General features: G+C 72.2%; 59 protein-coding genes (2 of these 59 only partly in view). 16 read left to right on the top strand and 43 right to left on the bottom strand.

The window, feature by feature from the left end; translation table 11 throughout:
• The 4 genes from infB to rimP all read right to left on the bottom strand — a co-directional run.
• A protein-coding gene (gene infB, locus ACZ6TV_RS04945; protein ID WP_465295466.1) for a translation initiation factor IF-2 crosses the window boundary here: on the bottom strand, positions 1-603 show its 5' end (the start). Its footprint begins 2451 nt before the window's first position; the window shows 603 of its 3054 coding nt (coding positions 1-603); its start codon is at positions 601-603; its stop codon lies beyond the left edge, outside the window.
• Between the two features lie 159 nt (positions 604-762).
• Positions 763-1170: a YlxR family protein gene (locus tag ACZ6TV_RS04940; RefSeq protein ID WP_465295464.1), complete on the bottom strand. Its 408-nt coding sequence runs from the start codon at positions 1168-1170 to the stop codon at positions 763-765.
• The gene (gene nusA / locus ACZ6TV_RS04935) at positions 1065-2111 is read right to left on the bottom strand and encodes a transcription termination factor NusA (protein ID WP_465295462.1); all 1047 of its coding nucleotides are present in this window, start codon (positions 2109-2111) and stop codon (positions 1065-1067) included. Before nusA ends, ACZ6TV_RS04940 begins: the two co-directional genes overlap by 106 nt.
• On the bottom strand, positions 2108-2710 hold the full coding sequence (gene rimP, locus ACZ6TV_RS04930) for a ribosome maturation factor RimP (protein WP_465295460.1): 603 nt from the start codon (positions 2708-2710) through the stop codon (positions 2108-2110). The genes nusA and rimP overlap by 4 nt, the downstream gene beginning before the upstream one ends.
• Before the next feature lie 186 nt (positions 2711-2896).
• Between rimP and ACZ6TV_RS04925 the strand changes: the two genes are divergently transcribed.
• Genes ACZ6TV_RS04925 through ACZ6TV_RS04915 form a run of 3 tightly spaced genes read left to right on the top strand, consistent with a single transcriptional unit; the run spans position 2897 to position 4257 of the window.
• Complete coding sequence (locus ACZ6TV_RS04925; protein WP_465295458.1) at positions 2897-3364, top strand: hypothetical protein; 468 nt, start codon at positions 2897-2899, stop codon at positions 3362-3364.
• A complete protein-coding gene (locus tag ACZ6TV_RS04920) occupies positions 3361-3792 on the top strand; it encodes a ferritin-like domain-containing protein (protein ID WP_465295456.1) in 432 nt (143 codons plus the stop codon). Before ACZ6TV_RS04925 ends, ACZ6TV_RS04920 begins: the two co-directional genes overlap by 4 nt.
• Positions 3793-4257, top strand: coding sequence for a nitroreductase/quinone reductase family protein (locus ACZ6TV_RS04915; protein WP_465295454.1), 465 nt, complete (start codon positions 3793-3795; stop codon positions 4255-4257).
• Between the two features lie 228 nt (positions 4258-4485).
• On the opposite strand, the gene ACZ6TV_RS04910 is transcribed toward ACZ6TV_RS04915, so the two are convergent.
• Both ACZ6TV_RS04910 and map read right to left on the bottom strand, forming a co-directional pair.
• Entirely contained in the window at positions 4486-5184 is a 699-nt protein-coding gene (locus tag ACZ6TV_RS04910) for a VIT1/CCC1 transporter family protein (RefSeq protein ID WP_465295452.1), read from the bottom strand.
• Positions 5185-5389: 205 nt separating this feature from the next.
• Positions 5390-6247 (bottom strand): type I methionyl aminopeptidase, encoded by an 858-nt coding sequence (gene map, locus ACZ6TV_RS04905; protein ID WP_465295450.1) that lies wholly within the window; start codon positions 6245-6247, stop codon positions 5390-5392.
• Between the two features lie 52 nt (positions 6248-6299).
• On the opposite strand from map, the gene ACZ6TV_RS04900 reads away from it, so the two are divergent.
• The gene (locus tag ACZ6TV_RS04900; protein WP_465295448.1) at positions 6300-6497 is read left to right on the top strand and encodes a hypothetical protein; all 198 of its coding nucleotides are present in this window, start codon (positions 6300-6302) and stop codon (positions 6495-6497) included.
• A gap of 4 nt (positions 6498-6501) precedes the next feature.
• Here ACZ6TV_RS04900 and ACZ6TV_RS04895 read toward each other — a convergent pair whose 3' ends face one another.
• From ACZ6TV_RS04895 to ACZ6TV_RS04855, 9 genes are all read right to left on the bottom strand, one after another.
• Positions 6502-7218: a gamma-glutamyl-gamma-aminobutyrate hydrolase family protein gene (locus tag ACZ6TV_RS04895; RefSeq protein WP_465295446.1), complete on the bottom strand. Its 717-nt coding sequence runs from the start codon at positions 7216-7218 to the stop codon at positions 6502-6504.
• 4 nt (positions 7219-7222) lie between these two features.
• Complete coding sequence (locus ACZ6TV_RS04890; RefSeq protein ID WP_465295444.1) at positions 7223-8116, bottom strand: LLM class flavin-dependent oxidoreductase; 894 nt, start codon at positions 8114-8116, stop codon at positions 7223-7225.
• Positions 8117-8125: 9 nt separating this feature from the next.
• On the bottom strand, positions 8126-8812 hold the full coding sequence (locus ACZ6TV_RS04885; protein WP_465295442.1) for a gamma-glutamyl-gamma-aminobutyrate hydrolase family protein: 687 nt from the start codon (positions 8810-8812) through the stop codon (positions 8126-8128).
• Complete coding sequence (locus tag ACZ6TV_RS04880; protein ID WP_465295440.1) at positions 8809-9576, bottom strand: 3-oxoacyl-ACP reductase; 768 nt, start codon at positions 9574-9576, stop codon at positions 8809-8811. Before ACZ6TV_RS04880 ends, ACZ6TV_RS04885 begins: the two co-directional genes overlap by 4 nt.
• Complete coding sequence (locus tag ACZ6TV_RS04875) at positions 9577-10926, bottom strand: aldehyde dehydrogenase family protein (RefSeq protein ID WP_465295438.1); 1350 nt, start codon at positions 10924-10926, stop codon at positions 9577-9579.
• Positions 10927-10931: 5 nt separating this feature from the next.
• Positions 10932-12263 (bottom strand): glutamine synthetase family protein, encoded by a 1332-nt coding sequence (locus ACZ6TV_RS04870; RefSeq protein WP_465295436.1) that lies wholly within the window; start codon positions 12261-12263, stop codon positions 10932-10934.
• 36 nt (positions 12264-12299) lie between these two features.
• A complete protein-coding gene (locus ACZ6TV_RS04865) occupies positions 12300-13037 on the bottom strand; it encodes a FadR/GntR family transcriptional regulator (protein ID WP_465295434.1) in 738 nt (245 codons plus the stop codon).
• A gap of 78 nt (positions 13038-13115) precedes the next feature.
• The gene (locus ACZ6TV_RS04860) at positions 13116-14654 is read right to left on the bottom strand and encodes an amino acid permease (protein ID WP_465295432.1); all 1539 of its coding nucleotides are present in this window, start codon (positions 14652-14654) and stop codon (positions 13116-13118) included.
• 17 nt (positions 14655-14671) lie between these two features.
• Positions 14672-15610, bottom strand: a complete 939-nt coding sequence (locus ACZ6TV_RS04855; RefSeq protein ID WP_465295430.1) for a phosphotransferase — start codon at positions 15608-15610, stop codon at positions 14672-14674.
• A gap of 191 nt (positions 15611-15801) precedes the next feature.
• Here ACZ6TV_RS04855 and ACZ6TV_RS04850 point away from each other — a divergent pair, with 191 nt between their 5' ends.
• Positions 15802-18222, top strand: a complete 2421-nt coding sequence (locus tag ACZ6TV_RS04850; RefSeq protein ID WP_465295428.1) for a GcvT family protein — start codon at positions 15802-15804, stop codon at positions 18220-18222.
• A gap of 138 nt (positions 18223-18360) precedes the next feature.
• Positions 18361-21393 (top strand): AfsR/SARP family transcriptional regulator, encoded by a 3033-nt coding sequence (locus ACZ6TV_RS04845; protein ID WP_465295426.1) that lies wholly within the window; start codon positions 18361-18363, stop codon positions 21391-21393.
• 148 nt (positions 21394-21541) lie between these two features.
• Here ACZ6TV_RS04845 and ACZ6TV_RS04840 read toward each other — a convergent pair whose 3' ends face one another.
• Complete coding sequence (locus tag ACZ6TV_RS04840; RefSeq protein ID WP_465295424.1) at positions 21542-21889, bottom strand: YybH family protein; 348 nt, start codon at positions 21887-21889, stop codon at positions 21542-21544.
• Between the two features lie 71 nt (positions 21890-21960).
• On the opposite strand from ACZ6TV_RS04840, the gene ACZ6TV_RS04835 reads away from it, so the two are divergent.
• Positions 21961-22860: a LysR family transcriptional regulator gene (locus ACZ6TV_RS04835; RefSeq protein ID WP_465295422.1), complete on the top strand. Its 900-nt coding sequence runs from the start codon at positions 21961-21963 to the stop codon at positions 22858-22860.
• Between the two features lie 372 nt (positions 22861-23232).
• Here ACZ6TV_RS04835 and ACZ6TV_RS04830 read toward each other — a convergent pair whose 3' ends face one another.
• Positions 23233-23940, bottom strand: coding sequence for an SDR family oxidoreductase (locus tag ACZ6TV_RS04830; protein ID WP_465295420.1), 708 nt, complete (start codon positions 23938-23940; stop codon positions 23233-23235).
• Positions 23941-24042: 102 nt separating this feature from the next.
• Between ACZ6TV_RS04830 and ACZ6TV_RS04825 the strand changes: the two genes are divergently transcribed.
• Complete coding sequence (locus ACZ6TV_RS04825) at positions 24043-24867, top strand: helix-turn-helix transcriptional regulator (protein ID WP_465295418.1); 825 nt, start codon at positions 24043-24045, stop codon at positions 24865-24867.
• A 1-nt stretch (position 24868) separates the two neighbouring features.
• Here the strand turns inward: ACZ6TV_RS04825 and ACZ6TV_RS04820 are convergent, their stop codons facing one another.
• The 6 genes from ACZ6TV_RS04820 to aspS form a co-directional block, all read right to left on the bottom strand.
• A complete protein-coding gene (locus ACZ6TV_RS04820) occupies positions 24869-25393 on the bottom strand; it encodes a hypothetical protein (protein ID WP_465295416.1) in 525 nt (174 codons plus the stop codon).
• Between the two features lie 77 nt (positions 25394-25470).
• Positions 25471-26310, bottom strand: a complete 840-nt coding sequence (locus ACZ6TV_RS04815) for a GNAT family N-acetyltransferase (RefSeq protein ID WP_465295414.1) — start codon at positions 26308-26310, stop codon at positions 25471-25473.
• A 57-nt stretch (positions 26311-26367) separates the two neighbouring features.
• Complete coding sequence (gene ispG, locus ACZ6TV_RS04810) at positions 26368-27534, bottom strand: flavodoxin-dependent (E)-4-hydroxy-3-methylbut-2-enyl-diphosphate synthase (RefSeq protein ID WP_354789769.1); 1167 nt, start codon at positions 27532-27534, stop codon at positions 26368-26370.
• Positions 27535-27577: 43 nt separating this feature from the next.
• Complete coding sequence (locus ACZ6TV_RS04805; protein WP_465295412.1) at positions 27578-28876, bottom strand: M50 family metallopeptidase; 1299 nt, start codon at positions 28874-28876, stop codon at positions 27578-27580.
• On the bottom strand, positions 28876-30063 hold the full coding sequence (dxr, locus tag ACZ6TV_RS04800; RefSeq protein ID WP_465296110.1) for a 1-deoxy-D-xylulose-5-phosphate reductoisomerase: 1188 nt from the start codon (positions 30061-30063) through the stop codon (positions 28876-28878). Before dxr ends, ACZ6TV_RS04805 begins: the two co-directional genes overlap by 1 nt.
• Before the next feature lie 306 nt (positions 30064-30369).
• Entirely contained in the window at positions 30370-31587 is a 1218-nt protein-coding gene (gene aspS, locus ACZ6TV_RS04795) for an aspartate--tRNA(Asn) ligase (RefSeq protein ID WP_465295410.1), read from the bottom strand.
• 238 nt (positions 31588-31825) lie between these two features.
• On the opposite strand from aspS, the gene ACZ6TV_RS04790 reads away from it, so the two are divergent.
• The gene (locus tag ACZ6TV_RS04790) at positions 31826-32857 is read left to right on the top strand and encodes a YihY/virulence factor BrkB family protein (protein WP_465295408.1); all 1032 of its coding nucleotides are present in this window, start codon (positions 31826-31828) and stop codon (positions 32855-32857) included.
• Positions 32858-32909: 52 nt separating this feature from the next.
• On the opposite strand, the gene ACZ6TV_RS04785 is transcribed toward ACZ6TV_RS04790, so the two are convergent.
• Positions 32910-33617: a DUF2786 domain-containing protein gene (locus tag ACZ6TV_RS04785; RefSeq protein ID WP_465295406.1), complete on the bottom strand. Its 708-nt coding sequence runs from the start codon at positions 33615-33617 to the stop codon at positions 32910-32912.
• A gap of 16 nt (positions 33618-33633) precedes the next feature.
• Positions 33634-35181, bottom strand: coding sequence for a Rieske 2Fe-2S domain-containing protein (locus ACZ6TV_RS04780; RefSeq protein ID WP_465296108.1), 1548 nt, complete (start codon positions 35179-35181; stop codon positions 33634-33636).
• A 132-nt stretch (positions 35182-35313) separates the two neighbouring features.
• Between ACZ6TV_RS04780 and ACZ6TV_RS04775 the strand changes: the two genes are divergently transcribed.
• Positions 35314-35532: a DUF2631 domain-containing protein gene (locus ACZ6TV_RS04775; protein WP_380112928.1), complete on the top strand. Its 219-nt coding sequence runs from the start codon at positions 35314-35316 to the stop codon at positions 35530-35532.
• Between the two features lie 78 nt (positions 35533-35610).
• On the opposite strand, the gene ACZ6TV_RS04770 is transcribed toward ACZ6TV_RS04775, so the two are convergent.
• From ACZ6TV_RS04770 to ACZ6TV_RS04735, 8 genes are all read right to left on the bottom strand, one after another.
• Positions 35611-36636 carry a DivIVA domain-containing protein gene (locus ACZ6TV_RS04770; RefSeq protein WP_465295403.1) on the bottom strand — a complete coding sequence of 342 codons (1026 nt, stop codon included), beginning with the start codon at positions 36634-36636 and terminating at the stop codon, positions 35611-35613.
• Positions 36633-37823 carry a dual-specificity RNA methyltransferase RlmN gene (gene rlmN, locus ACZ6TV_RS04765; protein WP_465295401.1) on the bottom strand — a complete coding sequence of 397 codons (1191 nt, stop codon included), beginning with the start codon at positions 37821-37823 and terminating at the stop codon, positions 36633-36635. Before rlmN ends, ACZ6TV_RS04770 begins: the two co-directional genes overlap by 4 nt.
• 59 nt (positions 37824-37882) lie before the next feature.
• On the bottom strand, positions 37883-38752 hold the full coding sequence (locus ACZ6TV_RS04760; RefSeq protein WP_465295399.1) for a phosphatidate cytidylyltransferase: 870 nt from the start codon (positions 38750-38752) through the stop codon (positions 37883-37885).
• Between the two features lie 62 nt (positions 38753-38814).
• Positions 38815-39372, bottom strand: a complete 558-nt coding sequence (gene frr / locus ACZ6TV_RS04755; RefSeq protein WP_465295397.1) for a ribosome recycling factor — start codon at positions 39370-39372, stop codon at positions 38815-38817.
• Positions 39369-40160 carry a UMP kinase gene (gene pyrH / locus ACZ6TV_RS04750; RefSeq protein ID WP_465295395.1) on the bottom strand — a complete coding sequence of 264 codons (792 nt, stop codon included), beginning with the start codon at positions 40158-40160 and terminating at the stop codon, positions 39369-39371. The genes frr and pyrH overlap by 4 nt, the downstream gene beginning before the upstream one ends.
• An 86-nt stretch (positions 40161-40246) precedes the next feature.
• Positions 40247-41074: a translation elongation factor Ts gene (gene tsf, locus ACZ6TV_RS04745; RefSeq protein ID WP_465295393.1), complete on the bottom strand. Its 828-nt coding sequence runs from the start codon at positions 41072-41074 to the stop codon at positions 40247-40249.
• Between the two features lie 38 nt (positions 41075-41112).
• On the bottom strand, positions 41113-41937 hold the full coding sequence (gene rpsB, locus ACZ6TV_RS04740; protein ID WP_344507918.1) for a 30S ribosomal protein S2: 825 nt from the start codon (positions 41935-41937) through the stop codon (positions 41113-41115).
• Between the two features lie 446 nt (positions 41938-42383).
• The gene (locus tag ACZ6TV_RS04735) at positions 42384-43298 is read right to left on the bottom strand and encodes a hypothetical protein (RefSeq protein WP_465295390.1); all 915 of its coding nucleotides are present in this window, start codon (positions 43296-43298) and stop codon (positions 42384-42386) included.
• 158 nt (positions 43299-43456) lie between these two features.
• On the opposite strand from ACZ6TV_RS04735, the gene ACZ6TV_RS04730 reads away from it, so the two are divergent.
• Entirely contained in the window at positions 43457-44635 is a 1179-nt protein-coding gene (locus ACZ6TV_RS04730; RefSeq protein WP_465295388.1) for a pyridoxal phosphate-dependent aminotransferase, read from the top strand.
• 182 nt (positions 44636-44817) lie between these two features.
• Here the strand turns inward: ACZ6TV_RS04730 and dprA are convergent, their stop codons facing one another.
• The 4 genes from dprA to ACZ6TV_RS04710 form a co-directional block, all read right to left on the bottom strand.
• Positions 44818-46047, bottom strand: coding sequence for a DNA-processing protein DprA (gene dprA / locus ACZ6TV_RS04725; protein WP_465295386.1), 1230 nt, complete (start codon positions 46045-46047; stop codon positions 44818-44820).
• Positions 46044-47555: a YifB family Mg chelatase-like AAA ATPase gene (locus tag ACZ6TV_RS04720; protein ID WP_465295384.1), complete on the bottom strand. Its 1512-nt coding sequence runs from the start codon at positions 47553-47555 to the stop codon at positions 46044-46046. The genes dprA and ACZ6TV_RS04720 overlap by 4 nt, the downstream gene beginning before the upstream one ends.
• Positions 47555-47914, bottom strand: coding sequence for a YraN family protein (locus tag ACZ6TV_RS04715; RefSeq protein ID WP_465295382.1), 360 nt, complete (start codon positions 47912-47914; stop codon positions 47555-47557). The genes ACZ6TV_RS04720 and ACZ6TV_RS04715 overlap by 1 nt, the downstream gene beginning before the upstream one ends.
• A gap of 154 nt (positions 47915-48068) precedes the next feature.
• Entirely contained in the window at positions 48069-48983 is a 915-nt protein-coding gene (locus ACZ6TV_RS04710; protein ID WP_465295380.1) for a bifunctional helix-turn-helix transcriptional regulator/GNAT family N-acetyltransferase, read from the bottom strand.
• A gap of 95 nt (positions 48984-49078) precedes the next feature.
• Between ACZ6TV_RS04710 and ACZ6TV_RS04705 the strand changes: the two genes are divergently transcribed.
• From ACZ6TV_RS04705 to ACZ6TV_RS04690, 4 genes are read left to right on the top strand one after another with little or no spacing between them, the layout of a single operon-like run.
• A complete protein-coding gene (locus ACZ6TV_RS04705) occupies positions 49079-49333 on the top strand; it encodes an ACT domain-containing protein (protein ID WP_465295378.1) in 255 nt (84 codons plus the stop codon).
• Positions 49334-49336: 3 nt separating this feature from the next.
• The gene (locus ACZ6TV_RS04700; protein WP_465295376.1) at positions 49337-49672 is read left to right on the top strand and encodes a hypothetical protein; all 336 of its coding nucleotides are present in this window, start codon (positions 49337-49339) and stop codon (positions 49670-49672) included.
• On the top strand, positions 49669-50613 hold the full coding sequence (locus ACZ6TV_RS04695) for a tyrosine recombinase XerC (RefSeq protein ID WP_465295374.1): 945 nt from the start codon (positions 49669-49671) through the stop codon (positions 50611-50613). Before ACZ6TV_RS04700 ends, ACZ6TV_RS04695 begins: the two co-directional genes overlap by 4 nt.
• Positions 50614-50663: 50 nt before the next feature.
• Positions 50664-51827, top strand: a complete 1164-nt coding sequence (locus tag ACZ6TV_RS04690; protein WP_465295372.1) for an aminotransferase class V-fold PLP-dependent enzyme — start codon at positions 50664-50666, stop codon at positions 51825-51827.
• On the opposite strand, the gene ACZ6TV_RS04685 is transcribed toward ACZ6TV_RS04690, so the two are convergent.
• On the bottom strand, positions 51822-52340 hold the full coding sequence (locus ACZ6TV_RS04685) for a M23 family metallopeptidase (protein WP_465295370.1): 519 nt from the start codon (positions 52338-52340) through the stop codon (positions 51822-51824). The two genes, ACZ6TV_RS04690 and ACZ6TV_RS04685, sit on opposite strands and share 6 nt — an antisense overlap.
• A 98-nt stretch (positions 52341-52438) precedes the next feature.
• On the opposite strand from ACZ6TV_RS04685, the gene ACZ6TV_RS04680 reads away from it, so the two are divergent.
• Positions 52439-52615, top strand: a complete 177-nt coding sequence (locus ACZ6TV_RS04680; protein ID WP_465295368.1) for a hypothetical protein — start codon at positions 52439-52441, stop codon at positions 52613-52615.
• Between the two features lie 27 nt (positions 52616-52642).
• On the opposite strand, the gene ACZ6TV_RS04675 is transcribed toward ACZ6TV_RS04680, so the two are convergent.
• The 5 genes in view from ACZ6TV_RS04675 to lepB (ACZ6TV_RS04655) are tightly spaced (at most 21 nt apart) and all read right to left on the bottom strand, a layout consistent with a single transcriptional unit that may run on beyond the window.
• Positions 52643-52963 carry a DUF2469 domain-containing protein gene (locus tag ACZ6TV_RS04675; RefSeq protein ID WP_190249654.1) on the bottom strand — a complete coding sequence of 107 codons (321 nt, stop codon included), beginning with the start codon at positions 52961-52963 and terminating at the stop codon, positions 52643-52645.
• Positions 52960-53706 carry a ribonuclease HII gene (locus ACZ6TV_RS04670; protein WP_465295366.1) on the bottom strand — a complete coding sequence of 249 codons (747 nt, stop codon included), beginning with the start codon at positions 53704-53706 and terminating at the stop codon, positions 52960-52962. The genes ACZ6TV_RS04675 and ACZ6TV_RS04670 overlap by 4 nt, the downstream gene beginning before the upstream one ends.
• Positions 53706-54173, bottom strand: a complete 468-nt coding sequence (locus ACZ6TV_RS04665; RefSeq protein WP_465295364.1) for an NUDIX hydrolase — start codon at positions 54171-54173, stop codon at positions 53706-53708. The genes ACZ6TV_RS04670 and ACZ6TV_RS04665 overlap by 1 nt, the downstream gene beginning before the upstream one ends.
• A gap of 19 nt (positions 54174-54192) precedes the next feature.
• Positions 54193-54834, bottom strand: a complete 642-nt coding sequence (gene lepB, locus ACZ6TV_RS04660) for a signal peptidase I (protein ID WP_465295362.1) — start codon at positions 54832-54834, stop codon at positions 54193-54195.
• A 21-nt stretch (positions 54835-54855) separates the two neighbouring features.
• Positions 54856-54960 carry the final stretch of a signal peptidase I gene (gene lepB, locus ACZ6TV_RS04655; protein WP_465296106.1) on the bottom strand. 720 nt of this gene lie beyond the right edge of the window, so the window shows 105 of its 825 coding nt (coding positions 721-825); the start codon falls outside the window, past its right edge — the gene reads right to left on this strand; the stop codon is at positions 54856-54858.

Raw genomic sequence — 54960 nt, 5'->3', positions numbered from 1 at the left:
ACGTGGAGCTCCCGGGGTCGGCGCGGCACCCGGCTGGGGCGCCGGGGTGGCCGGACCGGGACGCGGGCCGGGCGAAGGTGCGCCACCGCTGGGCGGCGGCGTGCTCTCACGCCGGGTGGTCTCCCGCTGACGGGCCTCCTTGGCGGCCTTCATGGCCGCTTCCTGGTCCGCCTTCAGCGCGGCGGCACGCTGCTCGGCGGCCGCCACCTCGATGTCGTGCGCACTCGTCGGCTTGACCACGGGCGCCGGGCGCGGCGGGCCGGGGACGGGCGGACGCCCACCTCCGGGGCCACCGCCCGCGGGCGGCTGCGGCCGCTTCGGGGGCGCGAAGGGCTTGGCTGCCGGGACTGCCGGGCCCGGACGCGGTGCCGAAGGCACCGGCGCTGCCGAGGGAGCCGACGATGCCGGCGCAGGAGAAGCCGAGGGTGCCGGTGCGGCCCCTCCGGACTCGAAGCTCGCTCGCAGCCGGCGCGCCACGGGCGCCTCGACCGTGCTGGATGCGGACTTCACGTACTCGCCAAGCTCCTGCAGCTTCGCGAGCACGGTCTTGCTCTCGACCCCGAGCTCTTTTGCCAGCTCGTGTACGCGGGCCTTGCCTGCCACTACACTCCTCACCTCGAGGCCGGGCGGCATAGGTCCGCGCCGACCTCACTCGTGCACTTGAAGCCTGGTCATCTCAGGGACTTCATCGTGTGCTCATGTCCGTCGTCCTACCTTGCGTGTCCGGGTGGGGCATCTCGCGCCCACCATCGGCGGTTCCGATCACTGCGATTGCTCCGCCGCCGCCAGGGCGACGGCTTCGGCCAGCGGACCGGTGTCCAGGACTCCGGCGAGACGTAAGGCTCGCCCGAAGGCTCGCCGACGCTCCGCTAGCGCCAGGCAAGCCGGATCAGGATGCAGGTGCGCTCCCCGACCCGGCCGTCTGCGGGCCGGATCAGGCACAGCCTTGAACTGGTCAGGGCCGGACTCGATCGCGACGAACCGCAGTAACTCGGAGGATGACGCGCGCTTCCGGCAACCGACACAGGTGCGGACCGGGGGCGTGCGACGTACCGACAAGAAGTCTACCCTGCGCTTTCGGCTTGTGCCGCGCCCGGTCCCGTGACGTGATCGACGTTGCCGTCCCCGGCGCCGTCGGCGGCGTTGTCCGGGCGGATGTCGATACGCCACCCGGTGAGCCTCGCGGCGAGCCGCGCGTTCTGGCCCTCACGGCCGATGGCCAGGGAAAGCTGGAAGTCCGGGACGGTCACCCGGGCGGCCCGGGCACCCGCGTCGACGACCTCCACGTTGAGCGCCTTCGCCGGCGAGAGCGCGTTGCCGACGAACTGTGCCGGATCCTCCGACCAGTCGATAATGTCGATCTTCTCACCGTGCAGCTCGCTCATGACGGCCCGGACCCGCTGGCCCATCGGACCGATGCAGGCACCCTTCGCGTTCACCCCGGCGACCGTCGTGCGCACCGCGATCTTGGTGCGATGACCGGCCTCACGCGCGATCGCGGCGATCTCGACGGTCCCGTCGGCGATCTCCGGCACCTCGAGGGCGAAGAGCCGCTTCACCAGGTTCGGGTGGGATCGCGACAGCGTCACCTGCGGCCCGCGGAAGCCCTTCACCACGTGCACGACGATGCACTTGATGCGCTGACCGTGCTCGTAGCGCTCGCCCGGCACCTGCTCGGCGGCCGGCAGCAGCCCCTCGATCTTGCCGAGGTCGATCGAGACGATGCCCTTCTCGGCCCTGGCGTCGTGCGCCTGGATCACGCCGGTGACCAGGTCGCCGTCGCGGCCGACGTACTCGCCGAAGTGCGCCTCGTCCGTCGCCTCGCGCAGCCGCTGAAGGATGACCTGCTTGGCGGTCATCGCCGCGATCCGGCCGAAGTCGTGCGGGGTGTCCTCATACTCCCGGACGATGGTGCCGTCCTCGTCGAGGTCCTGCGCGAGCACCGACGCCGCCCCGGTCCTGCGGTCGATCTCGACGCGGGCGTGCGGGTTGGCCCCCTCGGTGTGCCGGTACGCGGTCAGCAGCGCGGTCTCGATCGCCGCGAGGATGGTCTCGAACGGGATCTCCCGCTCACGCTCCAGCGCGCGGAGCGCCGCCAGGTCGATGTTCACGCCTCGTCCTCCCCTTCCTCGTCGAAGTCTTCGTCTTCGTCCTCGTCGCCGTCCTCGCCGAGATCCTCGGGCAGCTCGGCGAGGCGCTTCATCTCCACCTGCACCCGGCCGGGGCCGAGGTCGGCGAACTCGACGGTGCGGGCCTTGCCCTCCACGTCCAGGGTCACCCCGGTCTCCGTCACCGTCGTCACCCGGCCGGTGACCGGCGTGCCCGCGACCTCGACCAGCACCAGGCGGGTCCGGTTGCGCCGCCAGTGCCGCGGCTCGGTGAGCGGCCGGTCGACCCCGCGGGACCCGACCTCCAGCTCGTACTCCCCGGCGATCAGCTCGTCGCCACCCGCCTCGGCCTCGTCCAGCGCGGCCGACACCGCCCGCGACACCTCGGCGACCGCGTCGAGGTCGACGCCCTTGTCGCTGTCGACCGCGACCCGGAGCAGGTGACGCCGGCCGACCCGGCTGACGTCGAGCTCCTCCAGGTCGTAGCCGGCGGCCACCACGACGGGCTCGACCACCTTCCGCAGCCGCTCGCGGTGCGCGCCGGCGTCGCGGGCTCCAGCATCCCGCGAACCGCCGGTGCGGCGATCCCGCTGCTGAGCCATGATCGACACCTCTTTCTGCACCGCCCAGACGGGCGCACGGCTTTACGCCGCCCACGACGACATGCACGGGCGGCTCCCGCAGAGCGTAACGCGACGTGACCTCAAGCGTTCCGGCGGCGCTCCCACCACGAATGCCGCGGTGGGTCGTGTTCACCAGAAATGGGCCGGATAGTGTTCACTGTGCGCGTGTCCTCCCGCAGAGCTGTCCTCGCCGCCGGCGCCGCCGCCGCGCTGACGACCCTCACCGCCTGCGACATTCCGAAGCGGTCGGCCGCCGCCTGGCACCCCGCGCCCGACGCGCTCCTGCCGCTGCTCACCCGCACGGTCGCGCTGCGCGACCGCTACACCGAGGTGCTCACCGCGTTCCCGGCGCTGCAGGACCGGCTCGGCCCGCTCAAGGACGACCACGCCGCGCACGTCGTCGCCCTCGCCCGCGAGATCGGCATCGACGAGCACGGCCCGATGCCCACCGCGAGCACCTCGGCGGGCCCGGTCGTGCAGGACCAGGCGGCGGCCGTCAAGGAGCTCGCCGGGCTGGAGAAGACCGGCCAGGAGGACGCGACCGGCGCCTGCCTGGCCGCCCCGTCCTACCGCGCGGCCCTGCTCGGCTCGATCGCCGCCTGCCGCGCCGCACACGTGGAGATCCTGACATGACGACCCCGGCCGACGAGCGGCTCGTCGCGGCGTTGCAGGCCGAGCACGCCGCGATCTACGCCTACGGCATCGCCGGCGCGAAACTCGACGCCAGCACCGTCGGGCTGGCCCGCAACGCCGAGGCCGCCCACCGCACCCGCCGCGACGCGCTCGTCGTCCGGCTGTCCGGCGCCGGGGTCACTCCCCCACCCGCGGCACCCGCCTACGCGCTGCCCTTCCCCGTCACCGACCGGGCGTCGGCCCTGAAGCTGCTCGCCCAGGTGGAGGACCGCACGGCCGCGCAGTGGCGGCTGGCACTGCCGCCCACCGCCGGCGAGGTGCGCAAGCTCGCCCTCGACGCGCTCGTCGACTGCGCCGCGCGCGGCGCCGGCCTGCGCCAGGTCGCCGGCACGACGCCGCTGACCAGCGCGTTCCCCGGGAAGGTCTAGATGTTCGGCAAGCTGCTGAAGCGGCTCGGGCACCGGCCGTGGTTCGCCGCGGCGGCGCGCCGGATCGTCGGCCTCGACCGGTGGCTGCAGCGCCGCTCGAAGGGGCGGATCGTGCCCATCAACGCCGCCGGCGTCACGACGCTGCTGCTCACCACCACCGGCCGGAAGTCCGGTCAGCCGCGGTCGCAGCCGCTGCTGTTCGTCCGCGACGGCGGGGACTTCGTCGTCATCGGGTCCAACTGGGGCCAGGCGCACCACCCGGCGTGGACCGCCAACCTGCTCGCCGACCCGCGCTGCACGATCACCTGGAAACAGCGGGACGTGCCGGCGACCGCGGCGCTGGTACAGGATGAGGAACGAGAGCGGCTGCTGCGGCTGCTGACGGCGAGCTGGCCCGCCTACACCACCTATCAGGAGCGGGCCGCGGGGCGAGAAATCCGGATATTCCGCCTCAGCGAGATCTGAAACCTCCGGTACTCCCGAAAGCGTGCCATCGCAAGGGCGCAGGACCCCATGGACGTGTCCGCTCCGCGACGATCGTTGCATCACGCCACGAGCGTCCGAACGAGAGGAGACCGACATGCGCCGCACCGCTTGGGCCGGTCCGACGATGCAGCCGCGTCGTTAACATCAACCGTCTCGTGAGCCCTGCCGTCCGGGAAGACCACCACCTTCCCGGACGGGCCAGGTCACTCACACCCCGATGACCCGACCGACCAGATAGGTGGCCCCGGCCGCCGCCGCCCCGAGCAGCAGCTGCCGGATGCCCGAGGCCCACCAGCGCCGCCGGGTGAAACGCGCGATCAGCGCCCCGGCCACGAACAACCCCGCCCCGCCCATCGCGAGGGCCGGCCACAGCGTGGTGGCGCCCAGCAGATACGGCAGCAACGGCACCAGCGCGCCGATCGAGAAACACACGAACGACGACCCGGCCGCGACCCACGGACTGGGCGCGTCGTCGGGGTCGACGCCGAGCTCCTCCTGCGCGTGGACCCGGACCGCCTCGTCGATGTCCTGCCCCAGCGTCGCCGCGACCTGCATCGCCAGGTCGGCGGGCAGCCCGCGGCGCTCCCACACCCGGGCGAGCTCCGCGGCCTCCGCCTCGGGGAAATGGGTCAGCTCCCGCCGCTCCTTCGCGACCTCCGCGGCGACCTGCTCGTTCTGCGCGCGGACGCTGGTGAACTCGCCCAGCCCCATCGAGATCGCCCCGGCGACCAGCCCGGCCGTGCCGGTGAGCACGATGGTGCGCGGCGCGATCCCGCCGCCGCCGACACCCGCGATCAGCGCGATGTTGGTGACGAGCCCGTCCATGGCCCCGAACACCGCGGCCCGCAGCCACCCCCCGGACACGTCCGCGTGATGGTGCGCGTCCTCGGACGCCGGATGCGTCACGCCGCCGCTCCGCTGCGCTCCGGACCGGTCACGCCGCCGCCGCTGCGCTCCGGCGCCGTCGCGACCAACGGACTGAACCCATGGTGCCCGGCCGCTCCGCTGCGCTCCGGACCGGTCACGCCGCCGCCTCCGCTACGCTCCGGCACCGTCGCGACCAACGGACTGAACCCATGGTGCCCGGCCGCTCCGCTGCGCTCCGGACCGGTCACGGCAGGGTCAGGATCTCGTAGCCGTCCTCGGTCACCACGATCGTGTGCTCGAACTGGGCGGTCCACTTGCGGTCCTTGGTGACGACCGTCCAGCCGTCCTTCCAGATGGTGTAGTCGTGCGTGCCGTGCGTGATCATCGGCTCGATCGTGAACGTCATGCCCGGCTCCATGATCGTGGTGAGCCGCGGGTTGTCGTAGTGCGGGACATAGAGCCCCGTGTGGAACACCTCGTTGATGCCGTGACCGGTGAAGTCGCGCACCACCCCGTAGCCGAAGCGCTTCGCATACGCCTCGATGACGCGGCCGATCGCGTTGAGGGGGCGGCCCGGCGCGACGGCGCGGATGCCGCGCATCATCGCCTCGCGGGTCCGCTCGACCAGCAGCCGGTCCTCCTCGGCGACGGCACCGACGCAGAACGTCTGGTTGGTGTCGCCGTGCACCCCGCCGATGAAGGCCGTCACGTCGACGTTGAGGATGTCGCCGTCCTCGATCACCGTCGAGTCGGGGATGCCGTGGCAGATCACCTCGTTGAGCGACGTGCAGCACGACTTCGGGAAGCCCTTGTAGCCCAGCGTCGACGGATAGGCCCCGTGGTCGCACAGGAACTCGTGCACGACCCGGTCGATCTCGTCGGTCGTCACGCCCGGCTTCGCGTGCTCGCCGGCCAGGACGGTCGCCTGCGCCGCGAGCCGGCTCGCGACCCGCATCCGCTCGATGATCTCCGGCGTCTGCACGTCGGAGCCGCGGTGCTTGCTCGGCGCGCGTTTGCCCACGTACTCGGGTCTCGCGATCGAGGCCGGGACCTGACGCCAGGGGGTTTGCGTGCCGGGAGCGAGCGGAGCGCGGACGGTCATGCGGAAAAGCCTAACGCGCATCAACACGGCGTGGTCTGGGTAACCCCCGTGCATGATCGACGATGAACGCGTCAACCGCCGCGCCGAGGATCTCCTGCCCGAGGAGCTGACCGCCGGCAGCGACGACCCGAAGGCCCAGGCCGAGGCGCTCCTGCAGGACTCCGACGACCGCGAGCACTACCGCGAGTCCGCCCCTGACCTGCGCATCGACCACCGCACCTCGGACGAGGCCGCCGCCACCGGCGAGTAGCGCGTCAGGGCAGGTAGCCCGCCGTCCTGCGGGCGCGGGCGGCTTCCACGAAGGCGGCGAACAGCCGGAAGTCGGTGGTGTCCTCGGGGTGCCACTGGACGCCGATGGCGAAGTGCTTGGAGGGGTCCTCGACGACCTCGATGAGGTTGTCGTCGGGGCACCAGCCGGTCGGGACGAGGGTGCCGGGGTCGGCGCAGCCCTGGTGGTGGAACGAGTTGACCATCACCGAGTCGCCGAGGATCTTGGCTGCCGTCGTGCCGCCGGTGAGGACGACGGGGTGCTCGCCGAACTTCGGGCCGCTGACCGGACGGTGGTCGTTGTGGCCGAGGACGTCGGGCAGGTGCTGGTGCAGGCGGCCGCCGTAGGCGACGCACATGAGCTGCATCCCGCGACAGATGCCGAGCAGCGGCAGGTCGAGTGCCAGGGCGGCGCGCATGAGCAGCAGCTCGGCGGCGTCGCGCTCGGGCTTGACCTTGGTGGTGGCGTGGGGCGGCTCGCCGTACAGGTCCGGGTTCACGTCGGAGCCGCCGGTGAACATGATCCCGTCGAGGCCCTCGAGGACGTCGATGTCGGGGTCGTCGGGGGTCACGAGGACCGCCCGGCCGCCCGAGGCGTGCACGGCGTGCACGTAGGACAGCGGAAGCACGGCCGAGAAGGTGTCGTTGAGCCCGAAGCGGGTCTCCTCGGCGTAGGTGGTCAGTCCGATCACCGGTCGCGACATGCCATCAACTTAATCCCACGGGGGCGAGGTTGTGGAGGATCTCGAGGGCCCGTTCCCGGGCGGCCTCCCGCGGCAGGGTGCTGAGCGGGTCCCAGTTGAGGTCGTAGAAGACCTCGGTGACGCCCTGCGTGCCCAGCCAGGCCGTGCCTTCGCGGATCTGCTCGTAGGTGCCGCTGAGCGGCGGGCGGCCCTCGGCGTCGAGCTCGGCGTCCGTGAGCTTGAGCACACCACGGCAGACGATCCTCGGCGAAGCGCGACCCGAGGACGCGGCTCCCGCTCGTACCGACGCGACGTCCGACGCAATGTCGGACAGATCGGTCGCCGAGCGGCTGACCCAGCCGTCCCCGATCTCGCCCGCTCTGCGGATCGCGGCAGGGACGGCGCCGCCGAGCAGGATCGGCACCCCGGGACGCTGGACCGGCCGGGGCTCCATGCGGCCCTGCGGCACCGTGTAGAACTCCCCGTCGAACGCGGTGGACCCGGACCACAGTGCGCGCAGCACGGCGACGTATTCGCGGGTGCGGGCCGCCCGCCGCTGCATGGACGCGCCGGTCGCGGCGAACTCGTCCGGTGACCAGCCGGCGCCGAGGCCGAGGTCGACCCGGCCGCCGCTGAGCACGTCGAGGGTCGCGACCTGCTTGGCGAGCACCACCGGCGACACGAACGGCAGGTTGATCACCGCCACGCCGAGCCGGATCCGGCTCGTCCGCGCCGCCGCGAAGGTCAGCGCCACGATCGGGTCGAGGACGCTGCGATAGACGGGTGCCTCGGCCGCCAGGAGCCGCTGGAAGGTCCACAGGGAGTCGTAGCCGGACCGCTCCGCCTCGACGGCGACCTCGGCGAGCACCTCCGGCGTGGCCCACGAGCCCGATACCGGCAGCCCGAACCCGATGCGCATGCCCTCAACCTACCCGGTGGCGGCCCGTACCAACGCGGCGAACGGACGCACGTCGGACGCCTCCTCCGGGTGCCATTGGACGCCGAGCACGAACCGGCGCGACGGGTCCTCGACCGCTTCGATGACGTCGTCGTCGGCCCAGCCGGTGACGGTCAGCGAGCCCGGGTCGTCGACGGCCTGGTGGTGGTACGAGTTGACGTCCGCCGTCTCGCCGAAGACCGCGGCGGCCAGGGAGCCGGGCGCGAACCGGGCCGGGTGCGCGCCGTAGACGCCGGGGCTCGGCTGGTGCCGCTCGTTGCCCAGGACGTCGGGCAGGTGCTGGGTGAGCTTGCCGCCGCAGGCGACGGCGAGCAGTTCCATGCCCCGGCACACGCCGAGCACCGGCAGGTCGGCGTCCAGCGCGGCGGTGAGCACGGCCAGCTCGCCGCTGTCGCGGTCCGGCCGGGTCTTCGTCGCCGGGTGCGCCGGCGCGCCGTAGTGCGCCGGCTCGATGTCGGCGCCGCCGGCCAGGACGAGACCGTCGAGGCGGCGGACCAGGTCGGCGGCGCCGCCGGTCACCGGGGGCAGGACGACCGGGCGGGCGCCGGCCGCCTGCACCATCCGCGCGTAGCCCTCCGGGATGAGCACCGCCCTGGTGTCCCACACGCCCCAGCGGGCGGGTTCCACGTAGGCGGTGATGCCGACGAGCGGGGTCACAGCGGTGTCACGTAGGCGCCGGTGATGCCGCCGTCGACGACGAACGTGGAGGCGGTGATGAACGACGCGTCGTCGCTGGCGAGGAACGCGACCGCGCCGGCGATCTCCTCGGGCTCGCCGAAGCGGCCCATCGGCACGTGCACGAGGCGCCGCGCGGCCCGCTCGGGGTCCTTGGCGAAGAGCTCCATGAGCAGCGGGGTGGCGATCGGGCCGGGGCACAGCGCGTTGACCCGGATGCCCTCGCGGGCGAACTGGACGCCGAGCTCGCGGGTCATCGACAGCACCGCGCCCTTGCTGGCGGTGTAGGCGATCTGCGAGGTGGCCGCGCCCAGCAGTGCGACGAAGCTGGCGGTGTTGATGATGGAGCCCTTGCCCCCGGCGCGCATGTGCGGGATGGCGTACTTGCAGCAGAAGTAGACGCTGGTCGTGTTGACCTTCAGGACCCGCTCCCAGGCCTCGAGGCCGGTGTCGAGGATCGAGTCGTCGTCCGGCGGGGAGATGCCGGCGTTGTTGAACGCGATGTCGAGCCGCCCGTACCGCTCGGCGACCCCGTCGAACAGCGCCTTGACGGCCTGCTCGTCGGACACGTCGGCGGCGACGAACTCCCCGCCCACCTCGTCGGCGGCGGCCTTGCCCGCGTCGGGGTTCAGGTCCACGGCGACGACCTTGGCGCCCTCGGCCGCGAAGCGGCGCGCCGTGGCGAGTCCGATGCCGCTGCCGGCGCCGGTGATGACCGCGACCCGGTCCTGGAGACGAGCCTGCACTTAGACCTCCGTGCTGAAGAAGACGTTCTTGACTTCGCTGAACGCGGCGACCGCGTCCGGGCCGAGCTCACGGCCGAGGCCGGACTGCTTCACGCCGCCGAACGGGGTCCAGTAGCGCACCGAGGAGTGGGAGTTGACGCTGAGGTTGCCGGCCTCGACGCCGCGGGCGACGCGGATGCCGCGGCCGAGGTCGCCGGTCCAGATGGAGCCGGACAGGCCGTATTCGGTGTCGTTGGCGAGGCGGACCGCGTCGGCCTCGTCGTCGAAGCGCAGCACCGACAGGACGGGCCCGAAGATCTCCTCCCGCCAGTGCCGGTCCTGGGCGGTCCGCGCCTCCAGCACGGTCGGTGCCATCCAGTAGCCGGGACCGCCGGGTGCGCTGCCGGCGAAGAGCGGCTGGTCCACGTAGGACCGCACCGATGTCAGCTGCGCCTTGCTGATGAGCGGACCCATCTGCGCGGTCTCCAGGGCGGGGTCCTCGCAGCGGAACGCCGTGACGGACTCCTCCAGCAGGCCCATGAACCTGTCGTACACCGACGCCTGGATCAGCAGCCGGGACCTGGCGCAGCAGTCCTGGCCGGCGTTGTCGAACACCGAGCCGGGCGCTGACGCGGCGGCCTTCTCCAGGTCGGCGTCGGCGAAGACGATGTTGGCGCTCTTGCCGCCGAGCTCCAGGGTCACCCGTTTCACCTGGTCGGCGCAGCCGGCCATGATGCGCTTGCCGACCTCGGTGGAGCCGGTGAAGCAGACCTTGCGGACCAGGGGGTGGGTGACGAACCGCTCGCCGACGACCGAGCCCTTGCCGGGCAGGACGGTGAACACGTCCTCGGGCAGGCCCGCTTCCAGGGCGAGCTCGCCGAGCCGGATGGCGGTCAGCGGGGTGAGCTCGGCGGGCTTGAGCACGACCGTGTTGCCGGCGGCGAGCGCCGGCGCGAAGCCCCAGCCGGCGATCGGCATCGGGAAGTTCCACGGCACGATCACCCCGACGACGCCGAGGGGTTCGTAGAACGTGACGTCCATGCCGCCGGCGACCGGGATCTGCCGGCCGCTGAGCCGCTCGGGCGCCCCGGCGTAGTAGTTGAGCACGTCGCGGACGTTGCCGGCCTCCCAGCGGGCGTTGCCGATCGTGTGCCCGCAGTTGCGGACCTCCAGCTGGGCGAGCTCCTCGTTGTGCTCGTCGACGAGGGTCGCGAAGCGGCGCAGGAGCCGGGCCCGGTCGCCGGGCGCGACGCTCCGCCAGGCCTGGAACGCCCGGTGGGCCCGCCCGATCGCGGCGTCGGTCTCCTCCAGGCTGGTGGCGGGCACCGTGGCGACGACCTCTTCGGTCACGGGCGAGATGACGTCATGCATGTGTCCTACAGCCTTTCGAAGCCGCGCTGGAGCTCCCAGTCGGTGACCGCCGCTTCGAAGGCTGCCAGCTCGACCCGGGCGTTGTTGGCGTAATGGGCGACGACGTCCTCACCGAACGCGGCGCAGGCCAGGTCGCTGCCCTCCCAGAGGGTGAGCGCCTCGCGCAGCGTCGAGGGCACCCGCGGCGCGCTGTCGTCCTGGTAGGCGTTGCCGGTGTAGATGTCCTCGAGGGGCAGCTCGTTGCGGATGCCGTGCAGCGCGCCGGCGGTCATCGCGGCGATCGCCAGGTAGGGGTTCACGTCGGCGCCGGGCACCCGGTTCTCCACCCGCAGCGACGCGCCGTGCCCGACGACCCGCAGGGCGCAGGTGCGGTTGTCGTTGCCCCAGCGCACCGCGGTCGGCGCGAACGAGCCGGCCTGGTAGCGCTTGTAGGAGTTGATGTTCGGCGCGTACATGAGGGTGAACTCGCGCATCGTGGCCAGCAGCCCGGCCATGGCGTGGTGGAAGACGGTCTCCTCGACGCGTTGCCCGCTTCCGGTGCCGCGAAGGGAGAAATGGATGTGGCAGGAGTTGCCCTCGCGGGCGTTGGGCTTGGCCATGAAGGTGATGGAGACGCCTTCCAGGGCCGCGATCTCCTTGGCGCCGTTCTTGTACAGCACGTGCCCGTCGGCGTTGCGCAGCGCCTCGTCGTAGCGGAACGCGATCTCGTGCTGGCCGAGGTTGCACTCGCCCTTGGCGCTCTCCGGCACGAGCCCGGCGCCGGCCATGTCGTTGCGGATGCGGCGCAGCAGCGGCTCGACGCGGGCGGTCTGCAGCAGCGAGTAGTCGGCGTTGAAGACGTTGACCGGGGTGAGGTCGCGGTACCCCTTGGCGTACGCCTCCTCGTAGGTGTCCCGGTAGGCGACGAACTCCAGCTCGGTGCCGGTGTAGGCGGTGTAGCCCGCGTCGGCCAGCCCGGCGAGCTGCGCCCGCAGGATCTGCCTGGGCGACGCGGCGACCGGCGACTCGCCGTCGAGCCAGCGCAGGTCGGCCAGGACGAGCGCGGTGCCGGGCTGCCAGGGGATGCGCCGCAGGGTGGCGAAGTCGGGGATCATCGCGAAGTCGCCGTAGCCGCTGGACCAGGACGACATCGCGTAGCCCTCGACGGTGTTCATGTCCACGTCGACCGCGAGCAGGTAGTTGCAGCCCTCGGTGCCGTGGGCGACGACCTCGGCGAGGAAGTGCGGCGCGTAGAAGCGCTTGCCCTGCAACCGGCCCTGCATGTCGGTGACCGCCACGACGACGGTGTCGATCTCGCCCTCGTCCACGGCGATGCGCAGCTGCTCGATCGTCAGCATCGTCCACCCCTAAAGGTCTAGAAAGAAACCATAAACTCAACCGAGCAGACCGCGCAACAGGGCGGCGGTCGCGTCGCAGTGCTCTTCCATCTCGGTGCGGGCGACGACCGGGTCGCCGCCGAGGATCGCCTCGACGACCCGCTCGTGCTGGGCGTCGGAGTGGTCGAGGTTGCGGCGCAGCACCGGGATCGCGGCGAGCAGCCGGTCCAGGCGCAGTTGCACGTCGGCGATGGAGGCGGCCACCGAGGTGGAGCCGCTCGCCGAGGCGATCGCCAGGTGCAGCCGGGAGTCGTTGACCCGCCGGGTCCTCGGGTCGCGGGTGCGGGCCGCGGCGAGGCAGGCGACGAGGTGCGCCCGGTCCGCGGCGGACAGCGCGCGGGTCGCCGCGAGCGCGGCCGCGCCCGGCTCCAGGACCCGCCGGAAGTCCAGCGCGTCGTGCAGCGCGTCGCCCATCTGGCGGGCGAGCGCGGTGGCGTCCTGCTCGGCGGCGTCGGCGTGCGGGTCGCCGGTCGAGCGCACCACGAACGTGCCGCCGGAGCGGCCGCGCCGCGACTCGAGGAAACCGGCCTCCCGCAGGGCGGCGATGGCCTCCCGCAGCGTCACCCGGCTGACCTGGAGACGCTCGGCCAGCTCGCGCTCCGGGGGAAGGCGTTCGCCGACCGGGACGAGACCCAGCCGGATCGCCTGGGCCAGCCTCGCCACGGTGATCTCGAAGGCGTTGCCGCCCCGGACCGGCCGCCACATCGGCACACCCGACAGGGGTTCGGTGGCCACCGGCATCCACCCTCCTCGCTCGCGGTCGCAGGCGGCGTTCGCGCACCGCCTGCGACCACATCATTCCCTAGCCGGCACCTAGTCGATGGTCGCGGCGGTGTCCTCCGCGATCGCCTCGTCGATGGTGCGGATCGGACCCTTGAACCAGTGCTTCGCCGACAGCGTCCACCACAGCGCCGCACCGCCGATGACCAGCAGGATCGCCAGCGGCGCGTAGTTGACGTTGAGCCAGGAGAAGTCGGCGTTGCCGGGGATCGCGGCCGGCGACAGCGGCAGCACGAAGTAGACCGAGATGATCGCGATCTCGATGACCGCGATCCAGCCCAGCACCTTGTACTTGCTGCCGAGCGTCCACGGCCCGGGCACGAACCGGTCACCCATCCGCAGCCGCAGGTAGATCGGGATCAGGAAGGCCAGGTACAGGCCGATGACCGCGACCGAGACCACGGCGTAGAACGCGGTGGGCACGCCGAGCGGGCTCTTGTACAGCGCGGGCAGGGTGAGCACGAGCCCGGCCACCGAGGCGCCGAGGATCGCGTTGACCGGGGTGCCGTTGCGGTCCACCTTGGACCACAGCCGCCAGCCCGGCACGGCCCGGTCACGACTGAACGCGTACGTCATCCGGGACATGCTCGTCACGCAGCTCATGCCGCAGAAGAACTGCCCGATGGTGGAGATGAGGATGACCGCCTTGAAGAAGCCGGAGCTCAGCGAGGTTTCGAAGATCGCGCCGGAGAAGCCGCCGGCCGCGGTGATCGCCTCGACGTCGGTCGCCGCGAACAGGAACGCCAGCAGCAGGATCCAGCCGCCGATCGCCGAGTAGAAGATGGACTGCCACAGGCCCCTCGCGGCGGCCGTGGACGCGCCCTTCGTCTCCTCCGACACGTGCGCGCACGCGTCGAAGCCGGTGATCGTGTACTGGGTGAGCAGGAAGCCGAACGGCAGGACCAGGAACCAGTACAGCGCGTCGGAGTACCCGGAGTTGTTGAAGCGCTCCGTGAAGACGAACTCCAGGCTCTGGTGCTTCTCCGGCACGAACACCAGGATCAGCACCACCGCGGCCGCGCCGAACACGTGCCACCACACCGAGACGTTCTGCAGCACGTCGATGATGTTGTGACCCCAGATGTTGATCGCCGCGTGCAGCGCCAGGATGATCACGAACAGCAGGAACGTCAGGTACAGGTTGCCGCTGTCCCATGACGTGTACGCGTCGAGCACCAGGCTCATGAACGTGGCGCAGCCGTAGTCGACGGACGCGGTGACCGCGACCAGGCCGACCAGGTTGAGCCAGCCGGTGAACCAGCCGTGGATCGGCTTGCCCATCTTCGCGGCCCACCAGTAGATGCCGCCGGCCGTCGGGTACGCCGACACCAGCTCCGACATGCAGAAGCCGATGATCAGGATGAAGATCGAGATGAGCGGCCAGCCCCAGGAGATGGCGACCGGACCGCCGTTCATCCACGCCTGGCCGAACGTGGTGAAGCAGCCGGCGAGGATGGAGATGATGGAGAACGAGATGGCGAAGTTGGAGAAGCCGCTCCACTTGCGGCGCAGCTCCTGCTTGTAGCCCAGTTCGGCGAGCCGTTGCTCGTCGGCGTCGACGGGCGATGCCATGGGCACCTCCTAGGTGATCAGGGGTGGGGGGTCCTTCCGTTGACCGCCGCCAGGAGCCTGCCGAGGCCGGGGTCGTCGTCCAAGGCATCCTTGGCCTGGCCCCACTTCTCTGCCGCCTCGGCCGCATAATCGAAGGCTTTCTCCGCGCCCGCGATCAGCCCATGGTGGACGGTGAACCACAGCGTCCAGGTGACGTTGGACGCGACTTGAAACAGCCGGACCCTCGCGCGGAGGGTCTCGTCGGCCTCGGCGAAGTACTCCCCTGCCAGCAGGCCGACCAGATCCGGGTCGTAGTCGGCCTCCGCGGCGATGTCGCCGAGCTCGAATGCGGGGTCGTTGTTGCCGGACAGTTGGTAGTCGATGATCCGGACGCCGCCGCTGGTCGCGATGAAGTTCTCCGCGAGCAGGTCGTTGTGGCACGGCACGCTCGGCAGCGGGTCAGCGGCGAGGGCGTCCCGGATGGCGTCCACCGCCGGCGAGCGGTCCAGGTATCCGTCGGGCAGCGGCAGGTCGTGCCGCGCACAGACGTCGAGGAGCTCGGCGCGCTTGGCGAAGATGTCGAAGTCGTTGCCGAACGCCGGCCCGGCGTGCAGCTGCCGGCAGGCGGTCGCGATGGACGGGATGACCTCCGGCCGGCGCACCTCGGCGGCGCTGAGGGTCCGTCCCGGGAGGTATTCGATGACGACCGCCGGCACGTCCGGCAGTACCTCGTAGACCTGCGCGCCGACGGTCCGCGCGGCGAGGACGGTGTTGGCGATCTCCTGCTCCGGCGGCACACCGAGGCCGGCGTCGGACACCGCCGGCTCGAGCACGCGCAGGACGTAGGGGACGCGGTCGACGTCGACCCGGTAGATGTGATGGGACAGCCCGCCCTGCAGCCGCTGCCATTCGACCGCGCGGCCCATCCACGACGGGACCCGCTCCAGCAGGTCCGCGATGGACGGCACCGCAGTCATGGCACCCGGCCCCTTCGCCGCGCGGTCCGACGCCGGTTACAGACCTTTTACGCCCCGCGGTCCGTAGTGATCGGCGTCATAGTGGGGCACAGTTAACGCCTGCCACGGGCGGTCGTCAAGAGGGACCTTCGCGTTCACCGGTATTGCTTCAGACCTTTTACAAGCCCGGCACCGGGGATCACAATCATGCAATGTCGGAGCTTCCAGCGGCCGCCCGCGCCGTCGTCATCGGCGGCGGCGTCGCCGGCTGCAGCGTGGCATACCACCTGGCGCGACTCGGCTGGACCGACGTCGTGCTGCTCGAACAGCACGACCTGACCGACGGCACGACGTGGCACTCCGCCGGCTTCGTCGGGCAGCTGCGCTCGACCGTCAGCCAGACCCGGATGATCATGTACTCGTCCGGGCTGTACGCGGAACTGCGCACCCTCACCGGCCTGGACCCGGGCTGGCGCGGCGTCGGCGGGCTGCGGCTGGCCACCACCCCGGCACGCGTCGACGAGCTGCGCCGGCAGGTCAGCTCCGCGACCACGTACGGCCTGGACCTCGACCTGCTGAGCCCGGCCGAAACGAAGGAGCGGCTGCCGCTGCTGAACGTCGACGACGTCCTCGCCGCCGGCTGGCTGCCCGGCGACGGCTGGCTGGAGCCCGCACGGCTGGGCGCCGCCCTCGCCGCGGGCGCCGGCGCGCTCGGCGTCCGGATCGTCACCGGCGTACGGGTCACCGGCGTGCTCGCCGAACAGGGGCGGGTCCGCGGGGTCGTCACCACCGCCGGCACCGTCAGGACCGACGTCGTCGTGAACGCCGCCGGCGCCGCCGCCGGACGCGTCGGGCGGCTCGCCGGCGTCGACATCCCGATCGTGCCGATCAAGCACCAGTACGTCGTCACCGAGGCGATCCCGGGCACCGGCTCCACAGTGGACATCCCGACGGTCCGCGACCCGGACCGCATCGTCTACTTCCGCGGCGCCCCCGACCCCACCGGCGGGCTGCTGGTCGGCGGCTACGTGCGGGACCCGGCGCTGTGGGACGACCCCGACCCGCTGTCGGCGCCGCGCACACTGTTCGAACCCGACCTGGAGAAGTTCGCCGAGTCGTGGGGCAACGCCCGGCACCGCGTCCCGGCGCTGCGCTCCCTCGGCATGGACCGGGTCGTGCACGGGCCGGAGGCCTTCACCCCCGACGGGGAGTTCCTCCTCGGCGAGACCCTCGTGCGCGGCTTCTGGGTGGCGGCCGGGTTCTGCGTCCACGGTCTCGCCGCGGCCGGCGGCGTCGGCAAGGTGACCGCCGAGTGGATCGTCGACGGCACACCGGAATGGGACATGTCCACGATGGACGTCCGCCGCTTCGGCGCCCACGCCGCGAGCCGCACGTGGGCCGCGACGAAGGCCCTCGACGGCTACTCCCGCTACTACGACATCGTGTACCCGGGGCAGGAATGGACCGCCGGGCGTCCGCTGCGCCGCTCCCCCGTGTGGCCGCGCCTGGCCCCGCTCGACGCCGCGCTCGGGGAGAAGGCCGGATGGGAGCGGGCGAACTGGTTCGGCGTCAACGCGGCCCAGGCCCCGGACGTCACCGCGCCACGCGGCTGGGCCGGGCGCAACTGGTCACCGGCGATCGCCGCCGAGGTGGCCGCGACCGCCACCGCGGCCGGCCTGTTCGACCAGTCCTCGTTCGCGAAGCTCGACGTGCGCGGGCCGGGCGCGCTGGAACTGCTGCAACGGCTGTGCGCCAACGACGTCGACCGGCCGGCCGGCAGCCTCACGTACACCTCGATGCTCAACACGCGGGGCGGGGTCGAGGCGGACCTGACCGTCGCCCGGCTCGGCGAGGCACACTTCCGGATCGTCACCAGCACCGCGAGCGGGGTGCGGGACGCGGCCTGGATCCGCCGGCACGCCCCAGCCGGGGTGACGGTCGACGACGTCACGTCGGCGTTCGGCTGCCTGTGCCTGTGGGGGCCCTCCGCGCGCGACATCCTGCAGCCGCTCACCGACACCTCCCTGGCCAATGCGGACTTCCCGTTCATGCGGGCGGTGCGGCTGACCGTCGGGCCGGTGCCGGTGCTCGCCCAGCGGGTCACGTTCGTCGGCGAGCTCGGCTGGGAGCTGTACGCCCCCACCGAGTACACGCTGACCCTGTGGGACCTGCTGATGCAGGCCGGCGCGCCGCTCGGGCTGCGACCGGGCGGATACCGGGCGATCGACTCGATGCGGCTGGAGAAGGGCTACCGGGTGTGGGGGTCCGACCTCACCACGGACGTCGACCCGATCTCCGCCGGGCTCGGGCCGTTCGTCGACCTGTCGAAGGACTTCATCGGGCGCTCCGCGCTGCCCGGCGAGCCGTCGCGTGTGCTGCGGTGCCTGGTGCTCGACGACCCGGCGACCGTCTGCCTCGGCGGCGAACCCGTGCGGGTCGGCGGGGTGCCGGGCGGGCGGGTCACGTCCGGCGGGTTCGGCCACCGGGTCGGCGCGTCGATCGCCTACGCGTACCTGCCGGCGTCGACCGCGGCCGGGACCCCGGTCGAGGTGTCCGTCTTCGACCGCTGGTCGCCCGCCGTCGTGCGCGCCGAGCCCCTCTACGACCCGAAGATGCTGCGGGTGCGGGCCTGAGGCGTTGGCCGGGCGGCCGGCGGTATCGCAACCCCCCGATCGTTTCGCCACGATACTGCCGGCCGTCAGCGCATACCCTGACCGCCCGCTGTCAAGACAATGTCAACGCAGCCTCAACCGTCGTTACCATGCACCTCGATGGAACATTCGGCACCCGCGGCAGTCGCGCGGATCGGCCTGCTCGGTCCGGTCGAGGTGACCGTCGCCGGGGAGCCACGCGACGCCGGCCCGCCGATGCAGCGGTGCCTGCTGGCCGCGCTCGCGCTGGACGCGGGCCGGGTGGTCACCGTCGACACGCTCATCGACCGGCTGTGGGGCCAGGCACCGCCGGCCGGTGCCCGCCGGACGCTGCACACCTACGTGTGGGCGGCCCGCCAGGCGCTCAGCGGCGCCGGAGACCCGATCACCCGGACCGCCGGCGGCTACGTGCTGCGCCTAAACGCCGAGCAGATCGACGTGTTCCGGTCCCGGCGGCTGCTCTCCACCACCGGGCAGCACCGGGCCACCACCCTCCAGGCGGCGGTCGACCTGTGGCGCGGCGAGCCGCTCACCGGCGTCCCCGGCGACTGGGCCGCGCGGGTGCGGGAGACGCTCGCGCAGGAGCACGTCGACGTGGTGACACAGTGGGCGGACGCCATGTCGGCGAGCGGCATGAGCCACCAGCTGATCGCACCGCTGAGCCGGCTCGCCGAGCGGTACCCGCTCGCCGACCCGATCGCCGGTGCGCTCATCCGCGCGCTCAACGACGCCGGCCGCTCCACGGAGGCGCTGGCGCACTTCGAGCGGCACCGCCGGCACCTCGCCGATGAACTGGGCGCCGACCCGGGACCGGAGCTGCGGCGCCTGCACCTGTCGCTGTTGAGGGACGGCGCGTCGCTGTTGCGGGACGGCGCGTCGCTGTTGCGGGACGGCGCGTCGCTGTTGAGGGACGGCGCGGACCCGCCCGGCGCCGCTGTGTTCGCCGGCCGTCACGAACTTCCGTCCGGCGCGGCCGTGTTCGTCGGCCGCCATGACGAGCTGCGCGCACTGGACACGCTGCTCGCGCCGGTCGAGCGGTGGGCGCCCGCGATGGCGGTGATCCAGGGCTCGGGCGGCGCCGGCAAGACCGCGCTCGCGCTGCGCTGGGCACAGGCGGCACGCGGTCACTACCCCGACGGGCAGCTGTACGCCGACCTGCACGGCTTCTCGGACCGGCCGCCGGCCACGACCGCCGACGTCCTCCGCGACCTGCTCCTGTCCCTCGACGTCCCCGCCGAGCGGATCCCGCTGACGGAGACGGCGCTCGTCTCGCTGTACCGGACGGTCACCGCGACCCGGCGGATGCTCGTCGTGCTCGACAACGCCGGCGACGCCGCGCAGGTCTCGCCGCTGGTCCCCGCCGGGCCCGGCTGCGCGGTGCTGGTCACCTCCCGGGTCGAACTGGCCGAGCTCGTGGCGCTGCGCGACGCCGTGCCGGTCGTGGCCGGTCCGCTGCCGGAGACCGAGTCGGTCGCGCTGCTGCACCGCTGCCTGCCCGGGACCGGCGACCCGGAGACCCTGCGGCGGCTGGCGCGGCTGTGCGGCAACCTGCCGCTGGCCCTGCGCGTCGCGATCGCCAACATCCGCGACGGGCGGAGCGGGCAGACCGACCGGCTGCGCGCCTACGTGCGACGGCTGGAGCGCGCCGGCCGCCTCGACGTGTTGACCGCCGGTGCGTCACTCAGCCTGCGGACCACGTTCGACCTGTCCTACGCCGCGCTGACCCCGGCCGAGCAGCGCATGTTCCGGCTCCTCGGCTGGGCGCCCACCGTCGAGCTCGACCTCGCGGCGGCGGCCGCCCTCGCGCGGACCACCCCCGCCGCCTCCACGGGACTGCTGGACCGGCTCGTGCGGGCCCACCTCGTGCAGGCGTGGCGGCCCGGCCGGTTCCGGCTCCACGACCTGCTCAACGAGTACGCCCGGGAGCGGTGCGAGGCCCTCGACGACGACCGCGACCCCGCCGTCGAGGCGCTCGTGCGGCATTTCGTCGACGCGGCGGGCGCCGCGAGCACCGTCGTCCTGCCCCGGTACAAGCTGCGCTCGCTGAGCCTCGACGGGACACCCGCGGCGGCGCCACCGGACCGGCCGGCGGCGTTCGCATGGTTCGAGGTCGAACGCGACAATCTCCGCACCCTGATCCGGCACGCCGACAGCGCCGGCTGGCACGGGCCGGTCCACCGGCTCGCCGCCGCGTCCGCCATCTTCTTCGACATCGCCGGCCCGGTCCACGACTACCTCGACAACCAGACGCGGGCGGTGGCCGCGGCGGCGGCCGACGGCGACCGGACGGCGGCCGGCTGGGCGCACTACCTGCTCAGCACCGCACACTGGCTGGCCGGCGACTACGACGAAGCACTCGCGCACGCCAACCACGCCCGGACGGCGTTCAGCGCGCTCGGCGACCCCGCCGGCGTGGCGATGGCGCTGCGGAGCGTGGCCGTGGCCCACACCTGCGCCGGCCGGTACCACACGGGCACGGCCGCCGCGGCCGAGGCGTTGTCGTACGTCGGCAACGACCCCGGCGCCGACGACCTCACCTGCGAGATCCACTCACAGCTGTGCACGCTGTACATCGCGCTCGAACGGTTCCCCGAGGCGCTGCACCACGGCCGGGCCGGCCTGCGCCTGGCCCGGCGCCGTCGGCTGCCCCGGATGCTGTTCGTGCTGCTCACCGAACTCGGCCGGACCCATCGCCGACTCGGCCACCCCGTCGTCGCCGGCGCCCTGCTGCGCCGCGCCTACACCCAGCTCGTCGACTGGGGGTTCACCCGCGGCCGGGCGGAGATCGTCACCGAGCTCGGCGTCCTCGCCCGGGACACCGGCCGGACCGGCGAGGCCGTCGACCTGCACCGCACAGCCGTCGGGCTCGCCGACCACTTCGGGTTCGCCGCGGAACGCTTCTTCGCCCGCAACGAGCTGGGCCGCTCCCTGGCGGCCGCCGGCCGGACCGGCGAGGCGGAAGACCTGCACCGGGCGGTGCTGTCCGCGGCCGAGGCCGACGAGCTGCACACCGCGGCGGCGCACGAAGGACTCGCCGGCGCCGTCGGCGGGCACGACCCGGGGGCGGCCCGCCGGCACCTGACGGACGCGCTGGGCATCTACGCGAAGCTGGAGTCCCCCGACGCGGACCGCGTCCGGCGGCTGCTTCGCTGAGCGCCGGCCCGCTTTGCTGTGCCTGCGCCGCTGCCCGCCCGGCTGCTTCGTTGTTCCTGCCGCTGGCCGCCCGGGCTGCTTCGTTGTTCCTGCCCCTGCCCCTGCCCGCCCGGGCTGCTTCGTTGTTCCTGCCCCGCTGGCCGCCCGGTCAGGGCTGCTCGGGCCTGTCGATGACGCGCAGCCAGGAGCCGTCGGACTGGCGGCGCACGACCTGGACGCGGCCACCCTTGCCGTCGGCGGAACGGGTCCCGGTCAGCGCCAGGTCGCCGTTGAGGACGGTCGGCGTCAGCGGCTCCAGCGCGAAGTGCGGCACGTGCTCGATCATCGCCTCGCAGACCTTCCGGATGGCGTCACGGCCGACGGTGGTCTCGCCCGGCGGGTAGGCCAGGACGGCGTCCGGCTCGTACAGCGCGGCGACCCCCTCGGCGTCGCCGGCGTTGGCGCGCTCCACGAACAGGCGGGTCAGGTCCTCAGGCGTCTTCGCTGTCGTCGTCATACCCCCAACCCTGCGCCGCCACGATCCATAACTCCAAGACCGGTTCCTGATCACTTCTAGAATCGGCGCTTATGGAGCTGCATCAGCTGGTGTACCTCGTCGCCGTCGCCGAGGAGTCCAGCTTCACGCGCGCGGCGGCCCGGCTGCGGGTCGCCCAGCCCGGGGTGAGCGCGCAGGTCAGGAAGCTGGAGCGGGAGCTGGGCCAGGACCTGCTGGACCGGTCCGGCAGGCAGGTACGGCTGACGGCGGCCGGCGCGGCGGTGCTGCCCTACGCGCGGGCCGCCCTCGACGCCGTGGAAGGGGCCAGGCTCACCGCCGCCGAGCTCGCCGGACTGACCCGCGGCCGGGTCGCGATCGGCACCGTGACCTCGCACGACGTCGACCTCGCCACGGTCCTCGCCGACTTCCACGCCGAGCACCCGGGTGTCGAGATCACGCTCGCCGAGGACACCACCGACCGGCTCGTCGACGGGCTGCGCGCCGGGGTGTTCGACGCGGCGATCATCGCCTACGACACCCCACCCGCCGACCTGGACGTGCGCGTGCTGACCGACGAGGCGATCGACGCCGCGGTCGCCCCGGGGCACGCCTGGTCGCGGCGGTCCACGGTCCGGGTCGCGGAGCTGCGGGACCGGCCCCTCGTGTGCCTGCCGGGCGGCACCGGCATCCGCGGCATCCTGGAGTCGGCGTGCGCGGCGGCCGGGTTCGCGCCGCGGGTCGCCTTCGAGGCGGGCACCCCGCAGGTGGTGGCCCGCCTCGCGGCCCGCGGGCTGGGCGTCGCGGTCCTACCGGCGTCGATCGCGCGGACCTTCGACGGCCTCCACCCGCTGCGGATCGTCGGGCCGTCCCTCAGCGGGCGGCTCGGCCTCGCGTGGCGCCGCGACGGCCCCCGGTCGGCTGCCGCCACGGCGTTCCTCGCCCGGTTCCCCAGCTCGACCGCTCGACCACTCCACCCCTCGCCCGCTTCGTGAGCGCTCCCCGCTCCGCTTCGTGAGCGCCCCCACTTCGCCCCGCTTCAGGAGCGCTCCACTTCGTGAGCGCTCCCCCCGCTTCGTCGTGAGCGCCCGCGTCGTGAGCCCCCGCGTCGTGAGCGCTCCCCCGCTTCGCAAGCGCGCTCGGCAAGGACGGGGTCGGGGTCGGGGTCGGGTCAGTGGCGTGACCGAGGGTCGTCGCCTAGCAGTCACGGTGACCTCGTCGTGTCGTCGCACTGCTCATTGACACTAGCACATCCGAAAAAATAATCTGTCGGTGATGCACCCATCGTAGCTCATCGCACAGCGGCGAGTGACAACCGCTTCGCCTGCCACCAGAAGAGCCGGAACGACCGGCTGCCAGGAGAGCGGCTACCAGGGCACCGGGCCGTCCTCGTCGAAGAAGCCCCCGGTCGGGCCGTCCGCCGGCAGCGTCGCCAGGCGGACCGCGGCGATCGCGCCCTGCGCCGCCGTGCGCGGGCCGGCGTGACCGTTGAGGTCGGTCGCGCAGTAGCCGGGGTCCGCCGCGTTGACCTTGATCGCCGTCGCTCTGAGCTCGTTGGCGAACGAGACGGTGACGGCGTTCAGCGCGCTCTTCGAGGCGTTGTACGACAGGAGCGGGTGCTGCGCGTACATGTGCGACGGCTGGGTGGTGAAGGCCAGCGACCCCAGCCCGCTGCTGACGTTGACGACCCGGCCCGCGTCGGAGCGCCGCAGCGCGGGCAGCACCGCGTTGGTGACGGCGACGACCCCGAACACGTTGGTCTCGAAGGTCTGCCGCAGCAGTTCCAGCGGCGTCCCGCTGGGCGGCGCGCCGCGTTCCAGCAGTACGCCCGCGTTGTTGACGACGACGTCGAGCCGCTCCAGTGCGGCCAGCGCCGCGACGCTGCCGGCGTCGGTCACGTCCAGGGTGACCGCCGTGGCGAACGGGCCGAGGGCGGCGGCCGCCTCCTTGCCGCGCACCGCGTCCCGCGCGCCCACCAGGACCCGCATGCCGTGTGCCGTGCCGAGCAGCTTCGCGATCTCGAAGCCGATGCCCTTGTTCGCGCCCGTGACGAGGGCGACCCGTGGTTCATCCATGCCCGCCACGCTGCCGTCCGCCCGGCCGGCGCGGCAGAGCCCGGCCGAACATCGGATCGCCGGTCCCTGGTTGGCGGCGGCGCGTTGCGGCAGCATGGGGGCATGGACCGGGAGCAGCTCGCCGCGTTTCTCCGCAGCCGGCGGGGCAGGGTCACGCCGGCCGAGGCCGGTCTTGACGGTGGTGGCCGGCGGCGCACCCCGGGGCTGCGCCGCGAGGAGGTCGCCCGGCTGGCGGGCATCTCGGTCGACTACTACGCGCGTCTGGAGCAGGGCCGTGGTCCGCGCCCGTCGCGGCAGGTCCTCGGCGCGCTCGGGCGGGCGTTGCGGCTGCACGACGACGAGCGCACGTATCTCTTCCAGGTCGCCGGCGAGCAGCCGGGCCCGCCCGCGGGGCCGTCGCCGCACGTGTCCGCGGGCATCCTGCACCTGCTCGAGCGTCTCGACGACACCCCGGCGTACGTCATCGACGCGAAGTACGAGCTGCTGGCCTGGAACCCCCTCGCGGTCGCGTTGATGGGCGACCCGGAGGTGGTCATGCCCGGCTCGCGCAACATGATCTGGAACCTGTTCAGCGGGCCGGCCGACCTCGCCTTGGAGGAGACGTCCCGGTTCGCCGACGAGTGCGTCGCCGATCTGCGGGCCGCGTCGGTGCGGTATCCGCGTGACGAAGGCATCCGGTCGCTGATCGCGCGGCTCAGGTCGGTCAGCGTGGAGTTCGCGCGTCGCTGGGACGAGCACCAGGTCTGTGTGCGCCGCGTCACGAGGAAGCGGTTCGACCATCCGGTGCACGGCCGGCTGGTCTTCGACTGCGAGGTTCTGGAGATCGCCGACGCCGGTCAGAGGGTGATCTTCTACACGGCCGAGGCCGGCTCTCACAGCGCGGCGGTGTTGTGCGGGTTGCGCATGCGTCCGGCGTACGCCGGCTGACTCAGTGGCGCGCGCCTTCGGGGAGCGGGTTGCGGCCGAAGCCGGGGCGCAGCGTGGACGCCTTCGCGGACTCGTGTGTGAGGCGGGCGCTGAGCAGGCCGCCCTGTCTGGCGATCCCGGCGGCGAGGGCCGGCACGAGCGGCAGCAGCCAGTCCACGACGAACCCTTGGGTCGGCAGTTGCGCGACGACCAGGACGGCGAGCGCGACGGCGATCCCTTCGACGAGCCCGCGCCAGGCGGCCCGGCCGGAGGCGGTGACGGCGGCGCGGCGGGTGATCGTGGCGTTGTCGAGGCCGTCGAGGGCCTTCGTGTCGCGGCGGCCGAGGTTGAAGCCGGCGCACCCGACGCTGGTCGACAGGCCGAGGACCGCCGCGGCGACGACGCTCCTGGTCAGCAGGAACGTCAGCCCGAACACCGCGCATCCGGCGCCGCAGGCGAAGAGGGCGCGCAGCCACTCCTTCTTGTCCCCCGGGTACCAGTAGTAGCGGGTGGTGTTGGGCGATATCTGCCGGATGATCTGGCCCATGCGAAGCTTCCCCTTGTTCAGCCGGGTGGCCTCTTGATCATCCTGTATGGAGGGCGCTTTGTCGGGAGAATGGCGGTTTAGAACAGCACGGTCGCGAAGGTGCCCACCTGCTGGAAGCCGCATCGCTCGTACACCTTGCGAGCAGGGGTGTTGTAGTCGTTGACATACAGGCTCACCGATGGTGCCACGCGGCGGAGGGAGTCGCGGACGATCGCGGCGATCCCGCCCCGGGCGAGGCCGCGGCCGCGCCACTCCGGCGCCGTCCACACGCCCTGGATCTGCGCGGTGTGCCGTGTGACGACGGCCAGTTCGGCCTTGAAGACGACCTTGCCGTTGATGACGCGGGCGTACGCCCGGCGGGCCCGGACCAGTTCGCCGACGCGTTCTCGGTAGGAGCGCTCGCCGCCGTCGGCGGTCGGTGAGACGCCGACCTCTTCGGTGTACATCGCCACGGCCGCCGGGAACAGCAGGTCGATCTCGTCGGGCTTGACGAGCCGCACGTTGGGGTCGGCGGGCACCGGCGCCGGGGAGGACGTCGCCATGAGCGGCTGGTTCGGTCGTACGTCGCGCGACGGTCCCCACGAGGGTGCCAGGCGGCTCCACAGCCCGAGGACCGCGTCCGCGGAGCCGACGATCGACGAGCAGCCGCGCGGCTCGCTCGCGACCATGTCGGCGAACGCCGCGACGGCCGCCGTCGAGGCGTTGACGGGGATCAGGTTGGCGCCGAGCCAGCACAGGGACTCCAGGTGACGGCGTGAGCCGTAACCGAAGATCCGGGCGTCCTGCCGCCACCAGGCCAGGCCGGCCATCGAGATCCGCTCGGCGACCTGGGCGCCGCCGAACGGGTCGCCGTCGAGCAGACGCTCGACCGAACCGCGTTCGGCGTCGCCGAGGAGCCTCGCCGCCACCGTCAGCATGCGTACAAGCCTGCCAGATCGGGGGCGGGACAGCCGCACATACCCATGCGCGTCCCGCTAGTGGACCGTCACGGACGGCCCGAGGCCCCGCAACTCCTCCGGCAGGTCGACGCCCATCTCCTCGGCGAGGCGCAGGGCCTCCTCGACCAGCGTCTCGACGATCTGTCCCTCGGGGACCGTCTTGATGACCTTGCCCTTGACGAAGATCTGGCCCTTGCCGTTGCCGGACGCGACGCCGAGGTCGGCCTCGCGGGCCTCGCCGGGGCCGTTGACGACGCAGCCCATGACGGCGACCCGCAGCGGGGCCGGGAAGCCGTCGAGCGCGGCGGTGACCTGCTCGGCGAGGGTGTAGACGTCGACCTGGGCACGGCCGCAGGACGGGCACGAGACGATCTCCAGGCCGCGCTCGCGCAGGCCGAGGGCCTCGAGGATCGCGTTGCCGACCTTGATCTCCTCGACCGGCGGGGCCGACAGGGAGACGCGGATCGTGTCGCCGATGCCTTCGGCGAGCAGCGCGCCGAACGCGACGGACGACTTGATCGTGCCCTGGAACGTCGGGCCGGCCTCGGTCACCCCGAGGTGCAGCGGGTAGTCGCACTGCTCGGCGAGCTGCCGGTACGCGCGGATCATGACGACCGGGTCGTTGTGCTTGACCGAGATCTTGATGTCGCGGAAGTCGTGCTCCTCGAACAGCGAGCACTCCCACAGCGCGGACTCGACGAGCGCTTCGGCGGTCGCCTTGCCGTGCTTCTCCAGCAGGCGCTTGTCGAGGGAGCCGGCGTTGACGCCGATGCGGATCGGGATGCCCGCGGCGGAGGCCGCCTTCGCGATCTCCTTGACCTTGTCGTCGAACTGGCGGATGTTGCCCGGGTTGACCCGGACGGCCGCGCAGCCGGCGTCGATGGCCGCGAACACGTACTTCGGCTGGAAGTGGATGTCGGCGATGACGGGGATCTGCGACTTCTTCGCGATCGCCGGCAGTGCCTCGACGTCGTCCTGGCTGGGCACGGCGACCCGGACGATCTGGCAGCCCGAGGCGGTGAGCTCGGCGATCTGCTGGAGGGTGCTGTTGACGTCGGCGGTGAGCGTGGTCGCCATCGACTGCACGGACACCGGCGCGCCACCGCCGACCGGCACGGAGCCGACCATGATCTGGCGGGACTTGCGGCGGGGGGCGAGGGCCGGCGGGGGGACGGTAGGCAGGCCGAGGCTGACTGCGGTCATGGAGTGCGCCACCTGGAAGTCGAAATGTCCGGTTGAGAGGGTTTCATTTTAGGGTGATCGGGTTCACGAAGTCGGCCGTCACCGTCAACAGGACGAAGACGCCGAGGATGCCTATCACGCCCAGCGTGATGGGCGCCAGCTTGTAGTAGTCGACCCTGCCTGGGTCGGGTTTGCCGAGCTTGGCCGCGAACCAGGACCGCACGCGCTCGAACCAGGCGATCGCGATGTGGCCGCCGTCCATCGGCAGCAGCGGGAACAGGTTGAAGATGCCGAAGAACAGGTTGAGGCTCGCGAACAGCAGCAGCAGCGAGGCCCAGTCGCCGAGCTCGAACAGCTCGCCGCCGATCCGGCTGGCGCCGACCACGCTCACCGGGGTCTCGGGGTCACGCTTCTCGCCGATGATCGACTTGAGGAGGTTGGGCACCTTCTCCGGGATGTCCTTGAACGACGCGAACGTGCGCTCGACCAGCGACCAGGTGAGCGTGAACGTCTTGTCGACGCCCTCGACCGGCCCGTAGGAGACCTGCGGGATGTCCGACGTGCGCGGCGCGATGCTGATGCCGAGTAGGCCGCCCCGCTCCAGGTCGTCCGCGGTGATCTTGTCGGCGGTCTTGACGACGTCGGGCTTGATCCGCTGCGCCTCGGGGATGAGGGCGGTGCCGCTGAGCGTCTTGCCGTCCCGCGTCCAGGTCACCGCGACGGTCTGGTTGGTGACCTTCTTGAGCTCCTCGCGCAGCGTGCCCGAGTTGGGCGTGGCGACGCCGCCGATGGACGTGATCATGTCGCCGGACTCCAGGCCGAGCTGCAACGCCGGGCTCTTCGGGTCCTTGGCGGGGTCGCAGGCCTTCGGCGCCTTGGTGCTCGCGTCGTATTCCCACGTGGTGGCGATGCACTTGGCGACCGGGCCGACCCGGACCGGCAGCTCGTCCTGCTTGGTCTCCGGGTCGGGGATGCCCACGAACGAGAAGAGCACCCACAGCGTGATCAGCGTGATCGCGAAGTGGGTGATCGAGCCAGCGCTCATGACGATCGTCCGCTTCCACACCGGGAAGCGCCACATCGCCCGCGGGTCGTCGGCGCCGGAGACACCCGTCACCGGGTCGACGTCGTCCTCCTGGGGCGTCATCCCGACGATCTTCACGAAGCCGCCGAAGGGCAGGGCCTTGATGCCATACTCGGTCTCGCCGCGCTTGAACGACCAGATCGTCGGCCCGAACCCGGCGAAATACTTGGTCACCCGCATGCCGAACCATTTGGCGGTCAGCATGTGTCCCGCTTCGTGCAGACACACCGCGAACAGGATCCCCACCGCGAAGAGGATGATCCCCACCGTGAACGCCATCAGGCCCCTTTCCCGCCCGCGATCCGCTCGCGCGCATAGGCCCGCGCCCAGGATTCGGCGGCGAGCACGTCATCGACGGTACCTGGTTCGGCAAAGTCCGGTGCGTCCGTAAGGGTTCGCTCCAACGTCTCGACGATGCCGAGGAAAGGAAGGTCACCCGCTGTGAACGCGGCCACACACTCCTCGTTGGCGGCGTTGTAGATCGCGGGCCGGCACCGGCCCGCCTCCCCCGCGGCCTTGGCGAGGGCGACGGCCGGGAACGCCTCCTCGTCGAGCGGGCGCAGCTCCCAGGTGTGCGCCGTGGTCCAGTCGACCCCGGGCGCGGCGTCGGCGATCCGGTCGGGCCAGCCGAGGGCGAGCGCGATCGGCAGGCGCATGTCCGGCGGGCTGCACTGGGCGAGGGTCGAGCCGTCGTGGAACTCGACCAGCGAGTGGATCACCGACTGCGGGTGCACCATGACGTGGATGTCGCGATACGCCACCCCGAACAGCTCGTGCGTCTCGATCACCTCGAGGCCCTTGTTGACGAGCGTGGCGCTGTTGATCGTCACGACCGGGCCCATGTCCCACGTCGGGTGCGCGAGCGCCTCCTTCGGGGTGACGCCGACGAGCTGCTCGCGGGTGCGGCCCCGGAAGGCGCCGCCGGACGCGGTCAGGACCAGCCGCCGGACCTCCTTGGCGGTGCCGCCCCGCAGCCCCTGGGCGAGGGCGGAGTGCTCGGAGTCGACGGGGACGATCTGGCCCGGCTTCGCGACGGCCCGCACCAGCGGACCTCCCGCGACCAGGGATTCCTTGTTGGCCAGGGCGAGGACGCGGCCGGCGCGGAGGGCGGCGAGCGTCGGGGCCAGGCCGAGCGAGCCGACGACCCCGTTGAGGACCGTGTCGCAGGGCCACTGCGCCAGCTCGGTCATCGCGTCGGGCCCGGCGAGGATCTTCGGCAGCCGGAAGTCGCCGGTGGCCCAGCCGCGGCGGGCGGCCTCGGTGTAGAACGCGAGCTGCAGGTCCTGCGCGGCGGTGGCCTTCGCGACGCCGACCGCGTCGACGCCGAGCTCCAGCGCCTGCTCGGCGAGCAGTCGCACATTGCCGCCGCCGGCGCCGATGGCGACCACGCGGAACTTGTCGGGATTGCGCCGGACGATGTCGATCGCTTGGGTGCCGATCGACCCGGTCGAGCCGAGCAGGACGATCTCTCGGAGGGTCACCCGTCCATTGTCTCAGGCGCGCACGGGTGGGGAGTGGCCGATGTCGCGGGGGGGGGGGGGGGGGGGGGGGGGGGGGGGGGGGGGGGGGGGGGGGGGGGGGGGGGGGGGGGCGACGTTGGTGGGGGGGGGGGAGGGGGAGGGGGAGGGGGTGGGGGGGGGGGTCCCCCCCCCCCCCCCCCCCCCCCCCCCCCCCCCCCCCCGACCGACCGTCATCGTGGTGAATCCCAGACGCCATCCCCGTTAGTACGCATGTACCAATTATAGATCATCATTTGCACCCGTGCAATCGAATTACGGCGCCAGGCGGTGCAGGTCACGGGGGAAGAGCACCGCTTCGCGGACGTTCGCGGCACCGGTCACGCGGGCCATGAAACGCTCCAGTCCGATCGCGAACCCACCGTGCGGCGGCATGCCGTGCCGGAACGCCTCCAGGTAGGTCGCCAGCGGCTCCGGGTCGGGCACCGCCGCCAGGTAGTCCGCGTACCTGTGCAGGCGCTGACCGCCGGTCACCAGCTCGACACCGCGGAACAACAGGTCGAAGGAGTTCGACCAGCGCGAGTCGTCCGGCTGCGGGTGCGTGTAGAAGGGACGCTTGCGCATCGGGTACCCCTCGACGAACACGAAGTCGGACCCGTGCGTCCGCGCGGCCCACTCCCCCAGCGCCCGCTCGTGCTCCGGGGCGAGGTCGGGTTCGTCCTCGGGCGCCCCCACCATCCGCAGGGCGTCGCGGAAGTGCAGCACCGGGATCTCCGCGGGCAGGTCCACCGCCCAGCCGTGGTCCCGCACGGCGGCGGCCATCGCCCGGATCACCTCCGTCAGGACCGCCATGACGTCCCGGTGGTCCTCGATGAACCCGAGTTCGGCGTCGAGGGAGGTGTACGTCGCCAGGTGACGCGACGTGTCGTGCGGCTCCGCCCGGAAGACGGGGCCGACCTCGTACACCCGCTCGAACACGCCGACCATCGTCTGCTTGTAGAACTGCGGCGACTGCGCCAGATACGCCTTCTCGCCGAAGTAGTCGAGCTCGAACACGTTGGCGCCGCTCTCCGTCGCGGAGCCGACGATCTTCGGCGTGAACACCTCGGTGAACCCCTGCGCGTCGAGCGCCGTCCGGAACGCCCTGACGGCCGCCGCCGACGCCGCGAACACGCTGCGTCTCGCCGGGTGCCGCAGCGTGACGGCGGCGTGGTCCAGCAGCGCCGGCAGCGACGCCTTCACCGTGGGCCGGAACAGCTCCACGGGCGGCGGCTCCGCCTCCGCGAGCACCGTGAACACCGGCTCGGCGAGCTCCACCACCTCGCCGTGCCGCACGACCCGGCCGGTCACCGACACGACCTGCTCCTCCGCCGGCGCCTCCCGCTCGGTGGTCACGACCTGCAGCAACCCTGCACGGTCCCGAATGATCACGAACGTCACGTTGGCGAGGACCCGCCGTCGATGGACCCAGCCGGCGACGGTCACCGTCTCGCCGACGTACCGCGGCACCTGGCTGGACAGCACGCGTTGCATGACACCTCCCGAGAGACTCCGCTCCCCGGAGGTGTGGGCGATGGGGCCGGTCGCGGTGCCACCACACCTTCGTCACGGCACGCCGTGACCTCGACGCAAACGGCTCGGCGGCCACCCCGTCGTGCGCTCGTCAGGCGCCGGGGCGACCACCTCATCACCGTGCGCTTCGATGGTAGGCAACCCCCGGCCACCACCGCGACGGGGTTTTCGGTTCCGGCGTGCCGGGAAATCAACGGCTGTGAGCAGTACCCGGCAGGTCCCCGAGACGCGCCTCATGGCCCGCGACGACCTCTCCGCCGACGACGCCTGGCACTCGCTGCGGCGGCACGGCGGATGGTGCCTGCTGCGCGATGCGTTCCTGCGCTTCCGGTACGGCGACGGCTTCAGCCACTCGCGCGCCCTGGCGCTGCAGCTGTGCCTGGCGATCGTGCCGTTCCTCATCGCGCTCACGGGTCTGATCAGCAAGCTCGGCGTGGCCGAGGGCGGGCAGGTCGTCGCCGACACCGTCCTGGCCCTCACCCCCGGCGCCAGCGACGGGCTCGTCCAGGACCTGCTCGTCGACTCCGAACGCACCGAGGACATCGGCGAGTTCGCGCTCGGCGCCGGTCTGCTCACCGGGATGCTCGCCCTCACCACCGCGATGGCCCAGATCGAACGCGGCGCCAACCGCATCTACGGCGTCGAACGGGACCGGCCCGCGCACGTCAAGTACGGCCGGGCCGTGCTGCTCGCCGTCGGCGCCGGCATCCCCGCCCTGGCCGGCTTCCTCATGCTCGTCGCCGGCGGCGACCTCGGCCGCTCCGTGCGCTCCCACTACTCCTGGGGCGGCCCCGTCGACACCGTCTGGCAGCTCGTCCGCTGGCCGGTCAGCGTCGTCCTCGTCGTCACGGCCGTCGCCGCGATCTTCCGGTTCGCCCCGCGCCGCCGGCAGCCGGCCTTCTCCTGGCTCCTCTTCGGCGCCGCGCTGTCGACCGCCCTCTGGTGGCTGATCAGCGCCCTCCTCGCCTTCTACGTCAGCAGCAGCGACGCCTTCGGCGCCACCTACGGCGCGCTCACCGGCATCATGGCCCTGCTGCTGTGGGCGAACCTGACGGGGATCGCCCTGTTCCTCGGGATCGCCTTCGGCGCCCAGCTGGAGGCCCTGCGCGTCGGCGTCCCCGAACCCGTCGTGGAGGACCAGTGGGTCCCCGTCGACGAGCAGCTCGACCTCGACCCGGACACCGACCCGCAGGCCTTCGCCCACGACCAGCTCAACCACCCCGCCCGCTGAACGACAAGCGGACCGCTCAGACCGGCGCGCGGGTCGGCGGGGACGGCAGGGGTCAGCCGGGCAGAGACTGCCTCGCGCCGGTCGGGACGCGTGGGTTGCCCAGGTCGGCGCGCCGGCCGGCGGCGTTGCCCGCCTCGAAGCCGCCCCCGCTCAGCCGCCGGGGCCGGGCCGTGCGCAGGTCCGGATACTGCTGGTCCACCGCCACATCCACCGCCCGCCCCCGGTCCGCCAGGACGAGCGCCATCCCCGGCTGGTCGGGGGTGGCGGCGCGGTTGCGCTCGTCGGCCTCGGCGAACCGGTGGGCGACCGCCGTGCCGAAGCCGATCAGCCAGGACCGGCGCCAGGCCGCGACCTGCTCGCCCGGCGGCACGGGCTCGACGAGAACACCGCGGGCCGCCTGGACGAGCAGCGAGGCGAAGAGCAGCTCGACGCCGGCGACGTCGGACTCGAAGCCGAACAGGTGCATGGAGATGCGCAGGCCGTCGCGGGTGCGGTGCTGCAGGCGGACCGAGCGGCACCGCAGCGACGAGGCGACGACGTGCAGGAGGTGGGCCTTCTCACGCAGATACGGCGGGTGCAGCTCGACCAGCCGGTTGCCGACGGTCTGCGGGCGCTGACCGTCGGCGGCGTCGAGCAGGGCCTGGTCGATGCCGTATTTGCCGATCAGCTCCGCCGCCTTGGCGGTGAGCGCCTCGGCCTCCTCGCGGGTGCACGCGGGATCCTCGGCCTTGGCCAGCAGCTTCCGAACCTTCTCCAGCACCGAGGCTACCGCCGACCTACGACACGTCCTGCGAACCGGCCGGCCGGGAGCGCAGCTCGTGCCCCACGCTCGTCAGGCAGCGGCCGCTGGGCAGGTCGAACTTCCAGCCGTGCAGCTGGCAGGTGAGGGTCTTGCCGTCGACGATGCCGAAGCGGGTCAGGTCGGCCTTGAGGTGCGGGCAGCGCCGCTGCACGATCCAGTCGCCCAGCTTGATGTCCTCGGCGTCGGGCTTCTGCTCGGCGAACCAGCCCTCCGCGTACTGCAGCCGCTCCTCCGACAGGCATTTGAAGAACGAGTAGACGAACTCGTTGTACTGGCCGATGCGGGTGGCGGTGAAGCGGCAGGACAGGAACAGCGAGTTGACCCAGTCGACCTCCTCGATGAAGAGGAGGTGCTCGATGAGGGCGCGCTCGGTGCGGAACCGGTAGCGCACCTTCTCGTCGGCGTACTCGCGGACCTGCTTGCCCGGGAAGTCCACCACGATCGACTCGACGGAGACGCCGTCATACCCCACGAGGTCGAAGCGGACCGGGCCGCCGACGCCCTTCGCGAGATACACGGACTCGTCCAGCAGCGGCTCGATGCGGCGCTTCATCTCCTTCAGCACATCCACCTCGGGATGCCGCCAGGAGGCCTTCGCCGCCTCGATGATCGGCCGCTTCCGCTCCCGCATCTCCTCGAGGTGCTCCCGCTTGTGCGCGAAGAACTCCTCGACCGGGACGGGGTGCTCGGTCGTGACCGAGGTGGTGGTGACGGTCATCACCGACCCGGGCAGCAGGACCGTGGAGTTGGTGCCGCCGTGCTTGGCGTACTCCTGCTGGAACACCCACTGGTCGGGGAAGATGTTGCCCTCGTCGCCGAAGATGTCGTTGAACTGCCACAGGTCGTCGTCGAGGAAGCACGGCGGGCCCGCGATCGGCACCACGTGCGATGCCTTGAGGTCGTCGATGTACCGGAAGGTGCGGTCGAACTGCCGGTCGCGCTTCTGCTTGCCGAACGCCGTCTTGGCCGCCTGCGGGAGGTCGTAGACCATCGGATACCAGATGGCGCCGGAGAACTGCAGCAGGTGCGCGTGGACGTGCCCGAGCTCGGCGTAGGTGGTGAGGTCCGTCGGGCGGGCGTCGTTCTGGTTGAGGATGCGCACGCCGTCGTATTCGACCCACAGCGAGGAGTCACCGATCGGCCCGTCGGTCGGCGAGGTGAGCGCCTGGATCATGATCTTCAGGCCGCCGTCGAGCTCGTGGACGTGGTCGCTCTTCGTCTCGAGGAACCGGGTGAAGCCCAGCGCCTCGAGCTCGTCGCGCATCTCCGACGTGGGGAACTCCGGCAGCAGCACGGTCGCCTTCTTCGACACGAAGCGCCGCAGGTGGTCCGCGTCGAAGTGGTCCCGGTGCAGGTGGGAGACGTAGAGGTAGTCACAGTCGCCGAGGGCCTCCCAGTCGAGCAGGGAGTTGTCGGGAAACGGGAACCACGACGCGAAATACGCCGGGTTGACCCACGGGTCGCACAGGATGCTGCCGGCCTCGGTGTCGATGCGCAGGCTGGCGTGCCCGGTCCCGGTGATCCGCACCGTTTTCCTCCTCAAACCGCGAACGGAACTGCGGTCCCGACGCTACCCGACCGACCCGCAACCGTCGGTCGGGGTGCCGCATGCCAGACTTTGCAGCGAAGCACACCTGCAGCGAAAGGACGCGCCGTGGCCGAGCACGAGCCCGTGACCTCACCCGACCAGCTCAAGCCGGGACACCCGCGGGCGGCCCGTTTCGGTGCTGCCGTCACCGTCCTGCTCATCCTGGGCATGCTGGTGGGCAACCACCAGGGCCGGGTCGAGGACATCTGGTTGATCGTCTGCGCCGGTGTGCTGGTGCTGGCGCTGGTCGGGGACTGGGTGCTGCGCCGCAACGGCCTCCGGTAGAGGCCGGGGACCCGGCCCGGACGGGGACATACGAAAAAGGCGCACCGGAGAGCCGGTGCGCCTTTTCACGTCTCGCCGTCAGCGGCGGCGCATCACCAGGTCGCGGACCTCTTTGAGCGCGGCGTCGACCTCGGCCTCGAAGTAGCCGCCGGGCACCAGGTTGAAGTGCGACGGGTCGAGGTCGCCGTCGGTGAGCGGGCCACCACGGCCGGACAGCGACGCCATGACGCCCTCGAACAGCCGGTCGACCTGCGCGCGGTCGTAGCCACTGCCGAAGCGGCGCAGCTGGAACGTGCGGCGCAGCTGGTCGATGCGGGCCACCTCGGTCGACTGGTGCTGCACGGGCGCCGCCTGGGGCGGGCCACCATACGGGTCGCCGTAGGGGTCACGGTCGGCACCGCCACCGTACGGGTCGCGGTCGGGGCCGCCACCGTAGGTCGTCGGCTCGGGACGATCGCGGTCCATGCGGATCTCGGCGGTCATGTCGGCGCGCGGCTGGCGCGGCGCCTCGTAGCCCCGGTCGTCGTCGAACGCGCCACCGTAGGTGGGCTCGTCGTAGCGGCCGTAGTTCTGGTCGCGCGGCGGCGGGCCGGCCGGCGCGGGGGTGGGCCGCGGCGGCAGCGGCGGCGGAGCCATCGGCGGGGGCGCCATGCGCTCGGGCTGCATCCGCTCCATGGGCGGCGGGCCCATCCGGTCGGGCTGCTGCATGCGCTCGGGCATCCGCTCGATCGGCGGGGGGCCCATGCGCTCCGGCTGCATGCGCTCCATCGGCGGCGGGGGCATGCGCTCGGGCTGCATCCGCTCGGGCGCCATGCGCAGCTCGCCGCTGCGGGAGTCGAGGGCCCGGCCGAAGCCGCCGCCGCCGCGCTCCTCCAGCTCGGCCAGCTGCCGCTCGACCCGGTCGAGGTGCAGGTCGACCTGCCACTCGTCATAGCCGCCGAAGCGCACCCGGAAGACCACGTCGTGGACCTCCTGTGCGCTCACCGGCGCACCCATAGGGTCACCGGAGAGGGTGGCCTCGACCCGGTCGAGGAACGAGTCGACCTCGTCGACCTTGTATCCCCGCCGCAGCGCACGGCGCCGGAACCGCTGACCCTGACTCACTGTGTCTCCTCGTTCGCTCGCCGTGCTAGCAAGCCTGTTTCACGCTCTCCCACCTTGCCACCGTTTGAGGCGGCAAGCTGCCCGCAGGCCCCGTCGATCTCGCGGCCACGGGTGTCACGCACCGTGGTCGCGACACCGGCGGCCCGGAGGCGTCGGACGAACTCTCGCTCCACCGGCTTGGGACTAGCGTCCCACTTACTGCCGGGTGTCGGATTGAGCGGGATGAGATTGACATGCGCGAGACGGCCGGACAAGAGCCGACCGAGCAGATCCGCCCGCCACGGGTGGTCGTTCACATCCCGGATCATTGCGTATTCAATGGACACCCGCCGACCAGTGCGAGCCGCATACTCCCACGCGGCATCAAGCACTTCGGCGACCTTCCAGCGTTGGTTGACCGGCACGAGCGTGTCGCGCAGATCATCATCGGGTGCGTGCAGCGACAGCGCAAGCGTCACCGACAGCCCCTCGGACGTCAACCGCCGCATCGCCGGGACCAGCCCGACGGTGGACACCGTGATGTGCCGCTGGGAGAGCCCGAGCCCCTCGGGGGCGGGGTCGGTGAGCCGGCGGACCGCGGCGATCACCCGGTTGTAGTTGGCCAGGGGCTCGCCCATGCCCATGAACACGACCCGCGACAGCCGGTCGGGGCTGCCGGGCAGCACCCCGCGCGCGGCCATCCCGGCGAACCAGACGACCTGGTCGACGATCTCCGCGGTGGACAGGTTGCGGGTCAGGCCGGCCTGGCCGGTGGCGCAGAAGGGGCACGCCATCCCGCAGCCCGCCTGGCTCGACACGCACACCGTCACGCGGTCTGGATACCCCATGAGGACGCTCTCGACGAGGGAGCCGTCGTGAAGCCGCCACAAGGTCTTGCGGGTCGCCCCGTCGTCGGTGGCCTTCTCGTGTACGGGCTGCAGCAGGCGGGGCAGGAGCGCCCCGGCGATGGTGTCCCTGCTGCGGGCCGGAAGATCCGTCATGTCGGCCGGGTCGCGGACCAGGCGGCCGAAGTAGTGCGCGGAGACCTGTCCCGCGCGGAACGCCTGCTCCCCGAGCTCGGCGACGGCGGCACGGCGCCCGGCGAGATCGAGGTCGGCCAGGTGCCGAGGTGGCATGGTCGCACGGCGGCCGTCACTGGTCGTGCCGGTCGCCGTGGATGCGAGGTTCAAAACGGGGAGCTGTGTCATGACGTCTTCAAGTGTCCCATGCCGAGTCGCGTGATCTTCAGTACCGCTGGCCAAGGGCACTAGGACGGGGGCACCAGGAACGCGAGGACGGCGTATGCGGTCGGCAGGGCGAGCAGGATCGAGTCGAGCCGGTCCATCAGCCCGCCGTGCCCGGGCAGCAGGTTGCTCATGTCCTTGACGCCCAGATCGCGCTTGATCAACGACTCGCCCAGGTCGCCGAGCACCGACGCGGCCGAGACCGCGACGCCGAAGACGACGCCGTGCCACCAGGTGGCGCCGGACAGCAGCAGCGGGATCGCCACGGCGCTGCCGGCACCGGTCCACACGACCGACCCCGCGAAGCCCTCCCACGACTTCGCCGGGCTCACGGACGGCGCCATCGGGTGCTTGCCGAGGAAGACACCCGTCGCATAACCGCCCGTATCGGACAGGACGACGGCGACGATCGTCACCAGGACCCGTACCGCGCCGTCGGACACCGTCTGCCCGGGGTGCGCGAGCAGGGCGGCGAACGCTCCCAGGAACGGCACGTAGACCGCGATCAGGGCGCCCGCGGTGACGTCGCGCTGGTAGTCGCGGGCGCCGTCGAAGAACCGCCACACGAACACGGCCAGCAGCGTCCCGAGCAGGCCGACGGGCAGCATGTCGGCGCCGCCGAACCACGCGAGCGCCACCATGCACGGCCCGCCGATCAGCAGCGGTACCAGCGGCGGGCGGGCCTTGTTCACGCTGACGGCCCGGACCATCTCCCAGATGCCGACCATGACGGCCGCCACGACCAGGACGAGGAACGCCGGGATCCACACGAAGAGCGAGCCGATGACCGCACCGCCGAGCGCCACGCCGACGCCGATGGCGGCCGGCAGGTTGCGCCCGGCGCGGCGCTTGGGCTTCTGCTCGGGTTGCGCGGGTGCTTCTTGCTCTGGCATAGACGCCTCGGGCGCGGCATCAGCGTGCCGCGCCCTGGTCGAAGGGTTACCGGGGGGCGTCATCAGACCTCGAGGAGCTCTGATTCCTTGTGCTTGAGCAGCTCGTCGATCTGGGCGACGAACCGGGCGGTCAGGTCGTCGAGCTCCTTCTCGCCGCGGCGCCCGTCGTCCTCGCCCGCCTCGCCGTCCTTGACGATGCGGTCGATCTCCTCTTTCGCCTTACGGCGAACGTTGCGCACGGCGATCTTGGCTTCCTCGGCCTTGTGCCGCGCCACCTTGATCATCTCGCGACGGCGTTCCTCGGTCATCTGCGGCAGGTTGATCCGGATCTGGGTGCCCTCGTTGTTGGGGTTGACCCCCAGGTCCGAGTCGCGGATCGCCCTCTCCATCGCGCCGATCACGCTGGCGTCGTACGGCTTGATGATCGCCATACGCGGCTCCGGGACGGCGATCGACGACATCTGCGGCAGCGGGGTGGGCGTGCCGTAGTAGTCGACCATCACCTTGCCGAACATCGCCGGGGTGGCTCGGCCGGTCCGGATGACCGCGAACTCCTCCTTGGCGTGCTCGACCGCGCGCTCCATCTTCTCTTCGGCCTCGAAGAGAGCTTCTTCGATCACGTGGACTTTCCTCCTCGATCCGGGACGTGCTCGGCGGTGATGAGCGTGCCGATCCTCTCACCACTCAGCGCGCGAGCCACGCTGTCCTCCCCCTCGGCGCCGAACACGAGCATCGGCAGCGCGTTTTCCTGGCAGAGGCTGAATGCGGTCTGGTCGACCACCCGAAGCCCCTGGAGCAGGGCCTCGGCGAACGTCAGGCTGTCGAGCTTGCGTGCCGTCGGGTCGGTGCGCGGGTCGGCCGTGTACACACCGTCGACCCCGTTCTTGCTCATCAGGACCGTGTGGGCGTGGATCTCCAGCGCCCGCTGCACGGCGACGGTGTCGGTCGAGAAGTACGGCATGCCGGCGCCGGCGCCGAAGATGACGACTCGGCCCTTCTCCAGGTGCCGGATGGCGCGGCGCGGGATGTACGGCTCCGCGACCTGGGCCATGCTGATCGCGCTCTGCACCCGCGTGTCGATGCCTTCCTTCTCCAGGAAGTCCTGCAGGGCGAGGCAGTTCATGACGGTGCCGAGCATCCCCATGTAGTCCGCGCGGGACCGGTCCATGCCGGCCCGGGACAGCTCCGCGCCGCGGAAGAAGTTGCCGCCACCGACGACGACGGCCACCTGGACGCCGCGCCGGACCACGGTCGCGATCTGGCGGGCCATGTGCCGCACCACGTTCGGGTCGACGCCGACCGCGCCACCGCCGAACACCTCACCGGAGAGCTTCAGCACGACGCGCCGCACCCCGATCGGGGCCGGCGTCAGTGCCTGCCTTGCCGCTTCCACAGCGGTGTGCGTCATATGGGCTACCTCTCCGGCTCTTTCGGATATGACTAGGGGGTCCCGGCATCCAGTGTGGATTCCGTGACCCCCTCCGTGCCCTGCTATCAGGCCTGGCCGACCTCGAAGTGGACGAACCTCGTCACCTCGATGCCGGCTTCTGCCAGCACCTGCTTCACGGTCTTCTTGTTGTCGCTGACCGACGGCTGCTCGATGAGGACGAAGTCCTTGAAGAAGCCGTTGACCCGGCCCTCGATGATCTTCGGCAGGGCGCCTTCCGGCTTGCCCTCCTCGCGAGCGGTCTGCTCGGCGATGCGCCGCTCCGACTCCACGACGTCCGCCGGGACGGCGTCGCGGGTCAGGTACTTCGGCCGCATGGCCGCGATCTGCATCGCGACACCACGGGCGTCGGCCACGGCGGCCTCGTCGTCCTTGCCGGTGAACTCGACGGCCACGCCGACCTGCGGGGGCAGGTCCGGGCTCTTGCGGTGCATGTAGATCGCCACCGGCGAACCCAGCACCGCGATGCGGTTGATGACGAGCTTCTCGCCGATGCGGGCCGACTCGGTCTGGATCAGCTCGGCCACCGTGCTGTCGCCGAGCTTGGAGCCCAGCAGCGCCTCGACGTCGGCCGGCTTGGTCTCGTCGACGTGCTTGGCCAGCTTCTGGCCCAGCTCGACGAACGCCTCGTTCTTGGCGACGAAGTCGGTCTCACAGTTGATCTCGACGAGACCCGAGCCGACGTGCGCGACGAGGCCGTTGGCGGTGGTGCGCCCGGCACGCTTGCCGACGTCCTTCGCGCCCTTGATGCGCAGCAGCTCGACGGCCTTGTCGAAGTCGCCCTCGGCCTCCTCGAGCGCCTTCTTGCAGTCCATCATGCCGGAGCCGGTCAGATCGCGGAGTCGCTTGACGTCCGCGGCGGTGAAGTTGGACATGACTCTCTCTCGCTTGAGTTCGCCTTGACGGCTCGCTGTCAGGCCTGGGTGGGTTCGGCGGCGGGAGCGGCGTCGTCGGGCTTGGCACCCTCGAGCAGCTCACGCTCCCACTCGGCGAGCGGCTCGTCGCCGGCCACGACGCCCGGCTCGGGCTTCTGGTCGGCACGGGTGGCGCGGCCCGACCGGGCGATGAGCCCGTCCGCGACCGCGTCCGCGACCACGCGGGTCAGCAGGGCGGCGGAGCGGATGGCGTCGTCGTTGCCCGGGATCGGGAAGTCGACCTCGTCGGGGTCGCAGTTGGTGTCGAGCACGGCGATGACCGGGATACCCAGCTTGCGGGCCTCGTCAACCGCGATGTGCTCCTTCTTGGTGTCGATGACCCAGATCGCCGACGGGAGCTTCTGCATGTCGCGCAGACCACCGAGCGTGCGGCTCAGCTTGGTCTGCTCGCGCGACAGCTGCAGGGTCTCCTTCTTGGTGTAGCCCTGCGCGGTGCCGGTGAGGTCGAGGGACTCGAGCTCCTTCATCCGCTGCAGCCGCTTGTAGACGGTCTGGAAGTTGGTCAGCATGCCACCCAGCCAGCGGTGGTTGACATACGGCTGACCGACACGCGTCGCCTGCTCGGCGATCGCCTCCTGCGCCTGCTTCTTCGTGCCCACGAACAGCACCGAGCCGCCCTCGGCGACGGTGTTGCGGATGTAGTCGTAGGCCTTGTCGATGTAGTCCAGCGTCTGGCGCAGGTCGATGATGTAGATACCGTTGCGCTCCGTGAAGATGAAGCGCTTCATCTTCGGGTTCCAACGGCGGGTCTGGTGCCCGAAGTGCACGCCGCTTTCCAGCAGCTGGCGCATGGTCACAGCCATGTTCGCGGGATCCTTTCGATCCTGGTTTCACGGCGGTCCGGTCGGTCCGCCGTCCTGGCGCCCGGTCGTCGGCCGTCTCACCCGAGGTCAGCACGAGGCTGCGGATCGGGACCAGGGCGGCCGCCGCCCTGAATCTCTCGCCCGGCGAGAAAAGCGGCGGGCTGCGGGAGGGCGCGCGAGGTCGACCGTGCGTGCACGGTCGCCGTCCGGAAGTGTACGCGCAGTCGCCGCCGACCCACGAATCCGCCCCCACCTGCCGCGGCAAGCCCACCTGTCGCACGCCTGCCGGCAGGGTCTACGCGGATCGCGGACGACCCGCCGGCCGGTGGCCGACGGGTCGCCGATGGTTCAGGTGGAGCTTCTGGTCAGGCTTCAGTCAGGCTTTCTGGTCAAGCGTCCGCTCAGGCGTCCGCTCAGGCGTCCACTCAGAACGACAGAGCGGTCGCTCAGGTGGACAGGGCGGCCGCGATGAACAGCAGCACCGCCACCGGCAGGTACGCCAGCGGGGTCCGCGACCAGGCCCGCACGCCCGGGGCGGAGGCCGCGGCGCCGCCGATCAGGCCGTACAGGCCCAGGGCGAACATCGGCAGTCCCAGGATCATGAAGATGCTCGCGAGGGTGCCCGACGCCTCGATCTTGTCTGCGGTCATCGCGGTCAGGAACAGCCGCAGCACCGGCACCTCGAAGATGACCGTGAGCACCACCAGCGCCACGGCCAGTCCCGGACGCTTCGACCGGTACACCGCACCGCCCGGCTCAGCGCCCGCGGCCTGCGCCGGCGGCGGCACCGCGGCGGTCAGCGTGGTCGGCGCGGCGAACGAGTTCTGCTGGCCGAAGCCGCCCGGCGCCCCCGACGACGGGGCCGGCTGGCCGAAACCCCCCGGCGGCCCGGACGGCACCGTCGGCACCGTCACCGGCGGCGGGAGAGCGCCCGCAGGCGCGCCCGGGGCACCACCGGACACCGGCCGCTGCAGGGCGCTGCGGTCGATCGCCTCGGACCGCCGCGACCGCGAGACCGACTCGGCGGCCTGGTCGGGAACCTCCGGGGCGGGCGGGAGCGGCGCGCTGAACTGCCCGCTCGGGCTGTCGCCGTACGCCAACGGGTCGCCGTAGCCGCGGGACGCGCCGCGCGGCTCGGGGACCCGGTAGCCGTCGTCGTACTCACGGTCGTCGGCATACCGCGTCGGCGTGTAACCGCGGTCGTCCCCGTATCCGCGCTCGTCGCGCGACCTGTCGTCCCGGCGGTCATCGAGGCGGTCGTCCCGGCGGTCGTCACGGCCACGCTCGTCGTATCCACGGTCGTCCGGATACCAGCGGGGTTCCGCATCCGGGTCCGGGGAGAAGTTCCGGCGTCCATCCACGGTCCGTCACGGTAGGCCCTCCGGATGATCCCCGCCACTCCGCGAACCCGGAGATCTCCAGGAAGGCGCCGGGCACGGACCACGGCGGGAACCGGATGAACGGCCTGGGAGAAGGTCCTCGGGGAACTCGGCGGTGACCGGCGTCGCATACTCGACGGGTGACTGACGCCACGCGTGATCAACTCGTCGCCCGGATGCGCCCCTTCGGCACGACCATCTTCGCGGAGATGTCGGCACTGGCCGTACGCACCGGTGCGGTCAACCTCGGCCAGGGCTTCCCCGACACCGACGGCCCCGCCGCCATGCTCGACGCGGCCGCGGCGGCGATCCACTCGGGCCGCAACCAGTACCCGCCGGGCCCCGGCGTCCCCGAGCTGCGCGCCGCCGTCTCCGCGCACCAGAAGGCCTTCTGGGGCCTGGACTACGACCCCGACGGCGAGATCATCGTCACGGCCGGCGCGACCGAGGCGATCGCCGCCAGCATCCTCGCCCTGTGCGAGGCCGGGGACGAGGTCGTCTGCTTCGAGCCGTACTACGACTCCTACGCCGCCTCGATCGCCCTCGCCGGCGCGGTCCGCCGCCCGGTGACCCTGCGCGCGCACGACGGCGGCTACGCCTTCGACCCGGCCGAGCTGCGCGCGGCCTTCGGCCCCCGGACCCGGCTCGTCCTGCTCAACTCCCCCCACAACCCGACCGGCAAGGTCTTCACCCCGGACGAGCTGGCGCAGATCGCCGCGCTCTGCGAGGAGTTCGACGCGGTCGCCGTCACCGACGAGGTCTACGAGCACCTGGTCTTCACCGACGCCGACGCGCCGCACGTGCCGATCGCGTCGCTGCCCGGCATGCGCGCCCGGACGCTGCAGATCTCCTCGGCCGGCAAGACCTTCTCCTGCACCGGCTGGAAGATCGGCTGGATCTGCGGCCCACGCGACCTGGTCTCCGCGGCGCTGCGCGTCAAGCAGTTCCTCACCTTCGTCAACGCCGGCCCGCTCCAGCCCGCGGTGGCGGTCGCCCTGAACTCCCCGCCGTCCTACTACGAACAGTTCCGCGACGGCCTGCAGGCCAAGCGTGACCGGCTCTGCGAAGGCCTCACCGCCGCCGGCTTCGCCGTCCTGCGCTCGGAGGGCACCTACTTCGTCACCGCCGACATCAGACCCCTCGGCGGCACCGACGGCGTCGACTTCTGCCTCGCCCTGCCAGAACGCTGCGGCGTCGTCGCCGTCCCCACCCAGGTCTTCTACGACGACGCGTCCGCCGGCCGGCACATCGTGCGCTTCGCCTTCTGCAAGCGCGACGAGGTCATCGAGGAGGCGATCACCCGCCTCGGCCGCCTCTGACCCCGGCCGCCCCTCACCCCCGACGAAGGAATCCGACCCGGGCCACCTCCGGCGGACGCACCCCGACCCGCCCTGTTCATGAGCGCCCTCACCGGCCCGCCCATGAACCTCCGCGACCGTGGCCCTCGCGACTGCGAACACAGCGGGTGTGCCCTCCGCGACCGTGAGACGGGCGGCGGCTGTCATGAGCGGGGCTTCGGGGCGAGGCGGTAGCCGCCGCCGGCGGCGCGCGTGATGAAGCCGTGCTGCTCCAGGACGGGCAGGCTGCGCCTGGCGTCGCGGCCGGCCACGCCCGCGAGCGCCGCGATCTCCTCGGCCGAGCGGACCGTCCGCGGGGCGACGGCGTCGAGGACGCGGGCCTGGACGGCGTCGAGCACGTCCTCGGGGCGTTCCTCGCCGTGGATCGGGTCGGCGAGCTCGCCGAGGCGGCCGACCTCCTCCACGATCTCGTCGACGCGGGTGACCAGGACGGTGCCGGGGGTGCGCAGCTCGACGTGGCAGCCGACGGACATCGCCGAGGTGATCGGGCCGGGCACCACCATCGCCGAGCGCTCCAGCCGTCGTGCGTAGCCGAGCGTGTTGCGGGCGCCGCTGCGGGAGCCCGCCTCGACCATGACGGTGCCGCGGGTCGCGGCCGCGATGACGCGGTTGCGGGTCAGGAACCTGGTCTTGTGCGGGCGGGTGCCCGGCGGCCACTCGGTCAGCAGGATGCCCTCGTCGGCGATCCGCTCGAACACGGCCGAGTTGGACACCGGATACACCTGGTCGATGCCGCAGGCGAGCACCGCGCAGGTCACCCCGCCGGCGCCGAGCGCGCCCCGGTGCGCGGTGACGTCGACGCCGAGCGCGCCGCCGGACACCACCGCCCAGCCGCGCTCCGCCAGCCCGAACGCGAGCTCCGACGCGACGAACTGCCCATAGCCCGTCATCGCCCGCGCGCCGACGACGGACACGGACCGCTCCAGGGCCTCCCCCAGCCGGACCGGGCCGCGCACCCACAGGCACAGCGGCGGGTCGGTGTCGCGGCGCAGGGCGTCGGCGCCGTCGCGGCTGACGCGGGTGAGGTCGTCGACGGCCCGGGGCCACTCGTCGTCGGCGGCCGTGACGATCCGCGCGCCCAGCTGACCGGCCCGCTCCGTCATCGTGTCCGCCAGGGTCCGCGCGACCCGCTCGCCCCACGCGTCGGCGGAGCCGGTGCCCGGCCCGATCCCGGCGGCGTTCAGCCGGGTCCGGACGGCGCCCGCGAGCGCCTCGGTGACGCCGACCCCGTGCAGCGCCAGGACCAGCGCCTCCGGCGCACCGACGTCCCGCACCAGCAGGCCGAGCTCCCGGCTGCCGGGCTCGACCAGATGGGCCAGCGCCAGCCGCGCCGCCCGGTCGGGGCCGTCCGTCGCCTGGTCGATGCCGCTCATCGCCCTCTCCTTGATCGCATCTCGAGTGCTTCGCAGACGTCGCCGATGTCGGGGGGCTCGCGGCCGTCGAGGTCCGCGACGGTCCAGGCGACCCGGGTCGTGCGGTCCAGGCCCCGGGCGGACAGCTGGCCGCGGTCCATGGCGGTGGCGAGCGGCTGCAGCACCGTGCGCGGCAGCCGGAAGCGCCGGGAGCGCAGGACCGCTGACGGGACCTCCCCGTTGGACCGGGCGTGCGGCGCCCACCTGGCCGCCGCGGCCTGGCGCGCCCGCGCGACCCGCACGGCGACGGTCGCCGACGACTCCGCCGGCTCGGTGCCGAAGAGTGCCGCCGCCCGGACGGCGACGACGTCGACCTGCAGGTCGACCCGGTCCAGCAACGGCCCGGACAGCCGGGACCGATACCGGACACGCACCCCCGGCGGGCACTGGCACATGGCGTCGCCGCCCGGCTTCGCGCAGGGGCACGGGTTGGCGGCGAGGACGAGCTGGGTCCTGGCGGGATAGACCGTCTCGCCGTGGACCCGGCGCAGCCGCACCTCGCCGTGCTCCAGGGGCTCGCGCAGCGCGTTGAGGGCGCTGGCCTGGAACTCGGCGCACTCGTCGAGGAACAGCACCCCGTGATGGGCGAGGCTGATCGCGCCGGGCTTGGCGATGCCCGAGCCGCCGCCGACGAGCGCCGCGATCGAGGCGGTGTGGTGCGGCGCCTGCAGCGGCGCCCGGCGGATCAGGCCGCCGTCCGCCGGCAGCTCGCCGGCGACCGAGTGCAGCGCCGTCACCTCCAGGGACTCCTCCTGGGTGAGCTCGGGCAGGATGCCGGGCAGCCGGGTCGCGAGCAGCGTCTTGCCGGCGCCGGGCGGGCCGAACATGGCCAGGTGGTGCCTGCCCGCGGCGGCCAGCTCCACGGCCCGGCGGCCGCGCTCCTGGCCGAGGACGTCGGCGAGGTCGGCCGGCGGTCGCTGCGCCGGTGGTGGCTGCGGCGGGTCGAGCAGCGACTCGGTGCCGTGGACGAAGCCGATGATGCGGCCGAGGCAGTCGGCGGCACGGACGAGCACGTCGGGGACCAGCCGGGCCTCCTCGACGTTGCCGGGCGGGACGACGACGAGACCGGCGCCTGCCCGGCTGGCCGCGAGCACGGCGGGCAGCACGCCGCGGACCGGCCGGAGGGTGCCGTCCAGGCCGAGCTCGCCGAGGACGACGGCGTCGACGAGGCGGCCGGTCGGCAGGTTGGCGCCGGCGGCGAGGACCGCGAGGGCCATGGCCGTGTCGAACCCGGAACCGTGCTTGCGCACGTGGGCGGGCAGCAGGTTGACGGTGATGCGCTGCTGCGGCCAGCTCGCCCCGGAGTTGTGCACGGCGGCCCGGATGCGGTCGCGGGCCTCGGTGAGCGCGGCGTCGGGCAGCCCCGACACGACGAGGCTCGGCAGGCCGGGGGCGACGTCGGCCTCCACGACGATCACCTGTCCGACGACGCCCTGCAGGGCGACCGAGCGGATCTTCGCGTAGCCCATCAGAACGCCCCGCGCAGGTGCTCCACGCCCACGGTGCCGCCGCCGAGCAGGACGCTCACCACGTCGAAGCGGATCTCCCGCCGCTCGCCGGTGTCGTGCTCGGCCAGCCACCGGGCGGCGAGCCGGCGCAGCCGCCGGGCCTTGTCGGCGCCGACCGCCTCCGCCGGGGTCCCGTATCTCCCGCCGCGGCGGGTCTTCACCTCCACGAACACGACGGCCGACCCGTCGCGGGCGACCATGTCGAGCTCGCCGGACGGGCAGCGCCAGTTGCGGTCGAGCAGGACCAGGCCGCGCGCGATGAGGTGCCGGCCGGCCAGGCGCTCGCCATAGCGGCCCACGATCTGGTTGATGTTCGTCATGCCGGGAAGCCTGCCGCTGTTCGCGGAACGAGGCCCGGCGCGAGCGGCGAATCTGTGGACAACGGCCCGCATGTGGAAAACGCGACCCGGAACCGAAAAACGCGGCCCGGAACCGAAACGCGACCCGGAACCGAAAAACGCGGCCCGGAAACGGTCAGAGGGACAGCCGCCACTGCTCCTCGACGACGTCGACGCCGTACACCGACGCCGGGGTGGCGCTCTCGAGCACGAACCCGGCCCGCTGGTAGATGCGCCGGGCGGCGACCAGCACGCCCTGGGTGTACAGCACCATCTCCCGGTACCCGGCCCGGCGGGCGAACCGCACGCACTCCTCCACCAGCGCGTTGCCGACGCCCATCCCCCGCGCCGCCGGCTCGACGAACAGCAGCCTGAGCTTCGCCACGCCGTCCGCGGCCCGTACGCAGAAGATCGAGCCGACGGGGGTGCCGTCGACCTCGGCGATCCACCCCGTCTCGGTCCGCGGGTCGTGCGAGGCCGCGTAGTCGGCGGCGATCCGGGCGACCATCGCCTCGAAGGTGGCGTCCAGCCCGTACTCCGCGGCGTAGAGCGCGCCGTGGCGCTGCACGACCCAGCCGAGGTCGCCGGGCAGCAGCGACCGCAGCACGACGGCGCGGGGCGGCAGGACGCCCTCGAACACCGACCGGATCGTGTCCATCGCACCGACCAGGCGCCGCCGGTCGACCTCGCCGACGGCGGCGAGCAGGCCCGCGATCTGCTCGTCGGAGCGGGCGTCCAGTGCCGCGAACGCCTCCCGGCCGGCCGTCGTCAGCTCGATCCGCCGGCGCCGGGCGTCGGCGTCGGAGCGGGACCGGGCGACGAGCCCGTCGGCCTCCAGCCGCCCCAGGATCCTGCTCAGGTACCCGGCGTCGATGTCGAGCAGCCGGCGCAGCTCGGCCGTGTCGTGCGCGCTGCCGACGGCGAGCTCGTAGAGCACCCGCACCTCGGCCAGCGAGTAGGCCGTGTCGTGCAGCCCGGCCCGCAGCACCCCGATGAGGTTCGTGTAGTAGCGGTTGAACTCGCGTACCGCCGCGATAGTCATAGTTGACATCGTCAACGATTCTATGGACGACGTCAACGAAGTGGTGAAAGCGCAGCGACGTGGCGTCGTAACTGTGCGGAAACGCCGCCCCGGCAGGCTGGCCCATGTCGCTCCGTCACGTCGTCGTGCAGCTGCCCGACCGTCCCGGCTCCCTCGGTCAGGTGACCACACTGCTGGGCCGCCTCGGCGTGGACATCCAGCAGATGCGGGTGCTCAGCCGCGACGGGTCGGTCGCGACCGACGAGTTCACCGTCAGCGTGCCCGGCCCGGTGATCGACCGGTCCCTGCCCGGACTGCTCGAAGAGATCCAGGGCGTGCAGGTTGTCGAGATGCGGGAGATAGCGGGCGCTATCGTGTAGGACATGACCGCTCCTGCCGACAAGCTCGTGGAGCTGCTCGAGACGCTCCCGCCGACCACCCGCCAGGAGATCACCGCCTGGCTCCTCGACCGCGGCACGCCCGCCCCGGCCGGCGGCAACCTGCTCGCGGCCGCGGTTGACCTGCGCGCCGGAGCGCTGACCAGCGCGCTCGGCGGGGCGCTGCCGGCCGGCGAGGAGAGCCAGCTGGTGACGTTCCGGCTGCCCACGGAGCGGCACGCAGAGCTGCGCGCCTGGTGCGCCGAGCACGGCTTCACGATGGCGGCGGTGGTCCGCGGCCTGATCGAGCGATTCCTCGAAGACCAGCTGCGCCGCAAATGACGCCGCCGAAGGCGGGCGGCACCGCGGGCACCCACGAGGGGCTGCCGGACGCGATGCGCGAGGCGGTCGACGCCTTCGCCCGTCACCTCGCCGCGGAGCGCAACCGCTCCGAGCACACCGTCCGGGCGTATGTCGGCGACGTCGTCTCGCTGCTCGGCCACGCCGCGCGCGCCGGCGTGACCGCCCCGGGTGACCTGACGCTCGCCGTGCTGCGCGGCTGGCTCGCCCGCCGCCGGTCGGCCGGGGACGCCCGCACCAGCCTGGCCAGGCACGCGGCGGCGGCGAGGACGTTCACCTCCTGGGCGCACCGCGAGGGACTGCTCGCCACCGATCCGGGGCAGCGCCTCGCCAGCCCGAAGGCGCACCGGGACCTGCCGACGGTCCTGCGCGCCGACCAGGCGGAGACGCTCGTGACGGCGCCCGCGGGCCGCGACGACGCCGTCGGGCTGCGTGACCGGCTGGTGCTGGAGCTGCTGTACGCCACCGGCATCCGCGTCAGCGAGCTGTGCGGCCTCGACGTCGCCGACGTGGACCGGATGCGCCGCGTCGTGCGGGTCATCGGCAAGGGCGACAAGGAACGCGCCGTGCCCTACGGGCTGCCCGCCGAGCAGGCGCTCACCGACTGGCTGCGGCACGGCCGGCCGGCCCTCGCCGGTCCCGCGAGCGGCGCGGCGCTGATCCTCGGCGCGCGGGGCGGACGGCTGCAGCCCGGCGCCGCCAGGCGCCTCGTCGACGGCCACGCCAGGGCGACCGGCCTGCCGCACACCTCGCCGCACGACCTGCGCCACTCCGCCGCGACCCACCTCCTCGAAGGCGGCGCCGACCTGCGCTCGGTCCAGGAGCTGCTGGGGCACGCCTCGCTGTCCAGCACCCAGATCTACACACACGTCTCGATCGAGCGGCTGCGGTCCGCGTACGAACAGGCCCACCCTCGCGCCTGACCCGGGCAAGACGGCACGACCGGGCGGGACAGGACATTAAGATCGTGGATGTGTCCGCTCCGGAGCCGATTCCCGGTGCGCGGCTGCTGTTCTCCAACGACGCAGCGGTCGCGCAGCTCAACCACGGGTCCTTCGGCCTGGTGCCGATCCCGGTGCAGCGGGCGCAGCAGCGGCTGCGGGACGAGGTGGAGGCCAACCCGCCGCGGTTCTTCAGCGTGGGGCTCGAGGCACGCGTCGCGCACGTGCGCCGGCACCTCGCCACGTTCGTCGGGGCCGACCCCGACCTGACGGCGCTCGTCGACAACGCGACGACCGGCACGTCCACCGTCCTCGCCGGGCTCGACCTCGGCGGCGGCGACGAGGTCGTCACGACCGATCACGGCTACGGCGCCGTCGACCTCGCCGTCGACGTGCTCTGCCGCAGGACCGGCGCGAGCCGCCGGGTGGCCCGCGTGCCGCTCGCCGACGATGACGACGCCGTGGTCGCGGCGGTGCTGGACGCGGTGACGGGCAGGACCCGGCTCGTGATCGTCGACCACATCACGGCGGCGACGGCGCGGGTCCTGCCGGTCCGCAGGATCGTCGAGGCGATCCGCGGCCGCGCCGGTGAGCGGGTCGCGGTCCTCGTCGACGCGGCGCACGCGCCGGGGGTGCTGCCGGACCCGGTGGCCGGGTTCGGCGCGGACTTCTGGGTCGGCAACCTCCACAAGTGGGCCTACGCGCCCCGCGGCACCGCCCTGCTGTCCGTGGCGCCGCGCTGGCGGGAGCGGATGCGGTCGCTGGTGGTGTCGTGGAGCGAGGAGGCGGGCTTCCCCGACAGCCTGGAGTGGCTCGGTGCGCACGACTACACGCCCTGGCTCGCCGCGCCCACGGGCCTGTTCGTCCTGCGGTCGCTCGGCGTCGACGCGGTCCGGCGGCACAACGCGGCGCTCGCCGAGCACGGGCAGGCCCTGCTCGCCGAGGCCCTGGACGTGACCGTCCCACCCGGGACGGGCCTGCCGATGACCGTCGTGCCGCTGCCGCAGGGCGCGGGCGCCGACCAGGCGGCGGCGACCGCGCTGCGGCGGAGGATCTCCGACGAGCTCGCCACCGAGGTCGGGCTGGCCTCGTGGCGCGGCCGGGGATACCTGCGGCTGTCGGCGCAGGTGTACAACCGCGAGGAGGACTTCCAGCGCCTCGTGGAGAGTCTGCCCGAGCTCCTGCGGCGGTCATAGCGGCAGGAGCCGCACCCGGCCGCGGCGCAGCAGGCTCAGCGGGTCGAGATACACGTCGCCGGAGCGCAGCCCCCAGTGCAGGCAGGCGGCGCCGGGGCAGCCCGCGTGGCCCGGCCGCAGGGCGCCGAGCGGCGTGCCCGCCGCGACCACGGTGCCGGCCCGCACGGACGGGTCGACGGGCTCGTAGGTCGTGCGCAGCCCACCCGGATGCGTCACGCTCACCACCGGCCGCCCGGCGACCATCCCGGCGAACGCGACCACCCCGGCGCCGGCGCTGCGCACCTCGGCGCCCACCGGGCCGAGCAGGTCCGCGCCGCGATGGCCGGCCTTGAACGGATCGGGCGGCGGCTCGAACGGGCGCGCCACCGACACCGGCGGCCCGAGCGGCCACCGGAAGGACCCGGCCGGCCCCGGCGCCGCGCGGGCGGGCACGGCGTGGGTGACGGCGGAGATGACAGCGGGGATGGAGAACGAGAGCGCCACCAGGACGAGCGCGAACAACCGCATCGGCATGCGGCGAAGTCTCGTCAGCGCCGCCACCAGCGGCAACCGGCCGTCGCCGCAGCTGTGGACAACGACGGCGATGTGGACGAGTGTGCGAAGATCGGCAGATGAACGGTGTGCGGGTCGCGCTGGCCACCATCGGGATCATCCTGCTCGGGATGCTCGCCTGGTGGGTGGTGAAGCTCGTCTTCGGCCTGGCGTTCTACCTGATCCTGGGCCTGATCGTGATCGCCGGCGGGGCTTATCTCTTCACGAGGGCGACACGGCCGACCCGGCGCCGGTAGGACGGCGCCGGGGCAGCCCGCCGCAGGTCAGCTGCCGAAGCCGTTGTCGGGCAGCGAGATGTCGGGCTTCTCGAGCTCCTCGACGTTGACGTCCTTGAAGGTCATCACCCGGACGTTCTTCACGAAGCGGGCAGGGCGATACATGTCCCACACCCAGGCGTCGTGCATCTCGACCTCGAAGTAGACCTCGCCGTCGGAGTTGCGCACGTGCAGGTCGACCTGGTTGGCCAGGTAGAACCGGCGCTCGGTCTCCACCACGTATGAGAACTGGCGGACGATGTCGCGATACTCCCGGTAGAGCTGGAGCTCCATCTCGGTTTCGTACTTCTCGAGATCTTCGGCGCTCATCGCGGTCCGCCTTCCATAGCCACATTGTCGCCCACTTGCGCCGGCACCTTCGCGGCCACGCCGGACGCCACGCCGACGTTACCGCGCCTTTGCCTCCGCTGCCCCACCGCCGCCACGTTCGCGTAGGAGAAACGGTGCTCGGCGCACGGCCCGTGCGTCACGAGCGCCGCCTGGTGCACCGGCGTGCAATACCCTTTGTGCTCGTCGAAGCCGTATTCGGGGTGCGTCTCGTGCAGCCGGCGCATGATCCGGTCGCGGGTGACCTTCGCCACCACGCTCGCCGCGGCCACGCAGGCGGCGACCTGGTCGCCCTTCCACACTGCGAGGCCGGGTGCGTCGAGGCCGTCGACCCGGAAGCCGTCGGTGAGGGCGTAGTCGGGGCGCTCGGCCAGGCCGGCGAAGGCGCGGCGCATGCCGGCGAGGTTCATGACGTGCAGGCCGCGGCGGTCGATGTCACCCGGCGGGATGATCACCGCCGACCAGGCGAGCGCCCGGGCGACGACCTCGTCGTAGATACGCTCGCGGGCGGTGGCCGTGAGCAGCTTCGAGTCGTTGAGCTCGTCGATCTCGCCGCGGCGGCCCTGCGGGAGGATGACCGCGGCGACCACGAGCGGCCCGGCGCAGGCGCCCCGGCCGGCCTCGTCGGCGCCGCCGACCCGCTCGAAGCCGCGCCGCTGCAGCGCCCGCTCCAGGGCCCACAGCCCGGCGGCACGGTGCACGACGGTGCGCGGCGGCGCCAGCATCACGCCACCTCCTGCAGTGACCGCAGCAGGGCAGGCAGGTCCGGCGGGTAGAAGAGCTCGCCGGACGACTCCAGCGACGAGGGGGACCACCAGCGCGCCTCGTCGATGCAGCCCCGCTCGACCTCGTTGAGCCGGGAGAGATCGACAGCGGCGCCGGGGGTCCGGACCAGGAAGAACGACTGCTCCTGGGAGAACCACTGCCCGTCGAAGGGGAACGTCACCGTGTCGGTGCGCACCGGGCCGACCAGGTCGGCCGGGGAGAACAGCAGCCCTGTCTCCTCGAACGCCTCGCGGACCGCCGCCTCCAGCAGCGTCTCGCCCGGCTCCACGCCGCCGCCGACGGTGAACCAGTAGTGGTGCGACGGGCGCGCGGGGTCCCACCCGTGCAACATGAGCACGCGGCCGTCGGGGTCGAGCAGGAGCACCCGCGCGGCCCGGCGGTCGATGTGTCCCCCGTCGTGCGTCATACGACGAGACTACGACGTTTCACTTCGCGGTCGGCGCCGGCACCTTGTCGAAGGTCTCCGGCACACTGAGCCATTTCGCTCTCGAGAACGGCCAGAACACCACGAAGGCCCGGCCCACCACGTTGTCCTCGGGGATCGTCGCCTGGACGGGGTCCTTGTACCGGACGAAGTTGTAGCGCGAGTCACCCGACCTCGACCGGTGGTCGCCCATCACCCACAGCCGCCCCGCCGGGACGGTGACGTCGAACTGCTCCTCGCTGGGGAGGTCCTGCAGCCCGTTCTCGTCGGCGTAGATGTAGGTCTCCTCCAGGGCCTTGCCGTTCACCGTGATGCGCTGCTTGTCGTCGCAGCAGACGACGTGGTCCCCGCCGGTCGCGATGACCCGCTTGATGAAGTCCTCCTCCGACGGGTCGTTGCGCCAGGAGGCGGGCGCCTCGAAGACGATGACCTCGCCGCGGTGCGGGGAGCGGAAGTCGTAGACGAGCTTGTTGACGAGCACGCGGTCGCGGATGAGGAGGGTGTTCTCCATCGACTCGGACGGGATGTAGAACGTCTGCAGGACGAAGGCCCGCACCACGACGGCGACGATGATCGCCACGCCCAGAAGCACTGGCAACTCGCGCCAAAACGTGTTGGGGCGCTTGGTCTGCTCGTCAATCACGCCCTGAAGGGTACGTGCTCGTCACGATTGGCGGCGCCTCAACCGCTCCTGACGCGCCGAACGGGTCGAAACCGTGAGAGAAACCGCGAGTGGGGCAAGCACCATATCGGGCACCAATGGTAATTC

Source organism: Dactylosporangium sp. NPDC051087, from assembly GCF_055586325.1.
Note: the sequence above shows the minus strand (reverse complement) of the source record. Positions and strands in the feature narration are given on the sequence as shown.

Bases quoted from the DNA above. Each gene is read 5' to 3' on its own strand.
- ACZ6TV_RS04840 (WP_465295424.1), bottom strand. From the start codon at position 21,889: ATGACGACGACAGCGAAGACGCCTGAGGACCTGACCCGCCTGTTCGTG.
- ACZ6TV_RS04845 (WP_465295426.1), top strand. From the start codon at position 18,361: ATGGAACATTCGGCACCCGCGGCAGTCGCGCGGATCGGCCTGCTCGGT.
- tsf (WP_465295393.1), bottom strand. From the start codon at position 41,074: ATGTCCAACTTCACCGCCGCGGACGTCAAGCGACTCCGCGATCTGACC.
- ACZ6TV_RS04895 (WP_465295446.1), bottom strand. From the start codon at position 7,218: ATGTCGCGACCGGTGATCGGACTGACCACCTACGCCGAGGAGACCCGC.
- ACZ6TV_RS04830 (WP_465295420.1), bottom strand. From the start codon at position 23,940: ATGGATGAACCACGGGTCGCCCTCGTCACGGGCGCGAACAAGGGCATC.
- ACZ6TV_RS04705 (WP_465295378.1), top strand. From the start codon at position 49,079: ATGTCGCTCCGTCACGTCGTCGTGCAGCTGCCCGACCGTCCCGGCTCC.
- rimP (WP_465295460.1), bottom strand. From the start codon at position 2,710: ATGGCTCAGCAGCGGGATCGCCGCACCGGCGGTTCGCGGGATGCTGGA.
- ACZ6TV_RS04685 (WP_465295370.1), bottom strand. From the start codon at position 52,340: ATGCCGATGCGGTTGTTCGCGCTCGTCCTGGTGGCGCTCTCGTTCTCC.
- ACZ6TV_RS04900 (WP_465295448.1), top strand. From the start codon at position 6,300: ATGATCGACGATGAACGCGTCAACCGCCGCGCCGAGGATCTCCTGCCC.
- ACZ6TV_RS04920 (WP_465295456.1), top strand. From the start codon at position 3,361: ATGACGACCCCGGCCGACGAGCGGCTCGTCGCGGCGTTGCAGGCCGAG.
- ACZ6TV_RS04870 (WP_465295436.1), bottom strand. From the start codon at position 12,263: ATGCTGACGATCGAGCAGCTGCGCATCGCCGTGGACGAGGGCGAGATC.
- pyrH (WP_465295395.1), bottom strand. From the start codon at position 40,160: ATGACGCACACCGCTGTGGAAGCGGCAAGGCAGGCACTGACGCCGGCC.
- ispG (WP_354789769.1), bottom strand. From the start codon at position 27,534: ATGACCGCAGTCAGCCTCGGCCTGCCTACCGTCCCCCCGCCGGCCCTC.
- map (WP_465295450.1), bottom strand. From the start codon at position 6,247: ATGACCGTCCGCGCTCCGCTCGCTCCCGGCACGCAAACCCCCTGGCGT.
- ACZ6TV_RS04680 (WP_465295368.1), top strand. From the start codon at position 52,439: ATGAACGGTGTGCGGGTCGCGCTGGCCACCATCGGGATCATCCTGCTC.
- ACZ6TV_RS04720 (WP_465295384.1), bottom strand. From the start codon at position 47,555: ATGGGCTACGCGAAGATCCGCTCGGTCGCCCTGCAGGGCGTCGTCGGA.
- rlmN (WP_465295401.1), bottom strand. From the start codon at position 37,823: ATGACACAGCTCCCCGTTTTGAACCTCGCATCCACGGCGACCGGCACG.
- ACZ6TV_RS04860 (WP_465295432.1), bottom strand. From the start codon at position 14,654: ATGGCATCGCCCGTCGACGCCGACGAGCAACGGCTCGCCGAACTGGGC.
- ACZ6TV_RS04675 (WP_190249654.1), bottom strand. From the start codon at position 52,963: ATGAGCGCCGAAGATCTCGAGAAGTACGAAACCGAGATGGAGCTCCAG.
- ACZ6TV_RS04710 (WP_465295380.1), bottom strand. From the start codon at position 48,983: ATGTCAACTATGACTATCGCGGCGGTACGCGAGTTCAACCGCTACTAC.
- ACZ6TV_RS04815 (WP_465295414.1), bottom strand. From the start codon at position 26,310: ATGCTGACGGTGGCGGCGAGGCTCCTCGGCGACGCCGAACGCGGTTCG.
- ACZ6TV_RS04695 (WP_465295374.1), top strand. From the start codon at position 49,669: ATGACGCCGCCGAAGGCGGGCGGCACCGCGGGCACCCACGAGGGGCTG.
- ACZ6TV_RS04915 (WP_465295454.1), top strand. From the start codon at position 3,793: ATGTTCGGCAAGCTGCTGAAGCGGCTCGGGCACCGGCCGTGGTTCGCC.
- ACZ6TV_RS04835 (WP_465295422.1), top strand. From the start codon at position 21,961: ATGGAGCTGCATCAGCTGGTGTACCTCGTCGCCGTCGCCGAGGAGTCC.
- ACZ6TV_RS04670 (WP_465295366.1), bottom strand. From the start codon at position 53,706: ATGCTGGCGCCGCCGCGCACCGTCGTGCACCGTGCCGCCGGGCTGTGG.
- ACZ6TV_RS04760 (WP_465295399.1), bottom strand. From the start codon at position 38,752: ATGCCAGAGCAAGAAGCACCCGCGCAACCCGAGCAGAAGCCCAAGCGC.
- ACZ6TV_RS04805 (WP_465295412.1), bottom strand. From the start codon at position 28,876: ATGGCGTTCACGGTGGGGATCATCCTCTTCGCGGTGGGGATCCTGTTC.
- ACZ6TV_RS04875 (WP_465295438.1), bottom strand. From the start codon at position 10,926: ATGCATGACGTCATCTCGCCCGTGACCGAAGAGGTCGTCGCCACGGTG.
- ACZ6TV_RS04825 (WP_465295418.1), top strand. From the start codon at position 24,043: ATGGACCGGGAGCAGCTCGCCGCGTTTCTCCGCAGCCGGCGGGGCAGG.
- ACZ6TV_RS04715 (WP_465295382.1), bottom strand. From the start codon at position 47,914: ATGACGAACATCAACCAGATCGTGGGCCGCTATGGCGAGCGCCTGGCC.
- rpsB (WP_344507918.1), bottom strand. From the start codon at position 41,937: ATGGCTGTGACCATGCGCCAGCTGCTGGAAAGCGGCGTGCACTTCGGG.
- ACZ6TV_RS04855 (WP_465295430.1), bottom strand. From the start codon at position 15,610: ATGACTGCGGTGCCGTCCATCGCGGACCTGCTGGAGCGGGTCCCGTCG.
- ACZ6TV_RS04700 (WP_465295376.1), top strand. From the start codon at position 49,337: ATGACCGCTCCTGCCGACAAGCTCGTGGAGCTGCTCGAGACGCTCCCG.
- ACZ6TV_RS04850 (WP_465295428.1), top strand. From the start codon at position 15,802: ATGTCGGAGCTTCCAGCGGCCGCCCGCGCCGTCGTCATCGGCGGCGGC.
- ACZ6TV_RS04665 (WP_465295364.1), bottom strand. From the start codon at position 54,173: ATGACGCACGACGGGGGACACATCGACCGCCGGGCCGCGCGGGTGCTC.
- dprA (WP_465295386.1), bottom strand. From the start codon at position 46,047: ATGAGCGGCATCGACCAGGCGACGGACGGCCCCGACCGGGCGGCGCGG.
- ACZ6TV_RS04890 (WP_465295444.1), bottom strand. From the start codon at position 8,116: ATGCGCATCGGGTTCGGGCTGCCGGTATCGGGCTCGTGGGCCACGCCG.
- aspS (WP_465295410.1), bottom strand. From the start codon at position 31,587: ATGCAACGCGTGCTGTCCAGCCAGGTGCCGCGGTACGTCGGCGAGACG.
- ACZ6TV_RS04820 (WP_465295416.1), bottom strand. From the start codon at position 25,393: ATGGGCCAGATCATCCGGCAGATATCGCCCAACACCACCCGCTACTAC.